Consider the following 50277-nt stretch of genomic DNA (forward strand, 5'->3'; position numbering starts at 1 on the left):
CATCCGGCCCCTCGACCACGCCCGACATGTATTCCGGCGGCCCGAAGCTCTTCAGGTGGGTGACGATTTCCTCGACTTCCTCATCCGACACGAAGGGCCCGTGGATGCGGGTGATGCGCGAGCCTGCGCCCATGTAAAGCATGTCGCCCATGCCCAGAAGCTGTTCGGCGCCCTGCTCGCCCAGAATGGTGCGGCTGTCGATCTTCGAGGTCACCTGGAACGAAATCCGGGTCGGGAAGTTCGCCTTGATCGTGCCGGTGATGACATCGACCGAGGGACGCTGCGTCGCCATGATCAGGTGGATGCCCGAGGCCCGCGCCATCTGTGCCAGACGCTGGATGCAGGCTTCGATTTCCTTGCCCGCCACCATCATCAGGTCGGCCATCTCGTCGACGATGACGACGATATAGGGGAAGGGCCGGGGCTGGAATTCCTCGGTTTCAAAGACGGGTTCGCCGGTATCCTCGTCAAAGCCCGTCTGCACGGTGCGCTTGAACATCTCGCCGCGCTCCATCGCCTCGCGGACACGGCCGTTATAGCCCTCGATGTTGCGCACGCCCATCTTCGACATGCGGCGGTAACGTTCTTCCATCTCGCCGACGACCCATTTCAGCGCCACGACGGCCTTTTTCGGATCCGTGACGACGGGCGAAAGCAGATGCGGAATGCCGTCATAGACGCTGAGTTCCAGCATCTTCGGGTCGATCATGATCAACCGGCATTCCTCGGGCGAGAGCTTGTAAAGCAGCGACAGGATCATCGTGTTGATCGCCACCGATTTCCCCGAGCCCGTCGTCCCCGCGATCAGCAGGTGGGGCATCTTGGCCAGGTTCGCCACCACGGCCTCGCCCGCGATATCCTTGCCAAGCGCCAGCGGCAGCCGCATGTTGCTGTCGCCAAAATCGCGCGCCGAGAGGATTTCGCGCAGCACCACCTTTTCGCGGTGTGCATTCGGCAGTTCGATTCCGATCACCGAGCGGCCCGGCACGGTCGAGACGCGGGCAGACAGCGCCGACATCGACCGCGCGATATCATCGGCCAGACCGATCACCCGGCTCGCCTTCAGCCCCGGCGCCGGTTCAAGTTCATACATGGTGACAACCGGACCCGGACGGACCGAGACGATCTCGCCCTTCACGCCGTAATCATCGAGCACGCTTTCCAGCATGCGGGCGTTTTCTTCCAGCGCATCATCCGAAAGCTGATGGCGCTGGATCGTGCTCGGGTTGGTCAGCAGGCTCAGCGGCGGCACTTCGTAAACGGGCTTTTCCGGCGCATCGAAGCGCAGGGTCGGCTGTTCCTCGGCGATCGCCTGTTTCGAGGGCGCGGCAGGCTTGCGCGCCGGAGCCACCACCCGACGCTCGGGCGCGGGCGGGGCAACAATCGCGCGCTGCGCCGAGATCTTCGGCATCGGCGCGGGCTGCGGCTGATCCTCGCCCAGATCGGAAAAGACATTGCGCTCGAACGCCTCTTCTTCCCAGGTGTCTTCAACCGCGACTTCTTCGACGTGAGGCATCGACATCATCGGCTGCGACCAGTCCGGTTCCTGCGGCGCCTGCATCGGCGGCGCCATCACCGGCGGCGCGGCCATCAGCGGCGCGGTGACCGGCGGGGCTGCCGCAGCGGTGCCGGGCATGTAGCGCGGACGCGCCTGCAGCGGCGGCTCCACCCGTTTGAGCGGCGCGGGCGGGGTCTTCGGGCCGCGGGCCAGCCGGGCCGAGACCGCCGCCAGAACCGAGGCCGGGGCCGGTTCGACAGGCGCCTCGGGCCGCGGCGCGTAAAGGCCGGGTTCTGCGCGCATCTGTGGCGCGGCCATCGGCGCCATCATCGGCGCGGCGGCAGGCATCGGCGCCGGGGTCGGCACGGTCGCGCGGGTCTTAACCGCCTGCAGAATGCGGGCCTTGATCCGGTCTTCGGAGGGAGCTTCCGCCTCGGGCATCTGCCAAGACGCCATCGGTTCGACCAGTTCCGCCTCGGGGGCATAGGTGTCATAGTCGGAATAGTCCGGCTCGGGCTCGGCAACACGGCGCACGCGCGAAGCCACGGCCGCCCGCACGATATCGGCGCGCTGCGGCGCCTGGCGCTCCTGCATCGCCTGCCAGTCCTGCTGCCCCTGCCAGGCCGCCTGCTGCTGCGCGAAAGCCGCGGCCGAGGCCCGGCGTTCACGCGCCGCCTCTGCCGCATCCCGCGCCATCCGCACCGAGGCCGAGGCGCCCTTGCCAAGCGCGGTCATCGCCGCGGCATAGCTCGCAATCGTTCCAAGCAGCATGAACCGCCCAGCCGCGCGCAATTCGATCCGGTCGAAGCCGGTGACGAAAAGCGTGATCAGCAACGTCAGCAGCGCCATCACCACGGTCATCAGTTTCAGCCCGATCGAGCCCTCGACCGGCGAGAGCCCCAGCAACGAGCCCGCGATCATGTCGCCGAAATTGCCGCCCAGACCATAGGCCCGCCCCCATTCGGCGCCCGGCACCAAAAGTGCCGCATAGACCGCCGCCACCGCAATCGCGATCGGCAGGAAGACCATCCGCCCCGTCACGCGGTCTTCGCCACGATGCAGGACATGGCGCAGGCCCCAGATCGCCAGCGACACCGGCAAAAGCCAGGCACCGCGCCCGACGATCACGATCAGCGGCGAGGCAATGCCTGCCCCGATCCGGCCCAGCCAGTTCTGCACCGGCGCGTCGGAAACCGCCATCCAGCTCGGGTCCTCGGGCGAATAGGAGGCCAGCATCAGCGTCGCCATCACGGCGAGCACAAGAAAGACCACCCCCAGAAGCTCACGCCCCCGGCGTTCCAGAACGGCTTGCGTGTCCTGATCGAGCAGCGGTTCGCGTTGCCGAGCCTGAAAGGATGCCATGCTGAACCCTCCTTACGTGAACAGGCAGTCGCGCAGCTTGATCAGCCCGCGCTGCGTTTCTTCTCTTGGGGCGACCAGAGCCACCCGGATATAGCCCTTGCCGGGGTTTTCGCCATCCACATCGCGGGCCAGATAGGCCCCCGGCAGGACGCGCACCCCGGTTTCGGTCCAAAGCTTCAGCGCTGCTTCCTCGCCGTTCTCGACCGGCAGCCACAGGAAGAAGCCGCCCTCTGGCAAACGGAAGCTGTTGACACCGCTGAAGATTTCCGCGGCATCGGCGTATTTCTCCGCGTAAAGCGCGCGGTTTTCGATCACATGCGTCTCGTCGGCCCAAGCGCGTTCCGAGACGCGTTGAATCGGCTGCGGCAAGGGCGCGCCGGCATAGGCGCGCAGCTGTCGGATGCGCTTCATCGCCTCGGGGCCACCGGCGCAGAAGCCCGAGCGCAGACCGGGCAGGTTCGAGCGTTTCGACAGCGAATGGAAGATCACTACACGCTCGGGGTCAGTGCCGGTCTCGGCGGCCACCTCGATCGCGCCGGGCGGCGGGGCCGTGCGCCAAAGCTCGGAATAGCACTCGTCCGAGAACAGCCGGAAATCATGCTTCTCCGCCAGCGCCAGCAGCCGGGCCAGATAGTCGCGCGACGCGACCGAGCCCTGCGGATTGGCGGGCGAGCACAGATAGGCGATCGTCGTGCGATCCAGGATCTCGGCGGGCAGGCTTTCGTAATCGGGCAGGAAGCCGGTTTCCTCGCTCGCCGGAACGAAGACCACCTCGGCCCCCACGGTCGCTGCGGCGACGGCATAGACCTGATAGAAGGGGTTCGGCACAAGCACCACAGGGCGCTTGCCGCGCTTGGTCTCCGGGCAGAGCGCAATCGCCGCGTTGAACAGCCCCTCGCGCGTGCCATTGAGCACCATCAGCCGGTTCTGCGCCACCTCGACCTTGTAGCGCCGCCCGATCCAGCCGGAGATGGCCGCCAGAAGCGCGGGCGTGCCGTCATTGGCCGGATATTGGCCGAATTCGGTCAGGCTCGCCGCCAGAACAGCGCCGACGAAATCGGGCATCGGATGGCGCGGCTCGCCGATGGTCATGGAAATGGGCTCGCCCCCCGCCTTGTGGTGGTCGAGCAGCGTCCGCAACCGCGGAAACGCATATTCGGGCAGGTTCGCAAACCGCTCGGGAAACTCCATCATTTGCCTCATGCTCGGGGTCGTTTCGCCCCGTTGTTGCCGGAATCTACTCAAGCTTGTGGGGCGCGTCCAGAAAAAGCGCATGGCCTTGACCCCGGCCTGCGACAGAATGTGGCTTTTCAGCCGAGCGCGGCTTCGGCCGCAAGCCCCAATCGGCACAGGGCCTCTTCGCCCATCGGCTTGCCCATCAACGAAATTCCGCACATCGGCTCGCCCGTGGGCAGGGTCAGCACGCAAAGCCCGAAAATGTTGCCGATGCGGGTGTTGCGCAACGCGAGCAGGTTTTCGGCGGCGAAATAGGTCGGATCGGTGAGCAGACGGGCCGCGTCGGGCGGCAGGATCGGCGCGGTGGGCACCAGAACGGCGTCATATCCGGCCACCGCCGCCTGCCATTCGGCACGGTAGCGCGCCAGATCGTCCCAGGCCTTCACATAGTCGGCCGCGCCAATATCGGCCCCGCCGCGGAAGCGCTGCAAGATCACCGGATACATCTTCTCGGGCGCGGCTTCGATCACCTCGGCCCAGAGCCCGTAAGCCTCTGGCGCAAAAAGGATCCCCGAAAGGTCCATCGCAGGCCCGACCATCGGCAGCGCACGACGTTCGATCCGCGCACCGGCCTTTTCAAGGCGTTTCACGGCCGCTTCGAACCCGCGCACCGGGGCCTCGCGGGCCGAGGCGAAGGGCAGACCGTCCAGCACCAGAAGCCGCGCGCCCGCCAACGTCGCATCGCGCAGATCAGGGGCTGCCCGGCCCTCAATCGCGGCCAGAACCAGCGCGCAATCCTCGACCGTGCGGGCCAGCGGCCCGACCGTGTCGAAGCGCTTGCAAAGCGGCACGACGCCTTGCGTGGACACCCGGCCCGCGGTCGTCTTCAACCCCACAAGATCATTCCACGCCGCCGGGATCCGCACCGAGCCGCCAGTGTCCGAGCCCACCGCCGCCGCCGCCAAGCCAAGCTTCACCGACACCGCCGCGCCGGAACTCGATCCCCCCGGCGCCAGACCCGCCGTCACCGCATTCGGCGGCGTCGCGGTCATCGGGTTGATGCCCAGCCCCGAAAACGCCAGTTCCGTCATGTGGGTCTTGCCCAGACAGAGCGTGCCCATCAGCGTCGCGGTCTGCAGCACCTCGGCATCCGCCGCGGGCACCCGGCCCGCTAGCAGCTGCGATCCCGCCTCGGTCGCGATCCCCGCCGTGTCGAAGAGGTCTTTCCAACTGAGCGCAACGCCTTCGAGCGGCCCACGCGCCAGACCGCCCCGCAGCCGGGTCCGTGCCGCCATCGCCTCGGCCCGGGCGCGTTCGGGGGTCAGCCGGGCATAGACATCGCTGCGCCCTTCGGCCGCATCCAGATAGGCCTCCACCATGTCGACAGGATCAAGCCTGCCTTCCGCCATCGCCTGCCCCTGCGTGGCGGCCGACCAGAACCGTTCCAGCATCGCAACCCCCTTCGTTTTGCACAGGCTAACCATCGCGCGGGCAATGGACAATCCCGCAGCCCGCGCCATATTGGGCGCATGACACAGGTTCACGACGTTCTCATCGCCGGCGGTGGTCTGAATGGCCCCGCGCTTGCCCTTGCCCTTGCGGGCGCGGGCCTTTCCGTCACCGTGATCGACGCCGCCCCCGCGCAGCGCCGGGCCGAGGATGCTTTCGACGGCCGCGCCTATGCGCTGGCGCTCGCCTCGCAAAAGCTGCTCGCGGCGCTGGACGTCTGGCCCGTGGTCGCCGCACAGGCGCAACCGATCAATGACGTGAAGGCCTTCGACGGCCGCCCCGGCGAAGGCGCCGCGCCGTTCTTTCTGCATTTCGACAGCCGCGAGCTGGATCAGAAGCCGGTCGGCTACATGCTCGAAGACCGCTTCCTCTATCGCGCCTTCCTCGCCGCAATGGAGGCGAACCCGCGCATCACGCTGATCTCCGAAACCTCGGTCGTCGCGCAGGAGGGTCTGCCCGGTGCGATCCGCGTGACGCTCTCGAATGGCGAAAGCCTTACGGCCCGGGTACTGATCGGGGCGGACGGGCGCCGCTCGGGCGTTGCCGAACGCGCCGGGATCGGGCGCGAGGGCTGGGGCTACGGCCAGACCGCCCTTGTCGCCGCGATCGCACATGAAAAACCGCATGAGGGCATCGCCTATCAGCTCTTCATGCCGCACGGGCCGCTGGCGATCCTGCCGCTGACCGGCAACCGCTCATCGATCGTCTGGAGCGAGACCGAGGCGAACGCCGCCGTCGTCGCGAAGCTCAGTGACGACGATTTCATGGAGCTGGTGAAGCCGCGCTTTGGCGATTTTCTGGGCAAGATCAGCCTTGTCGGGCCGCGCTTCAGCTATCCGCTGAACCTGACGCTGGCCAAGGCCTATGCCGCGCCGCGGGTGGCGCTGGTGGGCGATGCGGCGCATGGGGTGCACCCGATTGCCGGACAGGGGCTGAACCTGGGCCTGCGCGATGTCGCGGCTCTGGCCGAGGTGCTGATCGAGGCGATGCGGCGCGGCGAAGACATCGGCTCGATCCACACGCTGGAACGCTATCAGATGTGGCGCCGCTTCGACGCGACCACGCTCGCGCTTGGCATGGACACGGTCAACAAGCTCTTTTCCAACGACAATCCGCTTTTGCGGGCGGGGCGGGATCTGGGCATGGGGATCGTGCAGGCGATCGGTCCGCTGCGCCGCGGCTTCATGCGGCAGGCGGCAGGCATTGCCGGACCGCAGCCGAAACTGTTGCAAGGGCGGCAGATCTAGTCGAGCCGCCGCGCCTCATCGACCAGCATGATCGGAATGCCGCGGCGGATCGGAAACGCCAGCCCCGCGGCTTTCGAGACCAGTTCCTGCCGCTCGGCATCAAAGCACAGCGGCGCCTGCGTCAGAGGGCAGACCAGCGCTTCGAGCATGCGGCGGTCAAACCCGCCGCGCTCGGTCTCGGGGACAAGCTGCGGCAGGCCCTCGGTCATTGCGGCCGCTCCTCGATGCCACCGTGCAGCACGAATTCCATCAGCGTCACAAGGGTTTCGCGCCGCGTCGGCAGGCTGGGCGCTTCCAGCAGCGCCTGCTTGTCCTCGGGCTCGAAGGGTAGCAGCATCGACAGCGCGTTGATCAGGAATTCATCCTCGGCATCCTTCAGCGCCTCCCAATCGGTGTCCAGCCCCTGCGTGTGCAGATAGCGGCCAAGGAGTTCCAGCAACCCTTCGCGGTCGAAGTCGGGGTCATGCTCGGGATTGCCGATGTCGCGGGGAAAATCCGTCCAGCCGATTTCGGCGCGGATATAGGGGGTGTCTCCGCCAATCTCGCGCTGCAGACGGAAGCGCGACACGCCCGAAAGCGTGATCATGTAGCGGCCATCCTCGGTTTCGGAAAAACCGGTCAGACGGCCGGCACAGCCGATGGTTGACAGTTTCGGCGTGCCATCGCGGCCCTTGCAGGGCTGGATCATGCCGATCAGCCGTTGCGGGGTCGCCATGCAATCTTCGATCATCTGCAGGTAACGCGGCTCGAAAATATGCAGCGGCAGCCGCCCCCGGGGCAGCAAAAGCGCCCCCGGAAGCGGAAAAAGCGGGATCTGGGCGGGCAGGTCACTGGGTTTGATCATCCGCATCAGATAGCCCGCCCCCTTGATCAGGCAAATATCATCGACGACAAACGGCGCCGCCCTTTGACCGCGATCGGGTCGGCGGGCTTGAGGCTGTCGAAGATGGTGAAAAGCTGGGTTTTCGCCGCACCCTCGTTCCACTCGCGGTCGCGGCGGAAGAGTTCCAGAAGCTCGTCCACCGCCTCTTCGACCTGACCGGCGGCATGCAGCGCGGTGGCGTGATCGAAGCGGGCCTGATGGTCATTCGGATCGGCGGCGAGTTTCGCCTTCAGCTCGTCAAGCGGCCCGGCCTTCGCCGCCTGTTTCGCCAAGGCCAGCTGCGCCCGGGCGGCCTCGACTGGCGCGGCCGTCGCGATCTTGGCTGGCGCCCCCGCCAAGATCAGCTCGGCCTGATCAAGATTGCCCGCCGCCAGATGCGCCCGCACCAGACCACCGTAGGCTTCGGCATTCTCGGGCTCTTCGCCCAGGATCGCAGCGAAGGTTTCCGCCGCATCGACGGCGGCGCCTTCGGCCAGCATTTCCTCGGCGGCGGCCAGCGCCTCGCCCAGACCGCCATCGCCCGCAAGACCCGCCAGCTTCTCGACGAAGGCCTTGACCTGCGAGGCGGGAATGGCGCCTTGGAACATGTCGACCGGACGGCCCTGGAAGAAGGCGACGACGGTCGGGATCGATTGCAGCGGCAGGCCCTGCTGCGCCAGCACCTGCGCGAGACGCTGGTTCTCATCGACGTTGATCTTCGCCATCACCACGCGGCCCTTGAGCGCGTTGACGGCGGCCTCAAGCTGCGGCCCGAGCGTCTTGCAGGGGCCGCACCAGGGCGCCCAGAAATCGACGATGACCGGCACGGCCATCGAGGCATCGACCACCTCGGCCATGAAGGTTGCTTCGGTGACATCCTTGACGAACGTTTGCGCGGGTTTCGTGTCGGTTCCGAACATGGAGGTCCTCTTTTTGGATCTTTGCCCCTATATGCGCTGCCGCCCGGGCCGCGCCAAGGGGCGCGTGCGGTCAAAGATCGAATGTCGCAAAGACCGGGGCGTGATCCGAGGGTTGTTCCCAGCCCCGCGCCGCGCGCAGGACGCGGCTGCCGTGCGCAGCGCCCGCAATGTCGGGCGTCGCCCAGATGTGATCGAGACGGCGGCCCTTGTCCGCCGCATCCCAATCGGGCGAGCGATAGGACCACCAGGAATAGAGCTGCCCCTCGGGGATATTGGCGCGGGTCACATCGACCCAGCCGCCCGCCTCCTGCGCCGCGGCCAGATGGTCGACCTCGATCGGCGTGTGCGAGACGATCTTCAAGAGCGCCTTGTGGTTCCAGACGTCATCCTCCCGCGGCGCGATGTTCAGATCGCCCACCAAGATCGCCCGATCCGGCCGTTGGGCATGGAAATCGTCGCGCATATGGGTGAGGAAATCGAGCTTCTGGCCGAATTTCTCGTTCTCGGCGCGGTCCGGAATGTCGCCGCCCGCGGGAACGTAGAAATTGTGGATGGTGACGCCGTTTTCGAGCCGCCCGGCGATGTGGCGCGCATGGCCAAGGTTCGCGTAATCGCCCGCCCCCGCCTCGACCATCGGCAGTTTCGACAGGATCGCGACGCCGTTATAGCCCTTTTGCCCGCGGGCAACGTGATAGCGATAGCCCAGCGCGGTAAAGGCCTCGAAGGGGATCTTTTCGACCGGGCTCTTGCATTCCTGCAGGCACAGAACGTCCGGCGCCTCCTCGGTCATCAGCTTGCACACCAGCGCCTCGCGCAAGCGGACCGAGTTGATGTTCCAGGTGGCAAGGGTGAAACTCATGGGCAGGCTCCTTTGGGGTGCATGAGCATCGCCCGGCGCGGCGGAAAGGGCAAGCCTTCGGGCGCAGCGCGTTTCGCAGAGCGTGGAAAGAGGCGTATTTGGACCAAGAAAAAGACGGCTGCTTTTTCTTGGCTTAAATACGCCCCTTGCTGCCTCGGTTGCGGATTACTCCGCCCAGCCGGAGATCGACTTCACCTCGCAGAATTCCTCGATCCCCCAGCGGCCGCCCTCGCGCGCGCGGCCCGAGGCGCGCACGCCCCCGAAGGGCGCCCCAGCGCCGCGGCTTTGCCCGTTCATCTCGACCATGCCCGAGCGCAGGAGCCGCGCCAGCCGGTTGCGCCGCGCGCCGTCTTGCGACTGCACGTAGTTGGTCAGACCGTAAGGGGTGGCATTGGCGATCTCGACCGCCTCGGCTTCGGTGTCGAAGGGCATGATCGAGAGGACCGGGCCGAAGATTTCCTCGCGCATCACCGTCATTTCGGGGGTGACATCAGCAAAGACTGTCGGGCGGATGAAGAAGCCCTTGTTCAACCCCTCGGGCCGACCAAGGCCCCCGGCCACAAGGCGCGCGCCTTCCTTGATCCCGGTCTCGATCAGCGACTGGATCTTTTCGAACTGGCTCGCGTTCACCACTGGCCCGATGTGGCGGCCCGGTTCATGCGCCGAGCCGACCTTTATCGAGGCGGCGACCTCGGCCGCGATTTCCACCGCGCGATCGTAGAGCGGGCGTTCGACCAGCATTCGCGTCGGCGCGTTGCAGCTTTGGCCCGAGTTGTTCATGCAATGCCGGACGCCGCGCGCCACCGCCTTGTCGTCGGCATCGGCAAAGACAAGGTTTGCGCCCTTGCCACCGAGTTCGAGACAGACCCGTTTCAGCGTCGCCGCCGCGGCTTGGCTGATCGCCTTGCCCGCGCGCGTCGAGCCGGTGAAGGAGATCATCTCGACATCCGGGTGGGTCGAGAGTTGCGTGCCCACCCCCAGCCCGTCGCCGTTCACCAGGTTGAAGACGCCCGCGGGCACCCCCGCCTGATGCACGAATTCCGCAAACAGCAGCGAGGACAGCGGCGCCTCTTCCGAGGGTTTCAGAACCATCGTGCAACCCGCGAGCAGTGCCGGGACGACCTTCAAGGTCACCTGATTCATCGGCCAGTTCCACGGCGTGATCAGGCCCACGACCCCCACGGGTTCATAGGCGATCATCGCCCCCGGCGTGCCATCGCCCAGCGGATGCAACCATTCGAACTCCTGCGCGGCACGGATGAAGTTCGAGATGTGCCAGATGCCCGCCCCCACCTGACTTTCGCGGGCAAAGTCGATGGGCGCGCCCATCTCGAGGCTCATCGCCGCGGCCATCTCCTCGGCCCGGGCCTGATAGATCGCCAGAATGCGCTCGACCGCGGCCAGACGCTCGGCGGGCGGCGTCGCGGCCCAGCCCGGACCGGCGCGCAGGGCGGCCGTCACCGCGGCATCGGTATCCGCCTGATCGCCGAGCGAGATGATCGCGCAGGGCTCCTCGGTCGAAGGGTCGATGACGAAGTGATCGCGCGGCGCCTCCGGCCCGACCCATTTCCCGTCGATGTAGAACTGGCGTTTCTCGATCATGGCACACTCCCTTGTTGGCCCCAGCCTGACAGGGGATCGCGCGTGAGACAAGCCGCCCGCCAAAAAATTTGATCAAATTATTTTGCGCCCATCCGGTAACCAAAACTTACCAGTCATGCAGTTTCGGCATCGCGGCATTGCCCAATCCCCGGATTGTGCGAATGCAGCATAAGGCGCAAGTTATCGGTAACGGCGGGATGGTCCTGCCGGAGACCGAAAGACGAAAAGATGCCCCTCGCTTCTGCCCAAGCCCTGCCCCGCTCCGTCCCGCTGTTCGATGCGATCGCCCGCGCCGTCGCCCAACTCCGTCAAGCCCATGCGCAACGCCGCGCCTATGTTGCCCTGCTGGAAGAATTCGACCGCATGACGGATGCCGACTGGTTCGACCTTGGCCTGTCGCGCCACAATGCCCGCGATCTCGCCCGCCACACTGTCTACGGGCGCTGAACCGCCCCTCGGCCGCAAGCCGAAAAAGCAAAAGCCCCCGCGCGAGCGGGGGCTTTGCCATTTCTGACGGAAGCGATCAGCCCTCGGGCTGTTCCTCCTTGGCCTTGGTTTCCGGCGGCAGTTCCGCACCGGTTTCCTGATCGACCATCTTCATGCCAAGGCGCACCTTGCCGCGATCGTCGAAGCCGAGCAGCTTGACCCAGACTTCCTGACCTTCCTTCAGCGCCTCGTTCGGATGGTTCAGACGCTTGCCCGCGATTTGCGAGACATGGACCAGACCATCGCGCTTGCCGAAGAAGTTCACGAAGGCGCCGAAGTCGACCAGTTTCACCACTTTGCCGCGGTAAACCTTGCCTTCTTCCGGCTCCGCCACGATCGAATAGATCATGTCGTAGGCCTTCTTGATGCTGTCGGCATTGGCCGAAGCGATCTTGATCACGCCGTCGTCGTTGATGTCGACCTTGGCGCCCGAGACCTCGACGATCTCGCGGATCACCTTGCCGCCCGAGCCGATCACTTCGCGGATCTTGTCGGTCGGGATCTGCATCGTCTCGATCCGCGGCGCATGCGCCGAGAATTCCTGACGACCGGCCGAGAGGGCCTTCGACATTTCGCCAAGGATGTGCATGCGGCCGTCTTTCGCCTGCGCGAGAGCCTGCTGCATGATTTCCGGGGTGATGCCCGCAACCTTGATGTCCATCTGCAGCGAGGTGATGCCGTTTTCGGTCCCCGCCACCTTGAAGTCCATGTCGCCGAGGTGGTCTTCATCGCCGAGAATGTCGGTCAAAACCGCCCAGCGGCCGTCTTCTTCCAGGATCAGACCCATGGCAACGCCAGCCACCGGGGCTTTCAGCGGCACACCGGCATCCATCATCGAGAGCGAGCCGCCGCAGACCGAAGCCATCGACGACGAGCCGTTCGACTCGGTGATCTCCGACACGACGCGGATCGTGTAGGGGAAGTCGGTCGGCGCCGGAAGCACCGCCTGCAGCGCGCGCCAGGCCAGCTTGCCGTGGCCGATCTCGCGACGGCCGGGCGAACCCACGCGACCCACTTCGCCGACCGAATAGGGCGGGAAGTTGTAGTGCAGCAGGAAGTTCGAGCGGAAGTTGCCGTTCAGCGCGTCGATGATCTGTTCGTCATCGCCGGTGCCGAGGGTGGTCACGACCAGACCCTGGGTTTCGCCGCGGGTGAACAGCGCCGAGCCGTGGGTGCGCGGCAGAATACCGACTTCCGCCACGATCGGGCGGACGGTGCGGTTGTCACGGCCGTCGATGCGGGCGCCACCGTTGATGATGTCACCGCGCAGGATGCCCGATTCCAGCGCCTTGATCGCCGAGCCGAGGTTGATGTCGGCCAGATCTTCTTCGCTGAGTTTCGACTTGATCAGATCGACCGTGGCCGAGATCGCGTTCGAACGCTCCTGCTTGTCCTTGATCGCGAAGGCCGCACGCATTTCGGCTTCGCCCGCGGCTTTCACCCGGCCGAGCAGCGCCGAGTAATCGGGCGCGTCGAAATGGAAGGGCTCTTTCGCGGCATCTTCGGCCAGCGAGATGATCAGGTCGATCACCGGCTGCATCTGCTCGTGGCCGAATTTGACCGCGCCGAGCATCTCGTCTTCGGTCAGCTCGTAAGCTTCCGATTCCACCATCATCACGGCGTCTTTGGTGCCGGCGATGACGAGGTCGAGGCGCTGCTCGGGGTTGTCGCGCAGCTTGGTCATGTCGTCCATGGCCGGGTTCAGCACATAGGCGCCATGGGCAAAGCCCACGCGCGCGGCGCCGATCGGGCCCATGAAGGGCACGCCAGAGATCGTCAGCGCGGCCGAGGCGGCGATCATCGCGACGATGTCGGGATCATTGACGAGGTCGCACGACAGCACGGTCGCCATCACCAGAACTTCGTTCTTGAAGCCCGGGACGAAGAGCGGACGGCAGGGACGGTCGATCAGACGCGAGACCAGCGTTTCCTTTTCCGAAGGACGCGCCTCACGCTTGAAGAACCCGCCGGGGATCTTGCCGGCGGCGTAGTATTTTTTCCTGATAGTGCACGGTCAGCGGGAAGAAGTCCTGCCCCGGCTTCGCCTCTTTGGCGAAAGTGACGTTGGCCATGACCGAGGTTTCGCCCAGAGTGGCGATGACCGAGCCGTCAGCCTGACGGGCAACCTTGCCCGTTTCCAGCGTCAGCGTTTCACCGCCCCACTGGATCGATTTTTTCGTAACGTTGAACATCAGCGTTTCCTGTCTGGGAGCACGCATGGGACCTTCCCATGTCTCCCGGCATATGGCGGCCCCATTGCCGCCGCCCCCCAATCCTGTGCATGCGCCCGGGGGGAGTGGGCTCACGTCGCAGATTGTGCGCCCTTACAGGAAAATCGGGCTTTTGGGAAGGGTGTATTGTCCGCTCTGCAAAGCCCGAACCTGCACAAACCGCACATTCCGGCGATGATCGCCGGAATGGCACGGAGATGTATGCACCACCGGATCAGGCGAGATGTTCAAGCCTGGTGCCGGGCAGACGGCCAAGGGCCGCCAGAATGGCACTGTCATTCGGCATCAGACAGGCCGCGGTCGACAGCGCATCGGCAAGGCCCGCCTCGGGCGCGGTGATCGTCACCAGCTGCCAGCGCGCAGGGGCCGGGTGGCCGGTGCGCGGATCCAGGATGTGACCGACCCGCCCCGCCGCATCGAAGGTGGTGCCAAGCGCCGAGGAACTGGCCAGCGCCCGATCCGCAAGGTCGACCTCACCGCCCGAGGCCAGCTGAACCGGCCAGGGCTTGCCGTCAGGCTGCGGGCCGAGCGCATGGAACTCGCCGGTGTCGATCAGGATGCGATCAAGCCCGCGCTCGCGCAGCAGCACCGCCACCTTGTCGGCGATGAAGCCCTGCGCGATGCCGTTCAGCGTCAGCGCCTGCCCCGGCGCCAGCGTGACACGGCGGCTGTCGTAGGCGACCTTCGTCCAGTCAACCTTTTGCAGCGCCGTCGCGATCTCGGCTTCGGTGGGGGCCCCGCCCGCGCTGAACCGGGTCGCATACAGCGCCCAGAGCGGCTGCACCGTCGGATCGAAAAGCCCCCCGGTCGCCGCATGAACGCTGTCGGCCTGCGCCAGACATTCGAGCAGTTCGAAGGGCGGCTCCGACAGGCTGCCCGCGGCATTCAGCCGGGCAAGGGCGCTGTCGGAGCGGTTCAGCGAAAAGATGCCTTCGAGCCGGGCAATCTCGGCGGCGGCGGCGCGGGTGATCGCCTCGGCCTGCGGGTGGTCGATGACGATCCGCGCCCGCGCGCCAAGGGCGATGCCCTGCCAGACATGGGTCGCAGCCCGCAGCGGCGTTGCGGCCAGCGCGGCGATGCCCGCGGAAATGCTCAGGAACCGGCGACGGTTGAAATTGGTCATCACATGCCTCCCATCATCTTGCCGTGGTCATGCGCCTTCAACCGGTCGCTGTAGTCTGTGTCATCCGCCGCCATGGCCTCAGGCGCGGAAGTGCCCAGTGCGCTTGCCGGGATGTCGTCCAATTTCATCGCCTGACCGCCGAATTGCGCGATGAAGGCCTGCGCGTCCTTGTCCTGACTGAAGGGGACAAACTCGGGCTGCTCCATCCCGCCGAGCCGCGACGAGCCGACGACATAGATCGCGCTTTGGGCGGAGATCCAGGGCAGCGTGCCGGGCTGCGCCCAGTCGCCCGCGCCCATGTCGGTGACATAGGTGGCCAGCACCGCGCCATCCTTCTCGGGCATGCGCAGATAGGCGACGACATCGCGGACCTGACTGAAGAACAGCGGCTTGCCGGGATGTTCCTGCAGATGCACCTGCGCCTTCGGGCCGCCGTGATCGAGGATGTTCATCTGGCAGAAATAACCCACGGCTTCCTCGGTCAGAGAGACGGGCTGCGGGATCGCGGCCTCTTCACGACAGGCGGCCAGAAGGCAAAGGACAAGAAGAAAGCGTTTCATGGCACGACCTTTCGGAAGGAGAGAAGGGCAAGTCCCCCGGAGACGAGGGGCCAGATCAGGACGGAGGCCGCCGATTGCCAGACCGGCACCGATTGCGCGGCGGCGGCAACCCCGGCGGCGACCGCCGTCGCCTGCGAGGCGGCAAGGTTGTAAAGCCGGAACGCATCAGCCGGGTTGGCCAGCAGGGTCAGCGGGAAGACCTGTTTGGTGAAAAAGCCGCCATTGTCGGCCACGACCGCCGCGAGCAGCGCGAGGTCATAAAGCACGACGGCGAGCAGCCAGAGCCCGATCGCCAGCCCCGCCGCGCCCGAGGGGCGTTTGGCGCGGGCCGAGATCGCATAGCCAAGGCCAAGAAAGGTGGCGCCAAGCGCAACCGAGGTCCAGATCAGCCGCACAAGCGCGCCAAGACCCTGCACCGAGGTCGGATCGAGCAGGAAGGCCGCCACCCCCGCCGCGCCATAGCCCGCCACCAGCGCCAACGTCAGGATGGCCAGATGCGCGACGGCCTTGCCCGCAAGGATCTGGCCGCGCCCGATCGGATAGGTGAGGATCAGTGAGAGCGTGCCACGCTCGGCCTCGCCCGCGACCGCGTCAAACGACAGCAAAAGCGCGATCAGCGGCACCAGATAGACCGAAAGGCTGGTGAGGCTCGCCACTGTCACCGAAAGCCGGTCGACCCCCAGACTGCCGGTCGGGCCGGAGCCCGCCGCGGTCAGGATCAGCGCGAAGACGACCATCAGCACGGCGGCAATGGCCAGCCAGCGGTTACGGGCGGCGATGCGGAATTCGGCCCGGGCAAGGGCAAGGATCGCCGTCATTGGCCGTCCCTCCGGCTGAAATGGCTGTAGATGTCTTCAAGTGAGGGCGGGATCAGCTCCAGATCGGTGACTGCCTCGCCCAGCGCGGCGACGCGCGCCAGAAAGGCCAGCTTCTGGCCCTGCGCGACGGACAGGTGAAACTGTGCCCCCTGCAACACCGCCTCGGGCAGGGCATCGGCCACGGTCGCGGCCCGCCCGAAAGCGGGGGTGATCTGCATCGTCACCGGCAGATCGGCCTCGGACCGCAGCGTCGAGAGCGTGCCCGTGGCGACCAGATGCCCGCCCGACAGGATCACGATCCGGTCGGTCCGCGCCTCCACCTCGGTCAGCGCATGCGACGAGAGCAGGATCGCCGCCCCCTCGGCCGCGAGTTCATCGAGCAGCGCGTAGAAATCCCGCCGCGACACCGGATCAAGACCCGAGGTCGGCTCATCAAGGATCAGAAGCTTCGGATGCCCGACCAGCGCCTGTGCCAGCCCGACCCGCTGCCGCATCCCCTTGGAATAGGTGCCGATCCGCCGCCGCGCCGCGCCATGCAGCCCGACCCGGTCAAGCAGACCGCGGGCCTTCGCCGGATCCTCGCCGCGCAGCGACAGGAAAAGCCGGATCTGCTCCTCGCCGGTCAGCGCGGGGTGAAAGGCGACGTTTTCGGGCAGATAGGCCACGCCCGCGCGCGCCTGCGCCGAACCGGGCGCCGCGCCCAGCACCGAGACCTGCCCGGCGTCATAAGGGATCAGCCCCAGCACGATCTTCATCAGCGTGGATTTGCCCGCGCCGTTATGGCCCAGAAGCGCCACCCGTTCCCCGGCGGCGACCTCGAAGCTGACAGCACTGAGCGCCGCAACCTCCTGATAGTGCTTAGTGAGAGAGGTCAGTTTCAGCATCTTCTTCGGTGTCTTTCATCCAGCGATCCCCCACTTCGGCCGCAGCGGCGGCCAGGTCGGGGGCGAGGGGAATTTCAAGGGGCGCCATCAGCGGATGGCTGTCGACGATGCCACCGGGAAGGGTGGCGGGGAAACTTTGCTGGCTCCAGCGGATCAGCTGCACGGCGGGCGAACCGGTCAACAGCCCGGCGGCCGGTTGCGACCACAGGATATGGTCCATCAGGTCATTGGGCCGAAACGCCTGATCGGCAAAGCCGTCGCCATTCAGATCAAAAGCGGCCAGGTCGGACCAGTAATTGCCGCGCCCGTCGAGGCTCCATTCGAGATCCCGCGTGCCGACATATTTCACCTGATTGCGGTTGCCGACAAAGGCGTTGCCGGTCACTGCATTTCGCGCCGATCCGGCAGTGTAGTGAATGCCAATGTCGCAGCCCTGAAAGCGGTTCCCGGCAATCAGGTTCTTGTTCGCGTCGTAAAGGAAGGTGCATTTCGCAGCGCCGATGACCAGATTGCCGATCACGTCGGCATCGTTGGTCGAGTTCAGCATCACCCCGTGGTCGCGATCATGAAGCGAGATGTTGCCCGTCACCTGCACCCGGCGCGAATACATCATCGCAAAGCCAAGGTGATTGCCGATCGAGATATTGTCCTCGACCGTGCTGTCGTTCGTATACATGTAGTGGATCGCAAAGCGCAAATCGCGAAATGTATTGCGCCGATAGGTGTCCTTCTTTGAGGCGTTGGAGAAGATGCCATCGCGGCCGTAGCGCACGGTGTTATCCTCGATCAACACGCCGGGCGCGTTCCAGACGTAAAAGCCGTTGCCGCGGGCGATCATGTGGGCGTCTTGCCGCCCGGTGATGTCATTCCCGCGCGCGGTGCTGTCGATGGCGCCGTGAAAGTCGATGCCGTGCATGTTGTCGCGCAGGATGTTGTTTTCGATCAGCGCGCGATGGACGCCCTTGACCACCTTGATCCCGGCGTCGATCTCTTCGTTGCGGGTGCCCGAGTTCTGCACGGTCAGCCCGCGCAGGGTGACGTCATCGGCGATCACGGTCAGCACCGTGCCGCTTCGGCCGCCGTCGATCACCGCCACACCCTGCCCGTCGAGCGTCAGCGGCTTGTCGATGGCGGCGGGGCCATAAGACCCCGCCGCCAGGTTCAGCACGTCGCCCGGACTTGCCGCGGCAATCGCGCTGCGCAGGGCTGCCTCGCCCGGAAAAACCGTGATCGTTTCCGCCTGCATGGGACAGGCGAAGAGGATCAGGGCGAGAGAGAGACAAGGCAGCCGCATCGCTTATGCCTTCGGACGCACGAACATCCGGCCGCGCATTTCCATGTGCAGCGCGTGGCAGAACCACTGGCAGTAATACCAGTAGACGCCCGGATTGGCGGCTACGAAGGTGACGGACGACGTCGCCTGCGGCCCGATCTCCATCGCGACGCCATGCCCGCCCATGGTGAAGCCATGCGTCAGGTCGTCGATGTCATCGAGGTTGGTGATGACCATCGTCACCTCGTCGCCCTCGTACACCTCGAAGCTTTCCATCGCATAGTTCGGCGCCTGAGCCGACATGTAGACGCGGACCTTGGTCGGATCGGCCTTGTCGCGGATGACAAAGGCCTGTTCGTCGTCCAGATCGACGCCATCGGCCTCGGCCTGTTTGCGGGTCTCGGCCCAGAACGGGTCGTTGCGGTCCCAGATCGACTTGATGTTCGTCATCTTCGAGGCATGCACGGCAATCGCATCATGCGGTTCGGCGAAGTTCGGGCCGTCGTGAATGACCTTCATCTTGTCGCCCGAAATGTCGATCAGCTGGTCGTTTTCCGGCTTCAACGGCCCGACGTTCAGGAACCGGTCTTTCGAGAATTTGCACAGGCAGACCAGCCACTTGCCATCGGCCTCAAGCGTTTCGCCCATCGAGGTCTTGAGGTGACCCGGCTGATATTGCACGTCGCATTTGTCAAGGATCGGATCGACCTTTTCGCCCGCGTAAAGCTTCTTCGCCAGCTCGATGTTCCATTTCACCACCTGGCTGTCGAGGAAGAGCGAGGTATAGACGTTGCCCTTGCCGTCAAAGGCGTTGTGCAACGGGCCAAGCCCCAGTTCCGGTTCCGCCACGACGACCGAACGCGGATCGACATCCGAGGCAAACAGCGTGTCCAGCTTCGTGACGTCGATCACCGTGACGGTGGGCGAGAGCTTGCCGCCAATGCACAGGTGCACCTTGTCGGGGGCCATGTTGCAGCCATGCGGGTTGTTCGCGACCGGGATGTAGCGGGTGTAGTTCTTGTTCGAGCCCTTGCGGCCGTCGATCACCTTGACGCCGTTCAGTTCCTGATAATCGCCCGCCGCGATGCCCTTTTCGATCTCGGCGATGTTGAAGACCACGACATGGTCCATGTCCGAAGCCGTCATCTCGGCCGTGTTCATGCCCATTTCGCTGTTGTAGCTGGTCGAGAACGCCCATTTGCCTTCGTAATCGGCATCGGTGTTGTCGAGGTTGCCCGAAACGATCACCTGCCAGGCCACATCCCACTTGTCGGCATCGACCGCGGTGAAGATGTTCACATAGGTCTTCACGTCGTCCATGGTCGAACCGTCGTTCACCAGCGGCGTTTCATCTTCGCCGTTGCAGAAGACATAGTTGGTGCGCGGCCATTTCTGCGGGCGCAGACCGTGGATCGCATGCGCGTTCGGCACTTCGAGGATGGCGTCGCATTTCATCACGTCGCCGCGCACACGAGCGACGCGGGTGTTCGCCTTGTCGTTCATGTAGAGGTAACGGCCGTCATACTTGCCCTCGGTGAAGGACATGTGGACGTGGTGCAAATCGCCGTTGTCGTGGATCTTCTTGCCGTTGGCGGCCAGCAGCTTCTTCGTTTCCGCGCTCATCGTGCGCTGATGGACACGGATCGACTCGTTCGTCAGACCCCAGCCGGTGGCCGAGCAGCGGTTGAACACCGGCACCCGCATCAGTTCACGCATCGAGGGCACGCCAAGAATACGCATCTCGCCGGTCTGGCCCGAGGACCAGAAGCCATAGTATTCGTCCAACTGGCCCGGGGCCACCTCGAAGCTGCCCGTCGCGCCTTCGGCCTGCGCCGCGCCGGCCGCGGCCAGCGTCGCCCCGGCCATGCCGGTGCCAAGTGCCAGACGCCCGCCAAGCGTGCCCGCCAGCGCCGCGCTGCCCGCGGTCGCACCCAGAAGCATCCTGCGGCTGATGCCGACTCTGGTTTCCTCGGTCATGGTCGAACTCCTTTGTCAGTTCAGTGAGAGGTATGGGGATGGTTGCGAAGATCACGCGGAGGCGTGGCCGACGCCGATGTCGGGGCCAGTGCGGCGCGGCGTTTGTCCTGACGGATCACAACGGGGCAGCGCGAATGGCTTTGGTAGAGCACCTGGCAATGCAGGCAGGTGACGCATTCGTTCGGGTTGATCTCCCCCGTCGGGTGGATCGCCTGCACCGGGCAGTCATGCGCGCAGACCTGACAGGGATTGCCGCAATCGTGGTAGCGCTTGAGCCAATCGAACATCCGCAGCCGCGCCGGGATAGCGAGCGCTGCCCCCAGCGGGCAGAGGTAGCGGCAATAGAACCGCTCGACGAAAAGCCCCGCCATCAGAAGCGCGGCGGCATAAGCGACAAAGGGCCAGGCGCGCATGAATTTGAGGATGATCGCGGTCTTGAAGGGCTCGATTTCCGCCAGATGCTCGGCCTGTTCGATCGAGCCCAGAGAGACCCCGAACAGCCCAAGGAAGATCATGTATTTGATCGGCCAGAGCCGTTCGTTGAGGCCCCAGGGCAGGGTCCATTGCGGAATGTGCAGGGCGCGGGCGATGCGGTTGGTGATTTCCTGCAACGCGCCAAAGGGGCAAAGCCAGCCGCAATAGGCCCCCCGGCCCCAGAACAGCAGCGCGGCGGCGACGGCAAACCACAAGATGAAGGTCAGCGGATCGAGCAGGAAGGCCTGCCAGCTGAAAGAGGTGGTCAGTGCGCCGAACAGCGCCATCAGGTTGACCACCGACAGCTGCGCATTGGCGTAAAAGCCAAGGAAGACCAGCGTCACGCTCAGGAAGGTCATGCGGAACCAGAAGAAGGCCCGGGCATTGCGCGTCATCGCGCTCTGGAAGAAAAAGACCAGTGTCAGCACCGTCAACATCGTCGCGGTGACGGCAATTTCAAGCTTCTTGCCCGCCCAGATCGAGCGCCAGAGGTTCGCCTGCGCGTCGGTCTCGTCCACCGGCGCAGTGTCGGCGGCCACGGCCACGACAATGGGTTTCAGGTAGCGGGACGGCAGCTGATAGGCGAGATCGAAGGTGGTGAAGAGCTTCTGTGTCGCCGCCACCGGACGCTGCACGAGCAGCTGCAGCCGGAACGGTTTTGCCGGATCGAAGCCGAGATCGGCGGGGATCTTGAACAGGTCGGTCTCGCCGAAATCGGGGGCCCCCTTCGCATCGAGCGAGACCAGACGGCGGTGGTCATGATCATGGAACCGCACCGTCACGTCATCTTGCACCAGCACGATGCGGTCGAAGATGCCGCCGCGCACATAGCCCGAGCCCTTGAAGGAATAGAGCCCGTTCGCCGCGATCGCGATGGCGGATTCGCCGGGCTTGAGCCAGGCCTGCAGGTTCGCGGCCTCGGCCGGGCCCAGAACCGCCTTGCCGATGCCGGGCACCGAGACCAGCGCCATGTTGAGGTCGATGAACGGCGTTTGCGGCGCGTCGCTCAGCGCCCGGGCGGCGGCGCGCGGATCGGCCAGCGCGGCGAAAGCCTCGTTCACCTGCCCGACATCGAGCGACAGCCGCCGCACCGTGCCGTCGCCCAGCATCGCCAGCCAGCCCTCGGGCGCGGTGGCGGCGGGGTCGATCTCGGCTTTCGGACCGGTCGCGACTTCGGCCTTCATGCCGCCAAGACCAAGGGCACGGGCGACCTTGATCCCCGAGCGCAGGATCGAATCGTCGATCACCATCACCGTGACGGTGGCGCCCGAAATGATCTGCAGATCATGGGCCGAGGCCTTGTCGGTGGCGGCCTTCGGCAGATCGACCCCCACATAGGAGCCGACGAGCGCCTTGACCTTGGCCTCGGGGATACCGACCAGAACGATCGGCTCGGAATGTTTGACAAGACGGGCGCCGATCACCTTGCCCGCGGGGTCCAGCGCCACCATCACATGGATCGGCTTGCCCGAATAGCCGGTGGTGCCGACGAAATCGGAGGTCACATAGACCCAGCCCAGCTGGGTCTGGCCCTGCAGCACCGGGGCAACCGCCAGATCCTCGCGCAGGGGGCCGAATCCATCGGCGCCCGGGACAAGATCGGCAGCCGCGATCTGCGGCAGGTATTTCTCGAGCACGGTGCCCCCGGCCAGAGCGGGCCCCGACAGCGCCGCCATCAGCCCGAATACAAGCCCGCAGAACACGGAGAGGAAAAAGGTCGGTCTTCGCATCAAGAGATCATCCGGACAGGGGCCGCGCACGGGGGGCCGCGGGCAGCGGGAGCAGGATCGGGCCGCGCCGGGATCTCGGCCGGGGCCGTGATCCAGAGGGGTTCGAAACGGGTGTCGGCCGCGTGGATCGCTTGGGCAGGGCGCGGAACGATCGCGCCCGCAGCGGCGGCAAGGCAATCGGGGCAGGCATCGCAATCAGCCGGGGTGGGGGCCGGGGCGGCATGTCCCTGCGCATCGAGCCAGACCACTTCGGTGCCGCCTGCGCTCGAGCAGATCTCCATCGGGCTCAGCCCCGCCTGCGCAGCGCAGGCCGCCGTGCTCCAGACGCCCGCCATCACCAGAGCCAGACAAAGGCTCAGGCGGAGGGCCAGGGCGGCCAGCGGCGTCAGACGCCGCGTGAGGGGCGCGGTGAAGGTCATGATCTCTCCCTAAGAAGGGATCCTGTCACCGACCTTGATTTAAGTCATGTAGAATGTCTTTTTTATCGAACCTCGACCGACAGGTTTTTTCGCGTAAGGATATTCGCATCTGTTCAGAGGTGACCCTTGCGCCTGACGACCTTCACCGACTACGCCCTGCGCCTGCTGATCTATACGGCGGGCAAGCCCGAGACACGTGTCACCATCGACGAGGTCTCGGACTGGTTCGGGATTTCCCGGGCGCATGTGAAAAAGGTGGTTCTGGCGCTCGCGCGCGGCGGATTTCTGGTGTCGAGCAAGGGGCGGAACGGCGGCTTCACGCTGGCGCGGCAGCCCGATCAGATCAATCTGTCGGATGTGATTCTGGCGACGGAGCCGGATTTCGGCCTGTTCGAATGCTATCTGACTGGCAATGAATGTCGGATTTCACGGCCCTGCCGGTTGCCCAACATCGCGAACGAGGCGCTGGAAGCCTTTCTGGGCGTTCTGGCGAAATACACGCTCGCCGATGTGATCTTGCGGCCGAAATACTTCCTGAACGAGGTCGATGGGCCGCAACCCCTGCGCGGGCCGCGGATCGACGCGCTCAAGATGAGCTGATCGCCAAGGGTGTCGGTCATCCATACCGACAGGATCGCGCCCGATCATCCCCCCCGATGACGGTTCAACGCCTGCCCCGGTCGCGCGGCCGAGGACACGCAACCCTTGTGCCAGATATACTTTATAAAAAGACTCCGATTGACTTTTCCGACAGTTTCCCTAGGTATTTCACAACGGAGGCCCGCAATGATCGTCTGTCACTGCCAGCACATCACCGACCGCGACATCCATGCCGCCATCGACTGGATGCGGGCTTCGGATCGTTTCGCACTGATCACCCCCGGCAAGATTTATCGTGCGCTTGGGAAACGCGCCGACTGCGGCTCCTGCATGCCGCTTTTCCTTGCAACCATGACAGGAAATGCCAATCTGGCTGTGCCTGCGGATCCACAAGCGGTCCCGGCGGAACTGCGCAATCTGCGACTTCGGCAACAGGGATAAGGAAAGGACGCAGCCATGAAAGGCGACGCAAAGGTCATCGAGTTTCTCAATGCGGCACTCCGGTCGGAACTGACCGCGATCTCGCAATACTGGGTGCATTTCCGGCTTCAGGAAGACTGGGGTCTTGCGAAAATGGCCAAGAAAAGCCGCGAGGAATCGATCGAGGAAATGGGGCATGCCGACAAGATCATCGCCCGGATCCTGTTCCTTGAGGGACACCCGAACCTGCAGAAACTCGACCCGCTGCGCATCGGCGAAGGCCCGCGCGAGACACTCGAATGCGATCTGGCGGGCGAGCATGACGCGCTGAAGCTTTACCGCGAGGCGCGGGACTATTGCGCCGAAGTGGGTGACATCGTGTCGAAGAACATCTTCGAAAGCCTGATCACCGACGAAGAAGGTCACGTCGACTTCCTTGAAACCCAGATCTCGCTTTACGACCGGCTCGGGCCGCAGGGATTTGCCCTGCTCAACGCCGCGCCGATGGACGCGGCCGAGTAAGTCCGGTCGGGTTCATCTTCGGCTCAGGGCCGCATCCCGCGCATCCGTCGGGGTCATGCCGAACCGATTGCGCAGCGCGGTGGCGAAATTCCCCGCGCTGCCATACCCCGCAAGATGCGCCGCCTGCGCAACACTGGCTCCGCCGCGCAAGGAGCGCAGCGCCATTTCCATACGTTCCGTCCGGATCAGCGCGCCCAGCGAGCTGCCCTCGGCCTCTCGCACGAGGCGTTCAAGACTGCGCAACCCGATCCCGCAGCGCCGCGCCAGATCCGGGGCGGCCAGCTTTTCACCCGCCGTCGCAACAATCTCGCGCCGCAACCGGGCAAGGATCGCCGCCCCGCCCTCGGGGCCAATCTGTGCCAGCGGTTCGGGTTGCCGTCCCGCCAGCCCTGCGATCACCTGATCGAGCAGCGTCATCCCCAGCGCCATCCGCCGCAAGGGCACCTCTTCGCGCAAGATCGCCCGGGCAGTTTCAAGGGACGCGGGACCGGGCAGAAACCGCAGCACCGCAAGATCCTGCGCCAGATCGGGCAGCGCCCCCGCCAGCGGCGCAGCGAGGTTTTCCAGCCAGTCGGGCGGCATCGCCAATGACAGCTTCGTCAGCGGTTGACCGAAGTTGTGTTCAAACACCACCTCGGTCGGCTGAGTGACGCGAAAAAGCGCACCATCGGGCAGCGTCCGGGCGTCCATCTCGATCCGCCGTCCGCCCAGCACGAAACGCTGATGCCCGGAAAGCAGCAAAAACACCATCAGTTTCGGCTCGACCCGGCTGGGGCCGGTCTCGATCACGCCAAGGCGCGGCTCGTTGAGAACGCCGAGTCGAAAATCACCGGGGAAGTGCTGGATGCTCATCGGAGGCTCGGAGGGGTTTGTCGGAATTTCAAAACGGTTTGACGGGTTGCCAGAGAGGCCGGGGATCGACCCGACCGGGGGTAGATTATAATACCTGACAAAATTACACAAGATAAGCTTCAGGAGACCAAGATGTCCCGACCTGCCCCCCTGCCCCGGTTCTCGCCGCTTCTGGCGGTGCTGATCTGTTCCACTGTGCTGTCGGCCACGGCGCTGCGGGCCGAAGACACGACCGAGCTGCAGCAGATCGACGTGACAAGCGGCGCGGTCGATGAAAACGTCACGGGCTATGTCGCGCAGGGCTCGCATGCGGGCACCAAGACCGCGACCCCGCTGACGAAGACCGCGCAGTCGATTTCGGTCGTTCCGGCCAGCCAGATTGCCGATCAGGGGGCGACTTCGGTCGCGCAGGCTTTGCGCTACACGCCCGGCATCTTCACCGAATATCGCGGCAGCTCGAACCTGCATGACGAAACCTTCGTGCGCGGCTTCTATTATGTGCCGCGGTTCCTGGACGGGCTGACCTTCGGATCGAACAGTTTCGGACAGATCGACCCGGCGCTGCTGGAGCGGATCGAACTGGTGAAGGGGCCGTCCTCGGTGCTTTACGGTCAGGCGAACCCGGGCGGGCTGATCGCGATGACAACGAAAAAGGCCGACGGCGCCCATCATGGCGAGATGACGACGACAGTCGGCACCGGCGATCGTGCGGGCCTGTCCTTCGACATCGGCGACAAGCTCTCGGACACGCTGTCGTGGCGGTTGGCGGGCACCGGCTGGCGCGTCGACACGCAGGAGAACGGGCTTGAGCAGAAACGGTTTTCCTTCGCGCCCTCGCTGACCTGGGCGCCGACCGATGACACCCGTCTGACCGTTCTGGCGATCGTGCAGAACGAACCGGATGCCGGGTTCCGCAACTTCCGCGAGGCGGTGGGCTCGCTGACGCCGACAGCGACCGGCAGTCTGGTGCCGTGGGATTTCCTGGTGTCGGACCCGGCCTGGGATCGTTCGACCCGCAACACCAAGGCGCTGGGGGCCGAATTCGAGCATGATCTGTCGGCCAGCACCACGCTGCGCGCCAAGGCCCGGCTGAGCAAGATCGACAGCGATTACCGCACCCTGACCTGGGGAGCGCTGGCCTCCGACGGGGTGACGATCTCGCGCACGGCCTCGGGCGGGACGGATGCGCTGCGCCAAGGGCTGGTCGATCTCTCGATCGAGCACCGCTTCCACACCGGCGCGGTCGAGCACACGCTGCTGGCCGGTCTCGATTATCAGGACAGCCACCGCGATTATCATTGGGGCTATGATTTCACCACCGCCTCGATCGACTGGACGAACCCGGTCTATGGGCTGAGCGACTTCGACCTGTCCGACCGCGTCAGCGACACCGATACCGACGCGCGCCAGACCGGGCTTTACCTGCAGGATCAGGCGACGGTGGGCAAATGGACGCTGTCGGCGGGGCTGCGCTTCGACGATTTCAAGAGCGAGATCACCGACAACCAGGCCGGAACCACCACCGTCTTTGACGACACCGCCACCACCGGCCGCATCGCCGCGCTTTACAGTTTCGACAACGGCATCGCCCCCTACATCAGCTATTCGACAAGCTTCGAGCCGGTGACGCAATCCTCGGGCACCTCGACGCCCTTCGATCCGACCGAGGCCGAACAGCTGGAGATCGGCGCAAAATGGGCCTCGGCCGACGGGCGGCTCTTTGCGCAGGCGGCCCTTTACGACCTCAGCCAGACCGGGGTGCTGGTCTACAACAACACCCTGTCGGCCTATGAGCAGATCGGCCAGATCGACAGCCGCGGGCTGGAGCTTGAAGGCCGGGCGGAGCTTGGGCAGGGCTGGAGCGTGATCGCGTCTGCGGGCTGGATCGATGCCGAGGTGAAGGAAACGACGAACGCGGCCGAACTGGGCAAGACCCCGGCACGGGTGCCGCATATGACCGCCTCGATCTGGGGCAAGTATACCGCAGAGGCAGGGTATGACATCGCCCTTGGCCTGCGCCATATCGGCAGTTCGCAGGGCAATTCCACGAACACCTTCGAAGTGCCTTCTGTGACGCTGGTCGATCTGGCGCTTGGCTATGATCTGGGCCGTCTCACGCCCGCGGCCGAGGGCGTACGGGCACAGCTGAACGTGCAGAATCTGGCCAACCGCGAGTATGTCGCCTCCTGCGCCAGCGCTTATGCCTGCTTCGTCGGCTCCGAACGCACCGTCACCGCCAGCGTGAGTTACAAATTCTGATGCGTCCCTCGCTTTCCCTCGGAGGGATCGTGCTGGCGGCGGGGCTTGCCCTGCCGTCAGCGTCCTTTTGCGATGGTCTGGCCCAGGGCGAGACCCTGTCGACGACCCTCTCCGGCGACGGGCGGCTGATCCCTCTTGCCGTGCCGGAACGCAGCTATGTCACCGGGCGCTTTCAGCCCGGTGGCGTCGAACAGGCGCTCGATCTGATCGGGCCGGGCGGTCGGTTGCGGGAACTGGCGCGCGGCAGCGATGGCGCGCAGGACTTCTACCTTGTCATGCCATCCGCGGGGGCGCTGCGGGTGACCGGCCCCGAGGGCAGCGCCTTTTCGCTGCGCCTGACCAAGGTGGTGGGGCCCGAAGCGCAGACCACACCACCGACGGCTTATCTCAGCCCGAAGATCGCCGCCTTGGCCGAGGCCGTGGCGCAAGGCGGTGACACCACGGCCTTCTGGGCCGAGGTGACGCGAGAGGGCACGCCCCTTGTGGAACCGGCGGATGACGGGCTGATCCTGACCTTCCTTTACCGCGGTCCGGTGCGGAATGTGCGCCTGATCGGCGGCCCTTCGAGCGATCACGACTGGCTGAGCCGTCTGGGGACATCGGATGTCTGGTATCGCAGCTATCGCGTCAGCCCGGACATCCGGCTGGCCTACCGGCTTGCGCCCGACGTGCCCGAGATGACCGGCTCGATCCGGGCGCAGCGCATGGCCCTTCTGGCGACCATCGGCCCCGATCCGCTGAACCTCCGCCCCTGGCCCGAGGAAAGCGGCAGCGCCTCGGTCTATGAAGGCCCCGCAGCACCGCCGCAACCGGGCTTTCCCGCCAGGGCACTGGCGGTCGAGGAAAGCCGCTTCGCCTCGAAGATCCTGCACAACACCCGTCGCATACAGTTTTTCCGCAGCACCGGCTTTTCGCCCGATGATCCGCGGGCGCTGTTGCTCTTCGTCTTCGACGGGCCGACGGCAGTGCGGGATTGGCGCGTTCCCGGCGCGCTTGAGACGCTGGTCTCAGAAGGGCGCCTGCCGCCCTTGGCCGTGGTCTTCATCGACCCGATCGATGGGGATACCCGCAGCGCAGAACTGCCGGGCAACCCGGATTTCAGCCGCGCGATGGCCGAGGAGTTTCTGCCCTTCGCCGCCGCGCATCTGCGGATGACGCCGGAGCCCGCGCGTACGGTTCTGGCGGGCGCCAGCTTTGGCGGGATCGGTGCGGCACGGATCGCGCTGGATCACCCCGACCGTTTCGGCGCGGCGATTGCGCTGTCGCCTTCGTTCTGGTGGGGCCCCGAGGGGCGGGGCCAGCAGCCGCTGGTCTGGATGGCAGAGCGGTTTCTGGAAGCGGCCCGGCTGCCGCGGCTGGTGTTGACCGCGGGCGCCTATGAAACCGCCCGCAGCGGTGCCGAGGGGCCGGCCCCCGACGATCTGCGCGAAAGCGGACGTCAGGTCTATGCCGCGCTCCGGGGTCGCGGCGCCGATGTCACCTTCCTGCCCCATACCGGCGGGCACGACAACTTCATCTGGCGCGGCGAGCTGACCGAGGGGCTGATCCGCCTTTACGGCAAGTGATGCAGAACCAGTGGCCGCCCCCGGTGGGCGGCCACCTCGATTTCGGTGTCGTAAAGCGCCGACAGGACCGGCCCGGTCAGCACCTCCTCGGGCTTGCCCAAAGCCACCACCGCCCCCGCCTTCATCGCCACCACATGATCGGCCCAGGCGGCGGCAAAGTTCAGATCGTGCAGCACGATCAGAACCGATCCCCCCGCGTCGCGCAGCCGCGCCAGATGCGCCATCAGCGCCCGTGCATGGGCCAGATCGAGGTTGTTCAGCGGTTCATCGAGGATCAGCCAGGGCGTTTCCTGCGCCGCCGCCATCGCCAGATGTGCCCGTTGCGCCTGCCCGCCCGAAAGCGTGTCCAGGAAGCGGTGCGCCAAGGGCTCCAGTTCGAAATCGCGCAGCGCCCGGATGATCGCGGCTTGATCGGATGGCCCCGGATGGCCCTGGCAATGCGGCCAGCGGCCGAAAGCCACAAGTTCCCGCACCCGCAACCGCGAGGCGAGCCCGGTGTGCTGTCCCATGAAGGCGAGTTCCCGTGCCAGACGCGCGCCAGATGTCGCCGCAACATCGAGCCCGTTCACCCGCACCGTCCCGGGCGGCGGCGTCTCGATCCGCGCAATCAGCCGCGAGAACGTCGATTTCCCCGCCCCGTTCGGGCCAATCAGCGCGGTGATCTTCCCCGCGGGCAGGGTCAGCGTCGTCGGCGCCAGAATCTGCGTCCCGCCCACCGTAAAAGACAGGTCTGCCACCTCGATCATCGGATTTTCCCTCGCATCAACAGGATCAGGAACAAAAGCCCGCCACCGCATTCCAGCACGACGCTGAGCGTGGCCTTGAGGCCCAGCACCCGCTCGAACACCCATTGCCCGCCGATCAACCCGATCAGCGCCAGCCCGACCGCGAGCAGCAGAAGCTGCCGATGCGGTGCCCCGGGCGCGACGCTTTGCGCCAGCCCCGCCACGATCAGCCCAAAGAAGGCGATCGGCCCGACCAGCGCCGTGGCCGTCGCGGTCAGCACCGCTACCAGCGCGAGCGTGCCCCTCACCATTGCCCGATGCGGCAGGCCAAGCGAGAGCGCCCGATCCCGCCCCAAAGCCAGCACGTCAAGCCGCGGCCCCAGCCAGAGCGCCAGCGCCATCGCGGGAACAGCCAGTATGGCGGCGTAAAGCAGTGTCTCGACCGAGGGGCGGGAGAAATTGGCGAAACTCACCGATTGCACGACGGCATTGGCATTCGGGTCCAGCACCCGCATCACCAGCACCGATCCGGAGCGGAACAGGATGCCCAGAATCACCCCGCTCAGGATCGTGCGGCCGATGTCGGCGCCCCGCGCGCGGCCCAGAAGCGTGCCGAACAGCACCGCGGCAAGGCTCGCCATCAGCGCGGTCTCGATCAGGAATTTCGGCCCGGCAGGCAGGGCGGCAAAGCCCGAGATGCCAAGGCTCGCCAGCGCAAGGCTCTGCACCAGCAGATAAAGCGCATCGAAGCCCATGATCGAGGGCGTCAGGATACGGTTTTGCGCCACGGTCTGAAACAGCACCGTCGCCATCGCGACCGAGGCCGCCACCAGCGCCAACGCCGTCAGTTTGCCCGCCCGCAAGGAAAGCACAAAACCGGCATTTCCGGAGAGACCCTGAAACAACCAAAGCCCGGTGACCAGCATCACGCCCGCCGCCAGGGCGATCCAAAGCCTAGCGCCCATCGCGGTCGCCTCGCCACAAAAGCCACAGGAAGGCAAGCGCCCCGATCACGCCCAGAATCGTCCCGGCCGGGATCTCGTAGGGATGAATGAGGATGCGCCCCAGCAGATCGCAGGCCAGCACCAGCCCCGCCCCCGCCAGCGCGACGACCGGCAGGGCGGCCCGCAGATTGTCGCCCATCACCCGCGTCACCAGATTGGGCACGATCAGCCCGACAAAGGGAAACATGCCGACCGTCACCACCACCATCGCCGTCACGATCGCCACCACCGCAAGGCCAAGGCGCAGCACCGCCCGCGGGTTCAGGCCAAGGGCGGTCGCCGCCTCGGGGCCGAGGCCAAGGATCGCAAAGCGGTCGGCGGCGAACCAGCTCAGCGCCACTGCCCCCCCCGCAAACCACAAAAGTTCATAGCGCCCGGCAATGACGCCGGAAAATTCGCCTGACATCAGCCAGACCGAGACATAGGGCAGGAGGTCGGTTTCCCAGCCCACAAAAGTCACGCCCGCACCCAGAACACCCGAAAGGATCAGACCGGCCAAGGGCACCAGATAGACCTCGCGCGCGGGCAGTCGGCGGATCAGCGCGGCGAAAAGAACGGCGCCGACAAGGGCCGAAAGGGCGGCCACGATCATCTTGAGCCAGATCGGCGCGGCGGGGGCAACCAGCGTGACGGCCAGAAGCCCGGCCGCCGCCGCCTCGGGCGTGCCCGCCGTGGCGGGCTCGACGAAGCGGTTGCGCACGATCTGCTGCATCACCACGCCCGCCACGGCCAGCGCCGCCCCGGTCAGGATCGCCGCCGCCGTGCGCGGCAGGCGCGAGACGCCCAGAAGAAGCGCGGCCCGGCCATCCAGACTGGCCGCGCCCACGAACAGGCTGGCGCAGGCAAGCAGGCCAAGCGCAACTAGCGCAAGCATCAACGGGCGCGGCATCGGCGCTCAGCCTTTCAGCGCGGCCAGAAGTTCGCCCAGATTCTCCATCAGCGCCTGATAGCCGCCGCCCGCGACATAAAGATCGGCGGCATTCAGCATCACCACATGCCCGGCCTTCGCCGCCTTGGTGCCCGCCACCAGCGGGTTGTTCAGCGTCTCGGCAGCCGAGGGCCCCTCGGCTCCGGTGGCGGCACCGCGATCCACCACGATCAGCCAGTCGGGATCGACCTCGGCAATGAATTCAAACGAGATCGCATCGCCATGCACCTCGGGTTTCAGCGCCGGATAGGCCTCGGGCAAGCCGACCGTGTCATGCAGCCAGCCAAAGCGCGAGCCGCGACCATAGGCGGAAATCTTCGGCCCGTTCGTCAGCACGATCAGCGCATCGCCCTTGCCCTTTGCCGCCGCCTGCACCTTGGTGATGCGGTCCTCAAGCGCGGCCTCCAGTTCTGCCGCCTTTGCCTCCTTGCCAAAGAGCCTGCCATAGGCGGCCAGCCGGGCCCGGGCATCGCCCACGACATCCGCAGCAATCGACATGTCGATCGTCGGTGCCACCTGCGCCACGGCATCGAATTGCGCCGCCGAGCGCGCCCCCACCACGATCAGATCGGGCGCGAGGGTCGAAAGCGCCTCGAGGTCGGGTTCGAACAGCGTGCCGATCGGCACCGCGCCCTTCGGGTCAAGATATTTGACGTAAAGCTTTTCCGGCAGACCGGTGGGCGTGACACCCAGCGCCGCAAGCGTATCGGCGGCGGCCACATCGAAAACCGCCACCGAGGCTGGGGCGACAGGCAGGCTCACCGGACCGCGGGCGGTGGGGATCTCGACAGGATCTGCAAGAACGGGAATAGCGGCCAGCGACAGCGCCGCCACAAGCGCGAAGCGTTTCATCGGGTTTCTCCGGGTTTGGCGTGGCTGAAACTGGCTTCGCATTGCCGGAATAGCCGCTTGTCGCCGGAATGGCCAGTGCTTAGCGACCCGTTCAGCGCCCGGCTGGCACGGCGGGCCGCTGCGCATCAGGAACTGAAACCGATGCCCAATCTGTCAAGCGCGCGGTTCAGCACGGAACGGCGACCCGTCCTGTCTTCGGCGGCCAGACCGGCCTGCGCCCAGCGGATGCCGACCCAGCGCAACGGTTCGGGCGGGAAGGGAAACGGCTTGCGGCGCAGCATCTGCAGCCGGGTCCGCTCGGTGTCCAGACCATCAAGCAGATCAAGCATCGCAAGCGCGGCAAACCGGCTTGCCGACACACCCTGACCGGTGAAGCCCAGCGCATAGGCGAGCCGCCCGTTGCAGGCCTGTCCGGCAAAGAACGTGGTCCGGGCCGAGGTGTCGATGATCCCGCCCCAGGCATGGGTGAACCGCACATCGGCCAGCTGCGGCAGGGCACGGGCAAAATTCCGCGCCAGCCGGTTGTAGCTTTCCACGCGGTCCAGCAGGACCGGATCGCGCCGGGCGCCGAAATGATAGACCGCATCGTAGCCCCCCCACAAAATCCGGTTGTCGGCCGTTTTGCGCAGGTAGTGGAACTGGTTGCCCATATCGGCCACCGAATGATCGGCCGTCCAGCCGATCGCGGCCAGTTCCTCGGCGCTCAGTGGACGGGTCATGATCGTGTAGTCGAAAATCGGGATGATCGCGGCCCGCAACCCGGGCAGCAGCGGCACCGCGGCATTGGTGGCAAGGATCACCCGATCCGCATGCACCACCGCCTCGGGGGTGATCAGCGTCACCTCGGCCGCGCCCGCGTGCAGGGCGGTGACCGGCGTCTGCTCATGGATCTCGACCCCGAGCGACAGCGCAACGCGGCGCAACTCTGCCACGGTCTGTGCCGGATTGACCAGCGCATAGTTTGGCTCGAACAGGCCAACCGAATGAATCGGGCTGTCAAAGCGCGCACGCAAGGCCGGGCCGGTCAGCAGGTTGCACGCGATCCCGAACTGGCGATAGTTCCCGGCCATCGCATGCAGAGCCGCTTCTTGCCAGGGCGTTTGCGCGATGTTGAGCTTTCCCTGACGCTGAAACCCGATGTCGAGCCCCAGCTCCTCCACATCCCGGGCATAGCCGTCCAGATTGTCACGCCCGAGCCGGATCAGCGTGTCAGCCTCGGCAGGCCAGCGGGCGAGCGCATTTCCCACCCCGTGCGAGATCGACGGCGCGCAAAAGCCACCATTGCGCCCCGAGGCAGCCTGCCCCGCCTGCCCCGCCTCAAGCAGCACGATCCGCGCCTCGGGCGCGCGGCGGCGGGCATGGATCGCCGACCAAAGCCCGGTGAAACCGCCCCCCACGATCGCCAGATCGGCGCGGATATCGGAGACGGGCGGCGGGCAGACGGGCTGCGCGGCCACGGTCTCAAACCAATAGGGGCGCAGCGCGGCCCCCCTCAGGCATTCCTCAAGCTGGGTCATGAAGCTCCCCCGGATTGTCGGCCAGAAGCCTTTCAAGACGGGCCAGTTCCTCGCGGGAATTGACGCCGGTCACCTCCAGCGGATCGGTTTCGACACAACCGACGCTGTGGCCATCGGCCCGGGCAAGGGCCACGATGTCGGTCAGATAGAACTCGCCCTTGGCATTGTCGTTGCCCACCCGCGCAAGAAGCGCAAAAAGCAGGTCACCCCGCACCGCCAGAACCCCCGAATTGCACAGCCCGATCCGGCGCTCTGCTTCGCTGGCTTCGGCATGCTCGACAATCCGGCTCAGACTGCCGTCGGGCGCGGTGACAAGCCGACCATAGGCGCGGGTGTCTTCGGGGCGAAAACCGAGAACCGCCAACGCCACCGGCCCCTGCACCGCGGCACAAAGCTTGTGCATCGTCGCCGGACGGATCAGCGGCACATCACCGTAAAGGACCAGCACCGTTCCGGCAAAGCCCTGCAACGCCGGTTGCGCCGCACGCACGGCATCACCCGTGCCCAACTGGCGCTCCTGCACGACGGTGGGCAGATCGGGGAAAGCCGCCAAGATCTGCTCCCGCCCGGCCCCGACGACCACGACCGTCCGGGCCGCGCCGAGTTGCGCAAGGCTGTCCAGAAGGTGCGCCAGCATCGGCCGCCCGGCAAGAGGGTGCAGCACCTTGTGCAGATCCGACCCCATCCGGCTGCCCTTGCCCGCCGCCAGAACGATTGCGGCAACCGGGCTCATGCGTCGCGGCCCAGATACCAGCCCCAAGTCTGACGGCTGTCGAACCGGGTGATCTGCTTGGTTTCGAAATAGGCCTCGAACCCGGCCCGACCCAGTTCGCGCCCGATGCCCGAGGCCTTGACACCGCCCCAGGGCAGTTGCGTGAAGGTGGGCTGCGAGCAATTCACCCAGATGATCCCGGCGCGCAACTTGCGGGCGACCCGCTCGCAACGCTGCAGATCGTCCGACATCACCGCGCCGGCCAGGCCATAGGCGCTGTCATTGGCCTCTGCCACGGCCTCGGCCTCGGTGTCGAAGGGGTTGACGCAGACCACCGGGCCAAAGATTTCCTCACGCCAGAGCGCAGAGTCTGTCGGCACATCGGCAAAGATCGTCGGGCGCAGGAAATAGCCGCGCGTCAGGCCCTCGGGGCGATCGCCCCCCGTCACCAGCCGTGCCCCCGAGGCCTTTCCCGCCGCGATCGCGGCACAGATCTTGTCATATTGCCCCTGCGACACGATCGGGCCAAGCTTGACTCCGGGCATGCTGCCCGCGCCGATGGGGATCGCCTCGGTCGCCTGTTGCAGTCGCGCGAGCAGCGCCGGATAGAGGCTTCGTTCCACCAGCACCCGCGAGGTGGCCGAACAGACCTCGCCCTTGTTCCAGAAGATCCCGAACAGGATCCACTCCACCGCCTTGTCGAGGTCGCAATCGGCAAAGATCACGAAGGGCGACTTGCCGCCCAGTTCCAGCGCGACGGTGCGGATCCCGGCCGCCGCCGCCATCATCACCTTGCGCCCGGTCGCCACCGAGCCGGTAAAGGCCACCTTGTCGATCAGCGGGTGATCGGCGAGCGGCTGCCCCGCTTCGGGGCCGGTGCCGGTCACGAGGTTGAAGACGCCCGGGGGAATGCCCGCGGCATGGATGATCTGCGCCAGCACCTCGCAGGAGAGCGAGCACAATTCCGAAGGCTTGAGCACGATGGTGCAGCCCGCCGCCAGCGCCGGAGCCACTTTCCAGACCGCCATGAGCAGCGGAAAGTTCCACGGCGTGATCGCGGCCACCACGCCCAGAGGCTCGCGCCGGATCGTGGCGGCAAAGCGGGCATCGCCGACATCCACCGGCTCTTCGGGGTCGCTGTCGCGCGCCTCGGCCAGATCGGCGTAATAGTCGAAGGCAAAGGCCGCATCGCCCACATCCCATTCGGCCTCGGGCAGGGGCTTGCCGTTGTCGCGCACCTCAAGGGCGGCGATTTCGGCCAGCCGCGCGCGCAGCCCCTGCGCCACCAGACGCAGCATCGCGGCACGGCTCGTGCCGCTCAGCTCCGACCAGATGCCAGTATCGAAGGCCTCCCGCGCAGCACGGACGGCGCGGTCGATATCGGCGGCCTGACCGGCGGCCACCTCGGCAAAGGGCGCCTCGGTGGCCGGGTCGATGGCGGGGAAATACCCCTGCGCCTGCGGCGCGACAAAGGCCCCTGCGATGTAAAGACGGGTCTTGTGCATCGGCTGTGCTCCTGTCTCAGACATGCTTGCGCCCGCCATCGCCGGAGCGGTCCAGAAACCACGCCTCCGGATAGGGATACCACCAGTCGTGGATCTGCGGCTTGTGATCCATCACCACCATCTTGGCACGGCGGAACGCATCAAGCCCCTGCCGCCCCAACTCGCGCCCCAGCCCCGAGGCCTTCCAGCCCCCGAAGGGCAACGCGTCATTGTCGATCATCGGGTTGTTGACCCAGACCATCCCCGCCTCGAGCCGTTCCGAGGCCTCGATCGCCTCGTCGAGCGCGGTGGTGAAGATCGAGGCGCCAAGGCCGAAGGGGCTGTCATTGGCGGCCGCAATCGCGGCGTCGAAATCGGCCACGCGGCACAGGGCCACCACCGGGCCAAAGATTTCCTCGTGCAGGATGTCCATCTCGGGGGTGCAATCGGTCAGGATCGTCGGCTCGTAGAACCAGCCGGTGTCGAGCCCCGGCGGCACCTTGCCCCCGCAAGCCAGCTTCGCCCCTTTCGCCAGCGCATCGGCCACCAGACGCTCGACCTTGTCGCGCGCGGCCTTTGAGACCAGCGGACCGATCTCATGGTGCCCCAGCCCGTTGCCGATCCGCAGCGCAAGGGTGCGCGCGACAAAGGCCTGCACGAAGGCATCATGCACCGCATCGACCACATAGATCCGCTCGGTCGAGGTGCAGACCTGCCCGGACATGTGAAAGGCCGCCGTCACCGCGCCTGCCGCAGCCACGTCGATCGGCGCCGAGGCGGCGATGATCATCGGGTCCGAACCACCCGCCTCGATCACGGCGGGTTTCATCTGCGCCGCCGCCGCCATCGCCACGGCCCGCCCCCCCGCCACCGAGCCGGTGAAGGCCACCGCATGGGTCAGCGGGCTGTCCACCAGCGCCTTGCCGGTCGCCGCACCGCCCGGCAGACAGGCGACAAGATCCGCGGGCAGGCCATCGAAGACGCGCATGAATTCGAGCGTCGACAGCGTGGTCGCCTCTGCCGGTTTGATGATGCAGCCATTGCCCGCCGCCAGCGACGCCGCCACCGTCCAGCACATCAGCAGGATCGGAAAGTTGAACGGCATGATATGCACGGAAACGCCCAGCGCCTCGTAGCGGGCATATTGCGTCGAACCGATCTGCGTCGTGCCGGCGATCTTGCCGGCGTCGTCGCGGGCCATTTCGGCGTAATAGCGAAAGATCGGCGCGACATTGGCGATTTCGCCGATCGCTTCGGGATAGGGCTTGCCCATCTCGCGGCTCATCAGGATCGCGGTTTCGGTGAAATCGGCCGCCTCGATCCGGTTGGCCAGCGCATGCAGAAGTTTCGCGCGGGTCTTGGCATCGGTGCGCTTCCACAGGCCTTGCGCGGCGTTGACACGGGTCAGCACCTCGGTCCGTTCCGTCTCGGTCACCTCGACCCGCTGACCGACGATCTCCAGCGTCGCGGGGTCGATCACATCCTGGCAGCAGCCGCTCGAGGGACGAAACCCCGGCGTCAGGTAATAGCGCGGCAGGGTCGGCTGGGTCATTGCTCTGTCCTTTGTTGCTGCTGGGCGCCCGGGCGCAGGTCTTGCGCCAGCGCAACGCCGCGGGCACGCCAGTCGGGCAGCGCATCGGCCAGCAGGGCCGTGATCGCCTCCAGACCGGCCGCTTGCAGCGCCGTCTCGAACTGCCCCAGCACGCGGGGCAGCCAGTGCAGGTAGTGCGGTTTGCGATCGCGCTGGCACAGCCGCACGAAGACGCCGCAGATCCGGGCGTGCCGCTGCGCCCCCATCAGGTGATATCGGGCCCGGATCGCCTCTGCCCCGCCAAGGCTCGCGGGGGCGGCGGCGCAGTAACGATCCAGCATCGCCTGTTCGAGACCGGGCGGCAGGTCGCGGCGGGCATCTTGCAGCAAGGACACGAGGTCGTATTCGCTCGGACCCAGAACCGCATCCTGAAAATCCAGAAGCCCGCAGCGCGCCACCCCGGAACGCCCGTCCAGCACCATCAGATTGTCGACGTGGAAATCGCGCAGAACCAGGGTTTCGCGCCGATCCACCACCTCTGACAGGGCCTCATCCCAGAGCGCCAGAAACCGCGCGGTGAAGGCCGCGCGATCCAGGTCCGGTGCCAGCGCGGCGACGAACCAGTCGCAAAACACCTGTAACTCGGCAAGCCAGGTGGCGCGGTCATAGGCGGGCTGGGCGATCGCCGCCGCCTCGGGCGCGTGATGCAGCGCGAGCAGCGCATCGACGGCCAGCGTGTAAAGCGCAGCCTCGTCGGCGCCCGCCGCCAGTTGGCGGGCATAGGTCGCATCGCCCCAGTCCTCGATCAGCGCAAGGCAGATCGCGGGGTCGGCCCCCTCGACGCGCGGCGCCGACAGGCCGAGCCCGTTGAGATGCCGCGCCACCCGGATATAGGACGAAAACCCGACCGGATCGGAGGGATCATGCATCAGCAGCAACCCTGCCCCCGGCAGGCGCCAGTACCGACGCGCGGAAGCATCGCCGGGCAGGGCCTCCGGCTCGAGGCCGACAAGTCCGTGACGCGCCATGAAGGTCACCGCGGGCGGCTCGAGACGCGGCGCCTCGGGGGGGGCAGGCTGGGACGAAACCGGCGTCATCGGATCATGTAGACCTTCTTGATGGTTTCATGGACGGTGCAGATGCCCTTCCAGTCCTTGGGGAAGAAAGCGGCGGTATCGGGGGTGATCTCGATCACGTCGCCGCTTTCATGCACATAGGTGCAGCGCCCTTCGAGGAAGTGGCAGAATTCATCCGAAGTCACATGGCAGGCCCATTGGCCCGGGGTGCAGATCCAGAGCCCACATTCGGACTGGCCCTCCGGCCCCTTGTGAAGCACGCGCCCCGAGACATGCGATTGCCCCTCGATCATCGTCGGGATCACGCCCCAATCGACGACATCGGAGATTTCAAGCGGGTTGCGCATCACTGGCGTTTTCATCGTCTGTCCTTCTCAGGCTAGCATGTAGATGTTGCGGATCGTCTCGATCACTTCGGCCTCGCCCTCGTAGCCTGCGGGAAACAGCACGCAGGTTCCGGCTTCGACTTCGGTCACCTCGCCCGTCGTTGCGGTGTAGCGGGCACGGCCGGAAACGAAATGGCAGAATTCATCCCGGGGAACGGAAATGCGCCAGCGCCCCGGGGTGCAGACCCAGATCCCGGTTTCGGGCGAGTTGCCCGGCCCCTTGAACAGAAGCCGTCCCGTGGAATGCGAGGCCCCCGCCAGCGCATCGGGTTGCGCCCCCCAATCGGCCAGATCCTCAAAGACACTGGCGCCGTGAATATGCGGCGCCGAGCTGTTCAGATCGGTCATTGCTGCACCTCCGCCGCCGTCTCGGTCAGGGCCAGCAACAGCTTCGCGGCCTTGTCGGGGCCCTCGCAGGCCTGCATATGCGCCGAGGTGGCAGCCAGCCGGGCCTTCATCGCCGGATCGGTCAGGCAGGCTTCGATCTTGGCAATGAGGTCCTCATCGGTCCAGTCGTAACGCTCCGAGCGGAAGCCGTGTCCGGTTTCCTCGACCCGCATCGCATTGTCATGCCCGTCCCAGACATAGGGCATGATGATTGCGGGCTTGGCGAAATAGAGACATTCGGTGAAGGAGTTGTTGCCGCCGTGATGGATCACCGCATCGACCTGCGGGATCACCGAAGGCTGTGGGAACCAGCTTTCGATCACCACATTTTCGGGAATATCACTGTAGCTGTCCTTGTAGTCGCCGACATTGACCAGCGCCCGATAGCGGGTCTTGCCAATCAGCGCGATCAGCCGTTTGAGCAAGTCGGTATCCCCCGCCCCGAGCGAGCCAAACGAGATGTAGAGCAGCGGCCCGTCGTTGTTCTTGCCGAAGGTGGGCACGGTATAGGGAGCCTCCTTGCGCACGCAGCCTTCGAGATACTGGAAGCGGGCCGGGTCCAGCGGCACCTTGCGGGTGTATTTCGCCTGTTCAGGATAAAGCAACAGGTTGAGGAAGGGCGAAGCTTCGAAAAACTCGCCCAGCGGATAGGGGGCCTCGCCATGCGCGGCGAGGAAAGCGTTGAAGTCATCATGGATCGGCTTGATGACCTCGTGGAATTTGGCCCGAAACGCGGCATGACCTGCGGTGTCGCTTTCGCTCAGACCGGAGAGATGCGGCGGAATGGCCGGGTCTTCGATCTCGTTTTCCGAGCAGGAAATCACCCGCACCCACGGCACGCCATATTGCTTGATCGCCGGAAACAGGATCACGTTGTCGACCGCGATCACATCGGGGCGGATCCGGTCCAGCACGGCGGGCAGATCCTTTTGCGCCCATTTCGCGCTGTCCACGATCGCCTCCCAGCAGCCCTTGACGTAGTTGTCCAGCTGATCGATCGGCTTTTTCGCGAAGTTCGGAATATGGCCGTTGATGAAATCCTCCCAGAACTTCGCCATCTGTTCGGGCGGCATCGGTTCGGACAGCGCCACCGGATGCGCCTCGAAGCCATAGCCCTCGTAGACCGGCACGAAGCCCGGATCGGAGAGGAACACCGCCTTGTGGCCCAGTCGGGTGATCGCCTGCGCGATGCCGACCGAGTTCAGCGCCGGGCCGAATGCGGCCTCGGGAAAGAAGGCGAAGGTTTTGCTTTGCATGAAAGACCTCTGGTTGTGCGGCCCGCGGGGGAAAGGGGGGAAGGTCAGGCTGGGAAGACGCGGGTATCGCGCGCATCCCAGCCCAGAGTGACGGTGTCGCCGATGCTCAGCGTGCGCGCCTCGGCCTGATCGGCGGTCAGACGGCACATCAGCGGGCGAGCCGAGATCGGCGTCTCGACGTGAATTTGCAGATCGAGCCCGTGATAGGCCATCGCGCTGATCTGGCCGCTCAGGTGGTTTTCATGCACCCGGGCATCGAGCCGCAGCCGCTCGGGGCGGACAGCGGCAACCGCCTGCGTGCCCAGACCCTCGGGCCGGTCGGCATGGATCACGCTGCCATCATTGGCGCGCAGGCTTTGCCCGTCGTTCTGCACCGGGATGATGTTCATCACGCCGATGAATTCGGCGGCATAGCGGCTGGCAGGATGTTCGTAGATCTCGCGCGGGGGGGCACATTGCAGCAGGGCACCGTTTTGCAAGATGGCGATGCGGTCGGCCATCACCAGCGCCTCTTCCTGATCATGGGTGACGATGATGAAGGTGATGCCGAAATCATGCTGGATTCGCTTGAGTTCAAGCTGCATCTCGCCGCGCAGTTTCTTGTCGAGCGCGCCCAGCGGTTCATCAAGCAACAGCAGCCGGGGCCGCTTCACCAGCGCTCGCGCCAGGGCCACCCGCTGCCGTTGGCCGCCCGAGAGCTGATCGGGCTTGCGCGCGGCCAGATGCGACAGCTGGATCGTGGTCAGGATTTCGTCGACGCGCGCCTGGATCTCGGGCTTGGGCAGCCGCTCCATTTCCAGCCCGTAGGCAATGTTCTGCGCCACCGTCATATGCGGAAACAGCGCGTAGCTTTGAAACATCAGGTTCAGCGGCCGCAGGTTCGGCGGCGTTCGGGAGATATCCTTGCCATCCAGCAAGATCGCCCCCGAGGTGGGCGTTTCGAACCCCGCCAGCATCCGCAACAGCGTCGTCTTGCCCGAGCCAGAGGCGCCCAGCAGCGCGAAAAACTCGTTTTCGCGGATATCGAGCGAGACGCCATTGACCGCCCGCACCGTGCCGAAGCGTTTTTCGACATTCCAGAGAGAAAGAAGGGGTTTCATTGGCCCGGCAGGCCTCCGCGGTTGAGACGTTGTGCCAGCGTCAGCGTCAGCAGCGAGAAGCCGATCACGAGAGTGGCAAGCACATTGATTTCAGGGGTCACGCCGAAGCGGATCATCGCGTAGATCTGCATCGGCAGGGTGATCGAGGCCCGCTCGGCCCCGGCGGTGAAAAAGGCGATGATGAATTCATCGACCGACAGCGTGAAGGCCAGCAGCGCCCCGGCAATCACCGCCGGCATCAGCACCGGCAGCACCACGCGGCGCAGGGTGGTCAAGGTCGAGGCCCCCAGATCGGCCGAGGCTTCGACGATCGACCAGTCGAAAGTCTTCAGCCGTGCCCGCACCACCGCGCAGACGAAGGCGAGGTTGAACACCACATGCGACATGATCACCGTATGCAGGCCCAGCCGGACATCGAGCAGCGAGAAGAAGCTTAATAGCGCAATCGCCAGCACGATGTCGGGGATCACCATCGGCGCGAAGATCAGCGTTTCCAGCACCCGGCCCTTGCGACGGCGGATCTCGACGCCAAGCGCCAGAAGCGTGCCTAGGAGCGTGGCAAAGACGGTCGAAACCAGCCCGACGATCAGCGTATTGCCGGCCGCGCGCAGGATGTCGGCATTGGCGAAAAGCGCCCCGTACCATTTGAACGAAAAGCCGGTCCAGGCCGTCGGCATGCCGCCTTCGTTGAAGGACAATCCGACCAGAACCGAGATCGGAATGTAAAGGAAGGCAAACACGACGACGAGGATCAGCACCATCAACCCGGTGTTCGAGGGCTCATCCATGCGCGGTCTCCTCGCTCTGACGCCCGCTCGAGGCGCGTTCGTTGGCGAATGTCTGCAAGGTCAGCAGCACCAGCATCACCGCAATCAGCACCATCGACAGCGCCGAGCCGAAGGGCCAGTCGTTCGAGGTCAGGAATTGCGCGTAAACGAGGTTGCCAACCATCTGGAACTGCCCGCCCCCCAGTAGCGCGGGGGTGACGAAATTGCCGATCGACAGCACGAAGACGAAAACGAAACCTGTCGCCACGCCCGGCAGCGTCATCGGCAACGTCACCCGGCGAAAGGTGGTCCAGCCGCCTGCTCCCAGATCGCGCGAGGCCTCGGCAATTTCAGGGTTGAGACGCGAGAGCGGCGCATAGGCGGCAAGGATCACGAAGGGCAGGTAGTTGTAGACAAGCCCGGTGATCACCGCCCCCTCGGTGTAAAGCATCTGCGGCAGCTCGCCATGATAGCCCATCGCGCGGGCGATGTTGACGATCAGCCCCTCGCGGTTGAGCAGCACGATCCAGGCATAGGTGCGCACCAGATAATTCGACCAGAACGGCAGGATGGCGAAGAACAGCAGCCGGGGTTGATCGCGGCGCGGCATCTGCGCGATGGCATAGGCGGCGGCATAGCCCAGCACCGAGGCGATGCTTGCGGCCAGCCCCGCAATCCAGGCCGATTTCAGGAAGATCCGCGCATAAAGCGGATCCAGCACGAGGCTGAAGTTCTCCAGCGTGAACGTATAGTCGATGCCGCCGTAGATGCCGCGCTGGAAAAAGGCGAGCGCAAGGATCAGCAGGCAGGGCACTACCATGAAGGCCGTCAGCCAGACGAAGGCTGGTGCGATCAGGGCAAGGGATTTTTTGTCTTGCATCAGCGGAATCCGATCCTGTCCGGGCCAGAGGCCCGTGCGGAGACAGACGGGGCCGAAAGGCCCCATCCGAGGAGAGAGAACGACGGAGAAAGCCGAGAGGCCCCGGACGGCGGGGCAGATCCGCGCGATCAGTTCGCGGCCATGATCTCCGACACGGTGCGGGAATAGGCGCGCTGCGCCTTGCCCACGTCGCGCAGCTGTTCATGCGCCAGCAATTCGGCCGGTGTCATCGCCAGGTTGGGATATTTCGCGATCAGGCTTGGGTCGAGCCCTTCCATCGCCACCTTGTTCGGCACCTTGTAGAGGATGTTCTCTGCCGCCCAGCGGTGGGTTGCCCCGTCGAGCATCGCGTTGACGAAGGCATAGGCCGCGTCCTTGTGCTCGGAGGTCTTCAGGATCACCATCGTATCGACCCACAGATCGGAGCCTTCCTTCGGGATCAGGTATTTGATCTGCGGATTTTCGGTGATGCCATAGTTGCACCAGCCATCCCAGGCCTGCACCATCACCGCCTCGCCCGAGACCAGCTTGGAATAGAAGGTGGTGTCGTCATAAGCGAGCAGCGTCTTCTTGGCCGAGATCAGCAGATCGCGGGTCTGGTCGAGCTTGACCTGATCGGTTTCATTGACCGAATAGCCCTCGGCCAGGAAGCCCGCCGCCAGAAGCCAGCGTTCGGTGGCAAGCATCGTCGTCTTGCCGCTGACCGCCGCACTGGGCTTGAGCAGGTCGTTCCACGATGTCGGCTCGGCGGTCAGATCGGCGCGATAGCACAGACCCGTCGTCCCCCAGGTATAGGGCACCGAGAAGACGTTGCCCTTGTCATGGGCAAGTTCAGTCGCCTCTGGGTAAAGATTGGCAAGATTGGGCAGTTTCGCGTGATCGAGATCCTCGGCAAGGCCAAGGTTGTGCAGAACCTCGGCGAAGGGCGCCGAAACGAACACAACGTCATAGCCCTTGCCGCCCGAGGCGATCAGCTTGCCCATGATCTCTTCATTGGTGGCATGCAGCACCAGTTCGGCCGTGTTGCCGGTGGCGGCGTTGAATTTCTCGATCGCATCGGGGGCCAGATAGCCATCCCAGTTTGAAATCACCAAGTTCTCGGCGTGGGCCGATACCACGCCAAGGCCAAGCACGACCCCCGCAAGGGTCCATGCGTGGCGCGAAAAGGTTGTCATCGCGACCTCCTGTTGCTGTTCCACCGTCGCCGGTGGCCTGTTGGAAAATGCGGTTCTTGCTGACCACTGAAACTGAGAGTACGTTTGAAGATAAAAATACGTCAAACGGTATTGTTGGTTCTTTTGGTCATCCGCGTATCTGCGGCAGCTTGGGAGGGGGTCATGGCAGAATCGCGACGATCATCACGCCACAATCACTTGGAACTCGCGCGCAGGGTGATCGCTCTGATTCTGGAGCGCGGCATGAGCGCGAGCGCCCATTTGCCCGAACAAGCGATTGCCGACGCCTGCGGCGTATCACGAACGCCGATCCGCTCCGCCTTCAAAATCCTGGAAGAGAACGGAATTCTGTCGTGGAAAGAAGAGGTTGGATATCAGGTCAAGCTGGGCGCCCAAGAGGGCCTCTCCGAGGCGTCACTGGATGTGGCCGATCTGGAGCAAAGCCTGTTCGACCGGATTCTGGCCGATCGCGCCGCACGGCGCATTCCCGATGTTCAATCCGTAAGCGCATTGGCGCGGCGTTACGCAGTTTCCAGAGTGACAGTATTAAATGCTCTAAAAATACTGGCACGGGATGGAATTGTAACGCAACTTCCGGGGCGGTCCTGGGCCTTTCAACCGCTGCTGGACACGCCTCGGGCAATCTCGGAAAGCTTCGCCTTCCGGCTGATGCTCGAACCTCAGGCGATCCTGGCGCCGGGGTTCGTGCTCGATCCGCCGCGCGCGGGGGTGATGCGCAGTCGGATTCGGGAGTTTCTGGCGCTGAGCGATTCGCGACTGAGCGCCGCAGCCTTTCGGCGCATCGACATCGACTTTCACGTGATGATCGCCGAGGCCAGCGCGAACCGCTTCACCCAAGGCGCGCTTCTGGCGCATCACCGGCTGCGCGCCGCCGGACAGAAGGAAGCTGCGCAGCCGCCATTCCGGCTGCGTCAGGCGATGGAGGAGCATCTCGACATCCTCGACAGTCTGGAGCGCAATCAATTGGAACTTGCGGCTGATCAGATGGTGCTGCATCTGCGGCGATCAGGGATCCGGCGGCCTGAAACGGCTGGGCGCGGCATGGTCTCCCTGCTTGGCGGGGCGCAGCCCTCCGGCCCGTTATCGAAAGGAACCGCGCGGTGAGCAGCTCGCCCGTCATAGCGCTTTTTCCCGAGGCCAGCTTTGGGGCCGCGCTCAATTGCGTGGGCATCGCCCGCGAATTGCAGGCCCGCGGTGCCGAGCCGGTTTTCCTGTGCCACCCCGGCTTCACCGGGGTCTTCGCGGAATATGGCTTTCGCGAATACCATTTGCAGACCGGCCCCGGAACCGGACAGGGGCGCTGGCAGGATTTCGTCAATACCCATCTGCCACATTTTGATCTGTCGCCCGAAGAGCAGCTGGAAACCTATGTCGCGCCCACCTGGGAGGCGATCGTCGATACCGTGATCGCGGTCGAAGACTCGCTCGAGGCGCTGCTTGCACAGATCCGACCGGACGCGATCCTGCTCGACAATGTCATCATGTTTCCGGCGATCCTGCGCGCCGGGCGGCCCTGGGTGCGGATCGTGTCCTGCGCCGAGACCGAGATCCCAGATCCAAGCGTGCCGCCCTATCTGTCGGGCCTTTCGCCGAAAGATGCCGAGGGTCGGGCGCGATGGGAACGAGCCTGCGCGCCGCTGCTGCGCCCGGCCCATAACCGCTACAATGCCTTTCGCAAGGCCCGCGGTCTCAAGCCGTTGCCCACCGGGCAGTTCCTTGAGGAATCCGACTGTCTGAACCTGCTTCTGGCCCCCTCTGCCGTCCGCTATCCACGCCAGAAGCCGCTGCCCGCGGATCGGTTCGTCTTTCTCGAAGGCTGCGTGCGAGAGGAGGCCCGGTTCGATCCGCCAGCCCTGCCACGCAACGAAGGCCCGCTCGTCTATCTCAGCTTCGGCAGTCTGGGGGCGGTCGATACCACGCAGATCAAGCGGATGCTGGAGGTGTTCGACACCATGCCAGCGCGGTTTTTCGTCAATGTCGGCGGCTATCTGGATGCCTATCGGCAGGTGCCCGACAATGTGTTTCTGGGCAGCTGGTTCCCGCAGCCCTCGGTGGTGGCCCGCTCGGAGCTGTTCATCCATCACGGCGGCAACAATTCCTTTTGCGAGGCGCTGTTTCACGGCGTGCCCTCGCTGGTGATGCCCTATTGCTGGGACGGGCACGACAATGCACGTCGCACCGAGGAGACCGGCGTAGGGCGGCATCTGCATCGCACGGACTGGTCGCCCGAAGACCTGCGCGCCACCATCACGGGGCTCCTTGAGGATGAGGCAATGCGTTGCAGGCTTTCGGAAATCTCGGCAGCGATGCAGGCCGACCCCGGGGTGGCACGGGCGGCGACGGCGGTTCTGGAACGGCTGGGCGCAGCATGACGCGGATCGGCAATGAGCTGCTGTCGGTCGAGGTGGCCACACGGGGCGCCGAGACACGCTCGATCCGCTTTCGCGGGCGGGAAATCCTCTGGCAGGGCGATCCGGCTTTTTGGACCGGCCGGGCCCCGCTGCTTTTTCCGATCGTGGGCCGGGCCGAAAATGACCTGATCGCGGTGAATGGGCGGCAAGCCCAGATGACGATCCACGGCTTTGCGCAGCATGCCGAGTTCACGCCAGTCGTACAGGCGCCGGATTTTTGCTGCCACGAATGGCACTCGTCCGAAGCCACACGGGCCGTCTATCCGCGGGATTTCCGACTGAGTGTCGCGCATCGCGTAAGCGGCGCGCGGCTGACCCTCACCGCCATCGTCGAGAACACCGGCACCGAGACGATGCCCTTCGGTCTGGGCTTTCACCCGGGATTTCTCTGGCCCTTGCCGGGGCTGGAGGGGGAGCCGCATGAGCTGATGCTGGAAAACGGCGCCGAACCCGCGGCACTGGCGCTTGCGGGCGGGCTGATTGCGGGGCCGGAGCTTGCCTCGCCATTCCGGGCTGGCAGGCTCGCACTGTCCGAGTCGGTCTTTGCCGCCGACAGTTCGCTTGTTTTCGCGCGGGGAACGGGAACGGAGTTGCACTTTGGCGTTGCGGATGGTCGGGGGTTGCGCCTTGTCATCGAGGGCCTGCCCAACCTTGTGCTGTGGCATCCGCCGCAGGCCGGTTTCCTGTGCATCGAGCCGTGGCATGGCCTGCCTGCACGCTGCGGCGCGGGCCCCGAGATTGCCGCCCGGCCCTTCACCACGCATCTCGCCGCCGGAAAACAATGCCGGTTCTCGCTTGCCATGGAAATCGATTTGCCGGAGCCGCTTTGAGACAGAAGACGATGGTTGCAGGGGCAGAGTGAGATGTCCGGTAGCAAGCCGCTTTTCCGCCGGGCTGCCGATTTCGGCAATCAGTTCCTCGAAAGCATACGCCTGCCGCGTGGGCCTTGGCGATCCATTGTTGCGCCCCTCGCCCTTCCCACTTTGCTTCTCTCTACTGTAGCACTGGCGTAGCACCGCGGCTTGCCAAAGCAGAAAGTCCCACCGAATGGTGGGGCGCATGTCTTTGATTTATTCATAAATTTTGGTTGCGGGGGCAGGATTTGAACCTGCGGCCTTCAGGTTATGAGCCTGACGAGCTACCGGGCTGCTCCACCCCGCGCCATTTCCCCGAGGGCGATATTTTGCGATCGGGAGTATTTGTCATCGAGTATGAGAGAACATGGCTTCTTTCTAGGTTTGGCGGTGACCTACTCTCCCACGTCTTGAGACGCAGTACCATCGGCGTGTTGGCCCTTAACGGCCGAGTTCGGGATGGGATCGGGTGTTTAGCCAACGCTATGACCACCAAACCGAGGAAGAAGCCATCTGTCCAAGTCAAGTTTCACATCAGAAGCGCACCTGCCGCGACTGCGGCCTCCGGCATTGCGCCGGCGCGGAGCGTTCTTCTTACTAACCTCGTGTATACTTGCTTTTGATCATGAGCCTTGCTGCTACTGGATCAAATCAAGCCAATCGGGCAATTAGTACCGGTCAACTGAATGCATTGCTGCACTTACATCTCCGGCCTATCGACGTGGTGGTCTTCCACGGCCCTCAAGGGATACCTGGTTTTGAGGGGGGCTTCACGCTTAGATGCCTTCAGCGTTTATCCTGTCCGTTCATAGCTACCCAGCACTACCGTTGGCACGATAACTGGTCCACCAGTGGAACGTTCACCCCGGTCCTCTCGTACTAGGGGCAACTCCTCTCAAGTATCCTACACCCACGGCAGATAGGGACCGAACTGTCTCACGACGTTCTAAACCCAGCTCACGTACCTCTTTAAATGGCGAACAGCCATACCCTTGGGACCTGCTCCAGCCCCAGGATGAGATGAGCCGACATCGAGGTGCCAAACGATGCCGTCGATATGGACTCTTGGGCATCATCAGCCTGTTATCCCCAGAGTACCTTTTATCCGTTGAGCGATGGCCCTCCCACTTGGGACCACCGGATCACTATGACCGACTTTCGTCTCTGCTCGACTTGTCAGTCTTGCAGTCAGGCAGGCTTTTGCCATTGCACTCAACGACCGATTTCCGACCGGTCTGAGCCTACCTTCGCGCGCCTCCGTTACGATTTGGGAGGCGACCGCCCCAGTCAAACTCCCCACCATGCAGGGTCCCGGACCCGGATAACGGGCCGCGGTTAGACATCAAGAGTGCGAAGGGTGGTATCTCAAGGGAGCCTCCACCGAAACTGGCGTCTCGGTTTCAAAGGCTACCACCTATCCTGCACATCACAATCCTGATGCCAGTGCAAAGCTGGAGTAAAGGTTCATGGGGTCTTTCCGTCTAACCGCGGGTAGTGTGCATCTTGACACACAGTTCAATTTCGCTGAGTCCACGTTTGAGACAGCGGGGAGATCGTTACGCCATTCGTGCAGGTCGGAACTTACCCGACAAGGAATTTCGCTACCTTAGGACCGTTATAGTTACGGCCGCCGTTTACTGGGGCTTCAATTCGGAGCTTGCACCCCTCCTTTTAACCTTCCAGCACCGGGCAGGCGTCAGACCCTATACGTCGCCTTACGGCTTCGCAGAGCCCTGTGTTTTAAGTAAACAGTCGCCACCCCCTAGTTTGTGCCCCCCACCGATAGTTGCCTATCAATGGGGCCTCCTTCTCGCGAACTTACGGAGGCATTTTGCCGAGTTCCTTAAACGTGGTTCTCTCAAGCGCCTTGGTATACTCTACCTGTCCACCTGTGTCGGTTTAGGGTACGGTCATATGGAGGGCTATTTCCAGGGACACCGCAGCTGCCCGACCAATCCGATAAGGTCGAACAACAGTAAGCAT

General features: G+C 65.0%; 42 protein-coding genes, 1 tRNA gene, 2 rRNA genes and 1 pseudogene (2 of these 46 only partly in view). 9 read left to right on the top strand and 37 right to left on the bottom strand.

The features are described 5' to 3' along the window. From ACTTAI_RS18160 to ACTTAI_RS18170, 3 genes are all read right to left on the bottom strand, one after another. Positions 1–2860 carry the 5' portion of a DNA translocase FtsK gene (locus tag ACTTAI_RS18160; RefSeq protein ID WP_444452896.1) on the bottom strand. 251 nt of this gene lie to the left of the window's left edge, so the window shows 2860 of its 3111 coding nt (coding positions 1–2860); the start codon lies at positions 2858–2860; the stop codon falls past the left edge of the window. A 12-nt stretch (positions 2861–2872) separates the two neighbouring features. Next, on the bottom strand, positions 2873–4051 hold the full coding sequence (locus ACTTAI_RS18165) for an aminotransferase class I/II-fold pyridoxal phosphate-dependent enzyme (protein ID WP_444455804.1): 1179 nt from the start codon (positions 4049–4051) through the stop codon (positions 2873–2875). Positions 4052–4170: 119 nt separating this feature from the next. Continuing rightward, the gene (locus ACTTAI_RS18170; RefSeq protein WP_444452897.1) at positions 4171–5487 is read right to left on the bottom strand and encodes an amidase; all 1317 of its coding nucleotides are present in this window, start codon (positions 5485–5487) and stop codon (positions 4171–4173) included. A gap of 78 nt (positions 5488–5565) precedes the next feature. On the opposite strand from ACTTAI_RS18170, the gene ACTTAI_RS18175 reads away from it, so the two are divergent. After that, entirely contained in the window at positions 5566–6792 is a 1227-nt protein-coding gene (locus tag ACTTAI_RS18175) for a UbiH/UbiF/VisC/COQ6 family ubiquinone biosynthesis hydroxylase (RefSeq protein WP_444452898.1), read from the top strand. Here the strand turns inward: ACTTAI_RS18175 and ACTTAI_RS18180 are convergent. The 5 genes from ACTTAI_RS18180 to ACTTAI_RS18200 form a co-directional block, all read right to left on the bottom strand. Then, the gene (locus ACTTAI_RS18180; protein WP_110806819.1) at positions 6789–7001 is read right to left on the bottom strand and encodes a Trm112 family protein; all 213 of its coding nucleotides are present in this window, start codon (positions 6999–7001) and stop codon (positions 6789–6791) included. The genes ACTTAI_RS18175 and ACTTAI_RS18180 overlap by 4 nt on opposite strands. Continuing rightward, entirely contained in the window at positions 6998–7636 is a 639-nt protein-coding gene (locus tag ACTTAI_RS18185; protein ID WP_444455806.1) for an LON peptidase substrate-binding domain-containing protein, read from the bottom strand. The genes ACTTAI_RS18180 and ACTTAI_RS18185 overlap by 4 nt, the downstream gene beginning before the upstream one ends. Positions 7637–7662: 26 nt before the next feature. Continuing rightward, positions 7663–8574: a tetratricopeptide repeat protein gene (locus ACTTAI_RS18190; protein ID WP_444452899.1), complete on the bottom strand. Its 912-nt coding sequence runs from the start codon at positions 8572–8574 to the stop codon at positions 7663–7665. 70 nt (positions 8575–8644) lie between these two features. Then, a complete protein-coding gene (locus ACTTAI_RS18195) occupies positions 8645–9433 on the bottom strand; it encodes an exodeoxyribonuclease III (protein WP_444452900.1) in 789 nt (262 codons plus the stop codon). A gap of 165 nt (positions 9434–9598) precedes the next feature. Continuing rightward, complete coding sequence (locus tag ACTTAI_RS18200; RefSeq protein WP_444452901.1) at positions 9599–11035, bottom strand: aldehyde dehydrogenase family protein; 1437 nt, start codon at positions 11033–11035, stop codon at positions 9599–9601. Between the two features lie 228 nt (positions 11036–11263). Between ACTTAI_RS18200 and ACTTAI_RS18205 the strand changes: the two genes are divergently transcribed. Next, positions 11264–11482, top strand: a complete 219-nt coding sequence (locus tag ACTTAI_RS18205) for a hypothetical protein (RefSeq protein WP_444452902.1) — start codon at positions 11264–11266, stop codon at positions 11480–11482. Between the two features lie 76 nt (positions 11483–11558). Here the strand turns inward: ACTTAI_RS18205 and pnp are convergent. The 9 genes and pseudogenes from pnp to ACTTAI_RS18250 form a co-directional block, all read right to left on the bottom strand. Further along, a pseudogene (gene pnp, locus ACTTAI_RS18210) lies at positions 11559–13713 on the bottom strand (polyribonucleotide nucleotidyltransferase). Positions 13714–13966: 253 nt separating this feature from the next. Then, positions 13967–14875: an FAD:protein FMN transferase gene (locus ACTTAI_RS18215; protein ID WP_444452903.1), complete on the bottom strand. Its 909-nt coding sequence runs from the start codon at positions 14873–14875 to the stop codon at positions 13967–13969. Then, entirely contained in the window at positions 14875–15435 is a 561-nt protein-coding gene (locus tag ACTTAI_RS18220) for a nitrous oxide reductase accessory protein NosL (protein WP_444452904.1), read from the bottom strand. The genes ACTTAI_RS18215 and ACTTAI_RS18220 overlap by 1 nt, the downstream gene beginning before the upstream one ends. Beyond that, on the bottom strand, positions 15432–16253 hold the full coding sequence (locus tag ACTTAI_RS18225) for an ABC transporter permease (protein WP_444452905.1): 822 nt from the start codon (positions 16251–16253) through the stop codon (positions 15432–15434). Before ACTTAI_RS18225 ends, ACTTAI_RS18220 begins: the two co-directional genes overlap by 4 nt. Next, positions 16250–17137 (bottom strand): ABC transporter ATP-binding protein, encoded by an 888-nt coding sequence (locus tag ACTTAI_RS18230; RefSeq protein ID WP_444452906.1) that lies wholly within the window; start codon positions 17135–17137, stop codon positions 16250–16252. Before ACTTAI_RS18230 ends, ACTTAI_RS18225 begins: the two co-directional genes overlap by 4 nt. Further along, complete coding sequence (locus ACTTAI_RS18235) at positions 17112–18431, bottom strand: nitrous oxide reductase family maturation protein NosD (RefSeq protein ID WP_444452907.1); 1320 nt, start codon at positions 18429–18431, stop codon at positions 17112–17114. Before ACTTAI_RS18235 ends, ACTTAI_RS18230 begins: the two co-directional genes overlap by 26 nt. A 3-nt stretch (positions 18432–18434) precedes the next feature. Further along, positions 18435–20387, bottom strand: a complete 1953-nt coding sequence (gene nosZ, locus ACTTAI_RS18240; protein ID WP_444452908.1) for a TAT-dependent nitrous-oxide reductase — start codon at positions 20385–20387, stop codon at positions 18435–18437. A 20-nt stretch (positions 20388–20407) separates the two neighbouring features. After that, complete coding sequence (locus ACTTAI_RS18245) at positions 20408–22591, bottom strand: 4Fe-4S binding protein (RefSeq protein WP_444452909.1); 2184 nt, start codon at positions 22589–22591, stop codon at positions 20408–20410. After that, on the bottom strand, positions 22591–23010 hold the full coding sequence (locus ACTTAI_RS18250) for a hypothetical protein (protein WP_444452910.1): 420 nt from the start codon (positions 23008–23010) through the stop codon (positions 22591–22593). Before ACTTAI_RS18250 ends, ACTTAI_RS18245 begins: the two co-directional genes overlap by 1 nt. Before the next feature lie 126 nt (positions 23011–23136). Here ACTTAI_RS18250 and ACTTAI_RS18255 point away from each other — a divergent pair, with 126 nt between their 5' ends. Together ACTTAI_RS18255 and bfr are read left to right on the top strand one after the other, a co-directional pair. After that, complete coding sequence (locus ACTTAI_RS18255; protein WP_444452911.1) at positions 23137–23610, top strand: RrF2 family transcriptional regulator; 474 nt, start codon at positions 23137–23139, stop codon at positions 23608–23610. Between the two features lie 456 nt (positions 23611–24066). Beyond that, a complete protein-coding gene (bfr, locus tag ACTTAI_RS18260; protein WP_013066657.1) occupies positions 24067–24552 on the top strand; it encodes a bacterioferritin in 486 nt (161 codons plus the stop codon). Between the two features lie 12 nt (positions 24553–24564). On the opposite strand, the gene ACTTAI_RS18265 is transcribed toward bfr, so the two are convergent. Then, positions 24565–25404 carry a helix-turn-helix transcriptional regulator gene (locus tag ACTTAI_RS18265; protein WP_444452912.1) on the bottom strand — a complete coding sequence of 280 codons (840 nt, stop codon included), beginning with the start codon at positions 25402–25404 and terminating at the stop codon, positions 24565–24567. A gap of 132 nt (positions 25405–25536) precedes the next feature. Here ACTTAI_RS18265 and ACTTAI_RS18270 point away from each other — a divergent pair, with 132 nt between their 5' ends. Both ACTTAI_RS18270 and ACTTAI_RS18275 read left to right on the top strand, forming a co-directional pair. Then, positions 25537–27663, top strand: coding sequence for a TonB-dependent siderophore receptor (locus ACTTAI_RS18270; protein WP_444452913.1), 2127 nt, complete (start codon positions 25537–25539; stop codon positions 27661–27663). Beyond that, entirely contained in the window at positions 27663–29228 is a 1566-nt protein-coding gene (locus tag ACTTAI_RS18275) for an enterochelin esterase domain-containing protein (RefSeq protein WP_444452914.1), read from the top strand. Before ACTTAI_RS18270 ends, ACTTAI_RS18275 begins: the two co-directional genes overlap by 1 nt. On the opposite strand, the gene ACTTAI_RS18280 is transcribed toward ACTTAI_RS18275, so the two are convergent. The 16 genes from ACTTAI_RS18280 to ACTTAI_RS18355 all read right to left on the bottom strand — a co-directional run bounded on the left by ACTTAI_RS18280 (position 29216) and on the right by ACTTAI_RS18355 (position 45008). Next, positions 29216–29974 (bottom strand): iron ABC transporter ATP-binding protein, encoded by a 759-nt coding sequence (locus ACTTAI_RS18280; RefSeq protein ID WP_444452915.1) that lies wholly within the window; start codon positions 29972–29974, stop codon positions 29216–29218. The two genes, ACTTAI_RS18275 and ACTTAI_RS18280, sit on opposite strands and share 13 nt — an antisense overlap. Continuing rightward, entirely contained in the window at positions 29971–30918 is a 948-nt protein-coding gene (locus tag ACTTAI_RS18285) for an iron chelate uptake ABC transporter family permease subunit (RefSeq protein WP_444452916.1), read from the bottom strand. Before ACTTAI_RS18285 ends, ACTTAI_RS18280 begins: the two co-directional genes overlap by 4 nt. Beyond that, positions 30908–31846, bottom strand: coding sequence for an ABC transporter permease (locus ACTTAI_RS18290; RefSeq protein ID WP_444452917.1), 939 nt, complete (start codon positions 31844–31846; stop codon positions 30908–30910). Before ACTTAI_RS18290 ends, ACTTAI_RS18285 begins: the two co-directional genes overlap by 11 nt. A 6-nt stretch (positions 31847–31852) precedes the next feature. After that, on the bottom strand, positions 31853–32737 hold the full coding sequence (locus ACTTAI_RS18295) for a siderophore ABC transporter substrate-binding protein (protein ID WP_444452918.1): 885 nt from the start codon (positions 32735–32737) through the stop codon (positions 31853–31855). A 125-nt stretch (positions 32738–32862) separates the two neighbouring features. Beyond that, entirely contained in the window at positions 32863–34254 is a 1392-nt protein-coding gene (locus tag ACTTAI_RS18300; RefSeq protein WP_444452919.1) for an NAD(P)/FAD-dependent oxidoreductase, read from the bottom strand. After that, positions 34241–34987 (bottom strand): NTP transferase domain-containing protein, encoded by a 747-nt coding sequence (locus ACTTAI_RS18305; RefSeq protein WP_444452920.1) that lies wholly within the window; start codon positions 34985–34987, stop codon positions 34241–34243. Before ACTTAI_RS18305 ends, ACTTAI_RS18300 begins: the two co-directional genes overlap by 14 nt. Continuing rightward, the gene (locus ACTTAI_RS18310; RefSeq protein ID WP_444452921.1) at positions 34984–36471 is read right to left on the bottom strand and encodes an aldehyde dehydrogenase family protein; all 1488 of its coding nucleotides are present in this window, start codon (positions 36469–36471) and stop codon (positions 34984–34986) included. The genes ACTTAI_RS18305 and ACTTAI_RS18310 overlap by 4 nt, the downstream gene beginning before the upstream one ends. Before the next feature lie 16 nt (positions 36472–36487). Further along, on the bottom strand, positions 36488–38002 hold the full coding sequence (locus ACTTAI_RS18315; RefSeq protein ID WP_444452922.1) for an aldehyde dehydrogenase family protein: 1515 nt from the start codon (positions 38000–38002) through the stop codon (positions 36488–36490). After that, the gene (locus ACTTAI_RS18320) at positions 37999–39078 is read right to left on the bottom strand and encodes an aminoglycoside phosphotransferase family protein (RefSeq protein WP_444452923.1); all 1080 of its coding nucleotides are present in this window, start codon (positions 39076–39078) and stop codon (positions 37999–38001) included. Before ACTTAI_RS18320 ends, ACTTAI_RS18315 begins: the two co-directional genes overlap by 4 nt. Then, positions 39075–39419, bottom strand: a complete 345-nt coding sequence (locus ACTTAI_RS18325; protein ID WP_444452924.1) for a cupin domain-containing protein — start codon at positions 39417–39419, stop codon at positions 39075–39077. Before ACTTAI_RS18325 ends, ACTTAI_RS18320 begins: the two co-directional genes overlap by 4 nt. A gap of 12 nt (positions 39420–39431) precedes the next feature. Beyond that, positions 39432–39791 carry a cupin domain-containing protein gene (locus tag ACTTAI_RS18330; protein WP_444452925.1) on the bottom strand — a complete coding sequence of 120 codons (360 nt, stop codon included), beginning with the start codon at positions 39789–39791 and terminating at the stop codon, positions 39432–39434. Further along, positions 39788–41086 (bottom strand): glycosyltransferase, encoded by a 1299-nt coding sequence (locus ACTTAI_RS18335; protein ID WP_444452926.1) that lies wholly within the window; start codon positions 41084–41086, stop codon positions 39788–39790. The genes ACTTAI_RS18330 and ACTTAI_RS18335 overlap by 4 nt, the downstream gene beginning before the upstream one ends. A gap of 44 nt (positions 41087–41130) precedes the next feature. Then, complete coding sequence (locus ACTTAI_RS18340; protein WP_444452927.1) at positions 41131–42186, bottom strand: ABC transporter ATP-binding protein; 1056 nt, start codon at positions 42184–42186, stop codon at positions 41131–41133. Continuing rightward, positions 42183–42974: an ABC transporter permease gene (locus ACTTAI_RS18345; protein WP_444452928.1), complete on the bottom strand. Its 792-nt coding sequence runs from the start codon at positions 42972–42974 to the stop codon at positions 42183–42185. Before ACTTAI_RS18345 ends, ACTTAI_RS18340 begins: the two co-directional genes overlap by 4 nt. Then, positions 42967–43833, bottom strand: coding sequence for an ABC transporter permease (locus ACTTAI_RS18350; protein WP_444452929.1), 867 nt, complete (start codon positions 43831–43833; stop codon positions 42967–42969). Before ACTTAI_RS18350 ends, ACTTAI_RS18345 begins: the two co-directional genes overlap by 8 nt. Before the next feature lie 128 nt (positions 43834–43961). Then, positions 43962–45008 carry a polyamine ABC transporter substrate-binding protein gene (locus ACTTAI_RS18355; RefSeq protein ID WP_444452930.1) on the bottom strand — a complete coding sequence of 349 codons (1047 nt, stop codon included), beginning with the start codon at positions 45006–45008 and terminating at the stop codon, positions 43962–43964. Between the two features lie 114 nt (positions 45009–45122). Between ACTTAI_RS18355 and ACTTAI_RS18360 the strand changes: the two genes are divergently transcribed. The 3 genes from ACTTAI_RS18360 to ACTTAI_RS18370 are packed head-to-tail and all read left to right on the top strand — an operon-like array spanning position 45123 to position 48270. Next, positions 45123–46133 (top strand): GntR family transcriptional regulator, encoded by a 1011-nt coding sequence (locus ACTTAI_RS18360; RefSeq protein WP_444452931.1) that lies wholly within the window; start codon positions 45123–45125, stop codon positions 46131–46133. Beyond that, positions 46130–47401, top strand: a complete 1272-nt coding sequence (locus tag ACTTAI_RS18365; protein ID WP_444452932.1) for a glycosyltransferase — start codon at positions 46130–46132, stop codon at positions 47399–47401. The genes ACTTAI_RS18360 and ACTTAI_RS18365 overlap by 4 nt, the downstream gene beginning before the upstream one ends. Continuing rightward, positions 47398–48270, top strand: a complete 873-nt coding sequence (locus ACTTAI_RS18370) for an aldose 1-epimerase family protein (RefSeq protein WP_444452933.1) — start codon at positions 47398–47400, stop codon at positions 48268–48270. Before ACTTAI_RS18365 ends, ACTTAI_RS18370 begins: the two co-directional genes overlap by 4 nt. Positions 48271–48524: 254 nt before the next feature. Here ACTTAI_RS18370 and ACTTAI_RS18375 read toward each other — a convergent pair. The 3 genes from ACTTAI_RS18375 to ACTTAI_RS18385 form a co-directional block, all read right to left on the bottom strand. Beyond that, positions 48525–48601 (bottom strand) — tRNA-Met (locus ACTTAI_RS18375). Between the two features lie 75 nt (positions 48602–48676). After that, a 5S ribosomal RNA gene (rrf, locus tag ACTTAI_RS18380) occupies positions 48677–48791 on the bottom strand. A 150-nt stretch (positions 48792–48941) separates the two neighbouring features. After that, a 23S ribosomal RNA gene (locus ACTTAI_RS18385) occupies positions 48942–50277 on the bottom strand (it continues 1498 nt past the right edge of the window).

The sequence above is a fragment of the Rhodobacter capsulatus genome (assembly GCF_052363175.1).
Lineage (GTDB): Bacteria > Pseudomonadota > Alphaproteobacteria > Rhodobacterales > Rhodobacteraceae > Rhodobacter > Rhodobacter capsulatus_D.

Coding starts and splice junctions, on each gene's coding strand:
- ACTTAI_RS18165 (WP_444455804.1), bottom strand. CDS start 4,051: ATGGAGTTTCCCGAGCGGTTTGCGAACCTGCCCGAATATGCGTTTCCG.
- ACTTAI_RS18170 (WP_444452897.1), bottom strand. CDS start 5,487: ATGCTGGAACGGTTCTGGTCGGCCGCCACGCAGGGGCAGGCGATGGCG.
- ACTTAI_RS18175 (WP_444452898.1), top strand. CDS start 5,566: ATGACACAGGTTCACGACGTTCTCATCGCCGGCGGTGGTCTGAATGGC.
- ACTTAI_RS18180 (WP_110806819.1), bottom strand. CDS start 7,001: ATGACCGAGGGCCTGCCGCAGCTTGTCCCCGAGACCGAGCGCGGCGGG.
- ACTTAI_RS18185 (WP_444455806.1), bottom strand. CDS start 7,636: ATGATCAAACCCAGTGACCTGCCCGCCCAGATCCCGCTTTTTCCGCTT.
- ACTTAI_RS18190 (WP_444452899.1), bottom strand. CDS start 8,574: ATGTTCGGAACCGACACGAAACCCGCGCAAACGTTCGTCAAGGATGTC.
- ACTTAI_RS18195 (WP_444452900.1), bottom strand. CDS start 9,433: ATGAGTTTCACCCTTGCCACCTGGAACATCAACTCGGTCCGCTTGCGC.
- ACTTAI_RS18200 (WP_444452901.1), bottom strand. CDS start 11,035: ATGATCGAGAAACGCCAGTTCTACATCGACGGGAAATGGGTCGGGCCG.
- ACTTAI_RS18205 (WP_444452902.1), top strand. CDS start 11,264: ATGCCCCTCGCTTCTGCCCAAGCCCTGCCCCGCTCCGTCCCGCTGTTC.
- ACTTAI_RS18215 (WP_444452903.1), bottom strand. CDS start 14,875: ATGACCAATTTCAACCGTCGCCGGTTCCTGAGCATTTCCGCGGGCATC.
- ACTTAI_RS18220 (WP_444452904.1), bottom strand. CDS start 15,435: ATGAAACGCTTTCTTCTTGTCCTTTGCCTTCTGGCCGCCTGTCGTGAA.
- ACTTAI_RS18225 (WP_444452905.1), bottom strand. CDS start 16,253: ATGACGGCGATCCTTGCCCTTGCCCGGGCCGAATTCCGCATCGCCGCC.
- ACTTAI_RS18230 (WP_444452906.1), bottom strand. CDS start 17,137: ATGCTGAAACTGACCTCTCTCACTAAGCACTATCAGGAGGTTGCGGCG.
- ACTTAI_RS18235 (WP_444452907.1), bottom strand. CDS start 18,431: ATGCGGCTGCCTTGTCTCTCTCTCGCCCTGATCCTCTTCGCCTGTCCC.
- nosZ (WP_444452908.1), bottom strand. CDS start 20,387: ATGACCGAGGAAACCAGAGTCGGCATCAGCCGCAGGATGCTTCTGGGT.
- ACTTAI_RS18245 (WP_444452909.1), bottom strand. CDS start 22,591: ATGCGAAGACCGACCTTTTTCCTCTCCGTGTTCTGCGGGCTTGTATTC.
- ACTTAI_RS18250 (WP_444452910.1), bottom strand. CDS start 23,010: ATGACCTTCACCGCGCCCCTCACGCGGCGTCTGACGCCGCTGGCCGCC.
- bfr (WP_013066657.1), top strand. CDS start 24,067: ATGAAAGGCGACGCAAAGGTCATCGAGTTTCTCAATGCGGCACTCCGG.
- ACTTAI_RS18265 (WP_444452912.1), bottom strand. CDS start 25,404: ATGAGCATCCAGCACTTCCCCGGTGATTTTCGACTCGGCGTTCTCAAC.
- ACTTAI_RS18270 (WP_444452913.1), top strand. CDS start 25,537: ATGTCCCGACCTGCCCCCCTGCCCCGGTTCTCGCCGCTTCTGGCGGTG.
- ACTTAI_RS18275 (WP_444452914.1), top strand. CDS start 27,663: ATGCGTCCCTCGCTTTCCCTCGGAGGGATCGTGCTGGCGGCGGGGCTT.
- ACTTAI_RS18280 (WP_444452915.1), bottom strand. CDS start 29,974: ATGATCGAGGTGGCAGACCTGTCTTTTACGGTGGGCGGGACGCAGATT.
- ACTTAI_RS18285 (WP_444452916.1), bottom strand. CDS start 30,918: ATGGGCGCTAGGCTTTGGATCGCCCTGGCGGCGGGCGTGATGCTGGTC.
- ACTTAI_RS18290 (WP_444452917.1), bottom strand. CDS start 31,846: ATGCCGCGCCCGTTGATGCTTGCGCTAGTTGCGCTTGGCCTGCTTGCC.
- ACTTAI_RS18295 (WP_444452918.1), bottom strand. CDS start 32,737: ATGAAACGCTTCGCGCTTGTGGCGGCGCTGTCGCTGGCCGCTATTCCC.
- ACTTAI_RS18300 (WP_444452919.1), bottom strand. CDS start 34,254: ATGACCCAGCTTGAGGAATGCCTGAGGGGGGCCGCGCTGCGCCCCTAT.
- ACTTAI_RS18305 (WP_444452920.1), bottom strand. CDS start 34,987: ATGAGCCCGGTTGCCGCAATCGTTCTGGCGGCGGGCAAGGGCAGCCGG.
- ACTTAI_RS18310 (WP_444452921.1), bottom strand. CDS start 36,471: ATGCACAAGACCCGTCTTTACATCGCAGGGGCCTTTGTCGCGCCGCAG.
- ACTTAI_RS18315 (WP_444452922.1), bottom strand. CDS start 38,002: ATGACCCAGCCGACCCTGCCGCGCTATTACCTGACGCCGGGGTTTCGT.
- ACTTAI_RS18320 (WP_444452923.1), bottom strand. CDS start 39,078: ATGACGCCGGTTTCGTCCCAGCCTGCCCCCCCCGAGGCGCCGCGTCTC.
- ACTTAI_RS18325 (WP_444452924.1), bottom strand. CDS start 39,419: ATGAAAACGCCAGTGATGCGCAACCCGCTTGAAATCTCCGATGTCGTC.
- ACTTAI_RS18330 (WP_444452925.1), bottom strand. CDS start 39,791: ATGACCGATCTGAACAGCTCGGCGCCGCATATTCACGGCGCCAGTGTC.
- ACTTAI_RS18335 (WP_444452926.1), bottom strand. CDS start 41,086: ATGCAAAGCAAAACCTTCGCCTTCTTTCCCGAGGCCGCATTCGGCCCG.
- ACTTAI_RS18340 (WP_444452927.1), bottom strand. CDS start 42,186: ATGAAACCCCTTCTTTCTCTCTGGAATGTCGAAAAACGCTTCGGCACG.
- ACTTAI_RS18345 (WP_444452928.1), bottom strand. CDS start 42,974: ATGGATGAGCCCTCGAACACCGGGTTGATGGTGCTGATCCTCGTCGTC.
- ACTTAI_RS18350 (WP_444452929.1), bottom strand. CDS start 43,833: ATGCAAGACAAAAAATCCCTTGCCCTGATCGCACCAGCCTTCGTCTGG.
- ACTTAI_RS18355 (WP_444452930.1), bottom strand. CDS start 45,008: ATGACAACCTTTTCGCGCCACGCATGGACCCTTGCGGGGGTCGTGCTT.
- ACTTAI_RS18370 (WP_444452933.1), top strand. CDS start 47,398: ATGACGCGGATCGGCAATGAGCTGCTGTCGGTCGAGGTGGCCACACGG.